Genomic DNA, 56748 nt, shown 5'->3' with positions numbered 1-56748 from the left:
CGGATGGGACTGCTGCCGCAGGCGTTGGCGCATGGCGCACCGGTTGGACGCCTGTATGGCGAGACGCCGTGCGGGCGCGCGGTGATGGACATGCGCTATCGCGACCTGGATACGCGGCTGTTCGGCCTGGGCATGCAGCGCGGTGCACTGTTCTCGATCCTGGAGCAGGCCTGGAGCGAACGCGCCAGCCTGCGCGCCGGCACGCAGATCGTGTCCATCGATCACGAAAAGCGGCGCCTGCGCGATGGCGAAGGCACCTGGCATGGTCCTTACGACCTGATCGTGGTGGCCGACGGCTCGGCTTCGACGCTGCGACAGGAAGTGCAGGGCACCCGGCTCGACCGCGTGTATCCATGGGGCGCCCTGTGGTGCCTGCTGCCGCGTGGCGACTGGGCGTTCGACGACGAACTTCGGCAACGCTACGTCGCCGCACGCAAGATGATCGGGCTGCTGCCGGTCGGCACGCGTCCGGACGACGCCACGCCGCGGCTCAGTTTCTTCTGGAGCCTGCCGCGCGATGACTTCGATGCCTGGCAGGCGCGCGGCATGAGCGCATGGCTGGACGAAGTGGCGACGTTGTGGCCGCAGGCGCGCGAGCGTTTGCAGGAGGTCACCGTGCACACCCAGTTGGCACGCGCCAGCTACCGCGATGCGGTGATGGCGCGCTGGCATCGCGGCCGGGTAGTGCTCGCCGGCGACGCCGCGCATGCGATGAGTCCTCAACTGGGGCAGGGCGTCAACATGGCGCTGATGGATGCGTGGGCGTTGTGCGAGGCGTTGCGCGATGAGCGCGACGTGGAGACGGCGCTCGCCGGCTACCAGCGCCAGCGTCGCGCGCATGTGGGGATCTATCATTTCTGGAGCCGCTGGCTGACGCCGCTGTTTCAGTCCGAGCGCGATCTGGTCGCGCGTGCACGCGACCTGAGCTTCCTGCCGCTGGGACGGGTGCCTGGCGGACGTGGTCACATGCTGCGGGTGCTGACTGGTACCCAGCACGGCTGGTTCGGCAAGCTGGCGCTGGATGCGCCGTTCCTTGAGGCATTGCCTGGTGAGGCCGGTACGTCGTCGATGCAGGATGCCGGTTCCTCGATCCAATCCGAAGGCTGAGCAGGCCTGGGACCGAAACCGCAGCGCACAACGGCCGTCACATGCTGATCGGCGACAATCGCGGTCGTCACGCCACCGGGAGTTTGCGCATGGACGAGAGCCTGCCCGCCTTCGAAACCCACCGGGTGGAAAATCAGCCGCCGCCGTTCGAGGGTCGTGATCTATGGGCTGACGACATCGTGCTGCGCGAGGCGATCGAGCGCGAGGGCGCCGGCGGATTCGCGCATCGATTGGCCGGCTACGGCGCACTTGCCGGCGGCGAGATCTATCGACTCGGCTTCGACGCCAATCGCGATCGTCCACGCCTGCGCACGCATGATCGCTACGGGCATCGCATCGACGTGGTGGAGTTTCATCCGGCCTATCACCGGCTGATGGAACTGGCCAAACAGCACGGCGTGGCCGGCCTGTCCTGGCACGAGCCCGCGCCAGGCGCACATGTCGCCCGCGCGGCGTTGAGCTACCTGCATCACCAGGCCGAGGCCGGCACCAGTTGCCCGTTGACGATGACGCATGCGGGCGTGGCGGTGCTGCGGCAGTTCCCGGCGCTGCGCGAATGGGCCGACAAGGCCGCCGCGCCGCATTACGACCCGCGCGACATCCCGATCGCCGACAAGAGCGGGATCACCGTCGGCATGGGCATGACCGAGAAGCAGGGTGGTTCGGACGTGCGTGCCAATGCCACCGTTGCCACGCCGCAGCAGGATGGACGTTACGCACTGGTCGGACACAAGTGGTTCTTCTCTGCGCCGATGTCCGACGGCTTCCTGGTGTTGGCACAGGCGCCGGGCGGATTGAGTTGCTTCCTGATGCCGCGTCGCCTGTCGGACGGTTCGAAGAACGCGTTCCGGCTGATGCGGTTGAAGGACAAGCTCGGCGACTGGTCGAATGCTTCCAGCGAAGTCGAACTGTGCGGCGCTGAAGCGTTGCGCGTAGGCGAGGAGGGGCGCGGTGTCGCCACCATCATCGAGATGGTGATGATGACGCGGCTGGACTGCATGCTCGGCGCCGCCGCCGAGATGCGCATGGCACTGGCGCAGGCGTTGCACCATGCGCGTCACCGCGTTGCCTTCGGCAAGCGGCTGATCGAGCATCCGTTGATGGCCAACGTACTGGCCGACCTGGCAATCGAATCCGAAGCGGCCACCGCATTCGCGCTGCGGGTGGCGCGCGCGGTCGATGCCGCTCCGCGCGATCCACGCGAGGCCGCCTTCGCGCGGGTCGCGACCGCGCTCGGCAAGTACTGGTTGTGCAAGCGCGCGCCTGGCTTCGTCAATGAAGCACAGGAGTGCCTGGGCGGCGCGGGTTACGTCGAGGAATCGATGTTGCCGCGGCTGTATCGGCAAGCGCCGTTGAACTCGATCTGGGAAGGCAGCGGCAACATCCAGTGCCTGGACGTGCTGCGCGCGCTTGCACGCGAGCGGCAGTGTGTGGATGCGGTATTGGCAGAACTGGAATCGGTCGGCGGTGACGATCGCGGTTATGCCGCTGCCGTGCAGCGAATCCGTGCGTTGCTGATCGGCGGCATCGGCGAATTCGACGCGCGCTGGGCCAGCGAACAGCTTGTGTTGGCGCTACAGGCGTCATTGCTGCAGCGCGCCGGCAGTCCCGCAGCGGCTGCGTTCATTGCCAGCCGGCTGGAAGGGGGGCATGGGCTCGCGTTCGGCACACTGCGGTCAGCCGATACCGGCGGCTTGCTGGTACGCGCGCTGCCGTGACCGCTGGGCGATCCAGTGGATGGCCCAGTGGCACGCCCTGAACCTCAATGCTTTGCCGCGTCGGCCTTCTGCTTGGCGCTGTCGGCGATGTCCTGTGCTTTGTCGGCCGCCTTGCCGGCCGCGTCCGCAGTGGCCTGAGTGGCATCGGCGACCGCCGTCTTGGCTTTGTCGGCGGCATCGTCGATGGCGGCACTTGAGTTGGCCGCGGCGGCTTTGGCCTTGTCTGTGGCGTCTGCGGCGGCCTGTTGGGCAGCGGCGGCGGCATTGTCGGCTGCAGCAGCGGCATCACGCTTGGCCTGTTCGGCCTGGGGGCTGTGGCATGCCGTCAGTCCGATGGCCAGCAGCGAACCTGCGATGAGGGGGCGGATGGTATTCATGGCGCATGTCTCCCGTTGGTGGATGAATTGCCAGCCAATCCTAGGGCGCAATACATCTAGCGGATGTCAACGCGCCTGCATCTTCCGTTCGCGTCCTTTTAAATCCCCGCACATGGATGTGCGGGCTCTTGCGAGGGATTCGCCCAAAAGACTCGCCCAAAAGAAAAGCCGCTGGCGAACCAGCGGCTTTTCCGAACTCGCAAAGAGCGAAGAAGTTATTACTTCTTGGCTTCTTCAGCAGCGTCCTTGGCCTTCTCGGCGGTGCCTTCGGCAGCCTTGGCAGCGTCAGCAGCCTGACCGGCAGCAGCGTCGGTCGCAGCGCCGGTGGCGGCAGCAGCGGCGTCGGCAGCGGTGTCAGCAGCGGTAGCGGCGGTGTCGGCAGCAGCCTGGGCGGCGTCAGCGGTCGGGGCGGCAGCGGCAGCGGCCTGGTCGGCAGCGGCCTGGGCGTCGGAAGCGGCTTCGTTGGCCGAAGCAGCAGCGTCCTGAGCCTGTTCCGGCTTCGAGCACGCGGCCAGGGCCAGAGCCAGGGCGCCTGCGATCAGCAGCTTGTTGATGCTCATTTGTCTCAATCCTCGTCGTTAGGTAGGCAACGCGCGAATGCGCGCCCCCAACATGATGACAACCCCAATACGAGTGTCAAGCGCACGCGCATTCAGGTTTCCATGTTTGTGGGTAATGCCTGTCAAATCAATTCGATGGCGATGGCCGTTGCTTCCCCGCCACCTATGCAGAGGGTGGCGATTCCGCGCGTGCCGCCGTGCTTGCGCAACGCGTTCACCAACGTCACGACCAGGCGCGCGCCGCTGGCACCGATCGGGTGGCCCAGTGCGCAGGCGCCGCCATGCACGTTGACCTTGGCATGCGGGATGCCCAGTTCCTTGATCGGCGCCATCGCGACCACCGCGAAGGCCTCGTTGATCTCGAACAGGTCCACCTGGTCCAACGACCAGCCGACCTGCCTGACCAGCTTGTCGATTGCCGCGACCGGCGCGGTGGTGAACCACTCCGGCTGCTGTGAGACGGTAGCGTGGCCGACGATGCGTGCGAGCGGCGTGATGCCGCGCCTGGCCGCCTCTTCCGCACTCAGCAGCAGGGTGGCCGCGGCGCCGTCGGAAATGCTGGAGGAACTGGCGGCGGTGACCGTGCCGTCCTTCTTGAAGGCCGGCTTGAGGGTCGGGATCTTGGCGATGTCGGACTTGCCCGGCTGTTCGTCGCTGCCGACCTCGATCTCGCCCTTGCGGGTGGCGACCTTGACCGCGACGATCTCGCCGTCGAACGCCCCCGATGCCTGGGCAGCCTGGGCGCGCTTGACCGACTCGATCGAGTACGCGTCCTGGTCCTCACGGCTGAAGCCGAACTTCTCGGCGGTCTTCTCGCCGAACACGCCCATGGCCTGGCCGTCGTATGGGTTGGTCAGGCCGTCCCACGCCATGTGGTCGACCGCCTGGAAGTTGCCGTAGCGGTTGCCGGTACGCGAGTTCGGCAGCAGGTGCGGGGCGTTGCTCATCGACTCCATGCCGCCTGCGATCACGATGCTGGCCGAGCCGGCCTTGATCAGATCGTGGCCGAGCATGATCGCTTTCATTCCCGAGCCGCAGACCTTGTTGATGGTCAGCGCGCCGGTGGACACCGGGACACCCGCGGCGATCGCAGCCTGGCGCGCCGGTGCCTGGCCGAGGTTGGCCGGCAGCACGCAGCCCATGATCACCTCGGAGACATCGGCGGCCGGCACGCCGGACTGCTCGAGCACCGCCGCGATGGCGCTGGCGCCCAGGGTAGTGCTGGGGACGCCGTTGAACTGGCCCAGGAAAGAGCCGATCGCGGTGCGCTTGGCCGCGGCAATGACGATCTCGGACATGGATGAATACCGTTTGGTGATATCCGGCGATTATCAGGGCGTGGCGGTCGGTGTGCCAGCTGCAAGACAATCGTTGCGGGATATCGTATAGATGGCATTTTCGCGGACCACTTTTTCGGTCCGCATTTCAATGGACTGAATTCGGGGAGTCGCTATGAATGAGGCGCGCATGGCCAGGACGTTGCTGGCCTCGGCATTGGCATTGGCGTTGGTTGCCTGCGGTGGTGGTGGAGGCGGCACGGTGCGTTCGGAGGCACCTCCGGTATCGCCGCCGCCCACGTCCCCGCCTCCGCCCCCGACGTCTCCGCCACCCACCTCTCCACCGCCGCCGCAGCCGGCGTTCGATGCGCATCTGACGCTGACCAACACCCAGGCCGCGCACGACCTGGGCTATACCGGCGCGGGCTATCGCATCGGCGTGGTCGATACCGGCGTCAATCGCAATCATCCGGCACTGCAGGGGCGGGTGGTCGCGAACTACACCTACGTGGATCCCTCCACGAACAACCTTAATGTCGATGACGTGGTCGGCCATGGCACGACCGTGGCCGAGCTTGCCGCCGGTGCCCCGGTCGGCTCGTGGCCGGGGGGTATCGCGACCGGTGCGCAGATCGTCTCGGCGCGCATCATCAACGACACATCGCCGACCGACGACGGCTCGGGTGATGGCAATGAAGTCGATGGCGCGCTCGGGTTGCAGACGGTCCACAACGCGCTGATTTCCGCGGGCGTGCGGATCATGAACAACTCGTGGGGTGGTCTGTACTGGACCAATACGAACGCGACCGCGTCGATCGCCAACGAGTACCGCTCCTTCATCTTCTCCAATGACGGGCTGGTGGTGTTTGCCACCGGCAACGAAGGCAAGGCCAATCCGTCCGACATGGCGGCGCTGCCGAGCCAGCCGGGTCCGAACGGCACCCTGCCGGCGGCCGATCTGGAGCGTGGTTGGCTGGCGGTGGCGGCGCTGGATACCGCCAACCCGACTCAACTGGCCGACTACTCCAACGCCTGCGGCGTGGCGATGCATTACTGCCTGGTGGCGCCGGGGACATCGGTGTTCACCGGTCACGACGACACCGCCAGCAGCGTTACCTACTACTACGGCAGCGGCACCTCGTTCGCCGCGCCGCTGGTATCTGGCGCCGCGGCGCTGGTGTGGCAGGCATTCCCGTATTTCAACAACGATCTGGTGCGGCAGACGCTGCTCGGCACCGCCAAGGATCTGGGGGCGCCCGGCGTGGACGCGACCTTCGGCTATGGCCTGCTCGATGTCGGCAAGGCCGTGCTCGGGCCGGCGAAGTTCGACTGGGGTGACGTTGCGGTGTCCTTCGACGGGATCACTTCGACCTGGTCCAACGACATCAGCGGCAGTGGTGGCTTGATCAAGCGCGGCACCGGCACGCTGGTGCTGGCGAGCACGGACAACACCTTCAGTGGCCAGACCCAGGTGCTGGGCGGCACGCTGCGGGCTTCCAGCCTGGGAGCGGGCGCAAGCATCGCCAGCGGGGCGACGCTGATCGGCAGCAACCGCATCGGTGGCAGCGTCAGCAACGCCGGTACGCTGCAACTGGGCGAGGGCACGTTGAGCGTATCCGGCAGCTACACGCAGGCGGCCGGAGCAAGGCTGGCGTTGAACGTCGGCGACCGGCTCAGCGTCGGTGGCAGCGCGAGCATTGCCGGCGATCTGCAGGTGCTGGGCAAGCGTGATTACGTCAGCCTCAACACGTCCTACAGCGTGCTCCAGGCCGGCGGTGGTTTGAGCGGTACGTTCGCCAATCTGACCTGGGGCTCAGGCGTGTTCGTCGGTCAGGGCAGCCTGGCTTACGACGCCAACGCCGCGTACATCACCTTGCAGCGGTTGGATGTGGCGAGCACTGCCGCGTCGCTGTCCGGCATCACCGCCGCGTCGCTGTCGTCGGCGACGCGGGTGGAGCAGGCGTTCGAGCAGATCGATGTGCAGCAACAGCAGGGCGGCAACTCGATCGACGCGGGCTTCATCCGCGGTGCGGCGGCGCTGCAGCAGGCGGCCGATGCGAAACAGGCGCTGGCCTCGCTGCAGAGCCTGTCCGGGCAGGCGCATGCCGAGGCGGCGACCGCGACCTTCGATGCGGTGGATCTGGGCCGGCGCGCGCTGTCGCAGCACTTCGGCGAGGTGGCGTGGTCGGGCGGGCACAGCGGTGCATGGCGGCAGGCACTCGGCGGCAATGGCCAGGGCAGCTTTGCCGGGATCGGCGGTGGCGCGCTGGCCGGCTGGATGGTGGGGCAGGATTTCGCGATGGCCAACGGCAGCGTGTCCGGCTTCGCGTTCGGCGAGGCGCGGATGAGCGATGCGGCGCTGTCGTCCTCGCGTGACCGCAATCGGCAGGTGCATGCGCAGGCCTATTGGGGGACGCGAGGCGAGCATGTCTACGCGCTGGGCCAGGTGGGTACCGGGCAGGTGCATCGGCAGATCGAGCGCGAGCTGCAGTTCGGCCAGGCGCGTTCGGAGACGTCGGTGGACTACGACGCGCGATTCTTCTCGGCCAGCCTGGAGGCGGGCTATCGCTGGCAACACGCGGGTTGGGCAATGGCGCCTTATGTCGGCGCGGATCATGTGCGCGTCGACAGTGACGGTTTCAGCGAGCAGGGCGGTGAGGGCTTCGGTCTACGCGCCGATGCCAACCGTGCCAGCCGCACGCAGGTGCTGGCGGGTCTGCGCAGTGAGTACCGCTGGCGTGGGCTGAGCTTCAGTGCCTATTCGGAATGGCAGCAGGCGCTGGCCAGTGCGGGCTTGTCGCAGCAGATGGGGTTCGTCGGCGCCGATGCGTGGAGCACGCTTGCCAATCTGCAACCGGGGCGCTCAGGTGGCTTGTTCGGGCTTTCTGCGCAGGCGCCGCTGGGACGCTTCGGGGCGGTTGCGTTGGGGTATGACCAGCGCTTCGGTGCGCGCGGTGAGGATCGGGCGTTCGGTCTGCGTTATCTGCTGGGGTTCTAGCAGCGTTTGCGCGTCGCCTGTTCATCGTAGGAGCGGCTTCAGCCGCGATGGGGCGTTACCGGGAAAGCCTCATCGCGGCTGATGGCCCTGGGCCACCCAGAGCCGCTCCTGCGATCCATGGTGCTCGTCGTTATTCGCCGCGCAGCTTGCCGGTGAAGCGTGGCGAGGTTCGGCCCAGCGGCAGCTTGAGCCGGCTGATCGAGTCGATGCGCGCCTGGGCGATGCGGTCGGCTGCCTGTTGCGGGGTCACGCGGTCACGTTCGGACAGGTCGAAGACCTTTTCCAGGTTGTGATAGATGCTGCGGATCAGCCGCATCGCCCGCTCGCGGTTGTAGCCGTCGATTTCCAGCGACACGTTCATCACGCCGCCGGCGTTGACCACGTAGTCCGGCGCGTACAGCACGCCGCGGCGATACAGCTCCTCGCCGATCGCGTCGCTGGAGAGCTGGTTGTTGGCGGTACCGCAGACGATCCCGGCCTTCAGGCGTGGCAGGGTCTGTTCGTTGATCGCGCCTTCCAGCGCGCAGGGCGCGAATACGTCGGCGCCGACTTCGTAGATCGCGTCGGGGCTGACCGCTTCGGCGCCGTACTCGCTCACCGCACGATCGACCAGCTTGCTGTCCAGATCGGCGACGAACAGCTTGGCGCCGCGCTCCTTCAGCAGCTTCACCAGTTCCATGCCGATGTGACCCAGGCCCTGGATCGCGATGCTGGTCTTGCCCACTTCCTCATGACCGAGCTTGCGGTTCAGTGCGGCCATCAACGCCTGCAGGGCGCCGTAGGCGGTGAACGGCGCCGGGTCGCCGGAGCCACCGTGTACCTGGTGCACGCCGGTGACGTAGCCGGTTTCCAGGTAGATCTGCTCCATGTCGTTGACGTCGGTGCCGACGTCCTCGGAGGTGATGTAACGGCCACCCATCGATTCGACGAAGCGTCCGAACGCACGAAACAGCACCTCGCTCTTGTCCACCTTCGGATCGCCGATGATCACCGCCTTGCCGCCGCCGACGTTGAGCCCGGCCAGTGCGTTCTTGTAGGTCATCGTGCGGCTCAGCCGCAGCGCGTCGTTGAGAGCGGCCTCGCTGTTCGGGTAGGGACGCATGCGCACGCCACCGAGGGCCGGCCCCAGGCGTGTGTTGTGCAACGCGATGATTGCCTTCAGGCCGGCATCGGGGTTGTTGCAGAACACGACCTGTTCATGGCCGGTGGTGTCGAGGGTTTCGAAAAGCATCGGTAGGGCTCCGTGGGGGGCGCGGCAAACTGCAACGACCGGGAACTGTGCCTGGGATCCAACTGCACCCCGCGCATGCAGATGCGGGGCGTTGCGAAGGTTCGCATCCTGTACCTGGCGTTGGACGTGCAGACCATTGCCAGGGATGCGTACCGATTACACAAAAACAAAAACGCGACGGGTCTGGAGCGGGTCCTGAGCGTCGCGTGGGCGGCATTCTAGAACAATCGGTGTGGCGATGTGCGTTGCAGCATTGCGTCTCGCTGGGGTGTGCGATTCGCCGATGGGCTTCTGCCACGATGCCGTGATTCAGGTCCCGGGCGCGCCATGCAGGGCGAGGTTCAACTGATCGACGGTCTCGATCCAGTCGGCATCGTCGATGCGTTCTTCACGCAGCAGCGCCGCCTGCGCGGGCGTCCAGAACGGGGCTTCCTCCAGTCGCATCGCACCGGGCAGTGGCGCGTGCTCGCGGATGAACGCCTGGATCCCCGGTTCGTCGCTGGGCAGGCCGAGCTGGGCGAACAGTTCCGAAAACGGGTGCACGGGATTTTCCATGAAGGACTTCATCGGTTGGCAGGGGCCGAGGTGAAGATGCTAGCGCCAGTTTGTTCAGGAACGTGTGCATGGGCCGGCTTGGAATCGCTTCGAGCCGGAACCATCTTGCCGACATGGCCACTGTGGGAGACGACGATGGCGACCGGTTGGGCGGGTGATGGCGCGGTGCAGGACCAGATCGATGCGACCGTCGACGATGCGATCAAGCGGGCGCGCAGCCAGTTGCCCAGCGGGCCGGGACTGACGCACTGCGAGGCATGCGATACCGAGATTCCCGAGGCGCGGCGCAAGGCGGTGCCGGGCGTGCGCCTGTGCGTGCGTTGCCAGCAGGCGCATGACGAGGAGGAGCAGGGCCACAGCGGTTACAACCGCCGTGGCAGCAAGGACAGTCAGTTGCGCTAGCTGTTATCGAAACCGCTCTCGCGCCAGCGTCGGGTGGTGCGCTGGAAGAACAGGCTGTTGGGGATCTGCAGCACGCTGTTGCCGCGGGTTTCGTCGGTTTCCTGCAGGGTGGTGTAGATCACGTTGATGTCGATCACCTTGCCTTTCAGGCCCGGCTTCTCGCCGTTCTCCAGCAGTTCGATGTGGTCGTGCAGGCGGAAGGGCCGCGTGGTCAGGATCAGGAACGTGCAGAAGATGTTCGACAGCACGCTCCAGGCCGCGAAGAACGCCACCGCACCGACCGCCGCGAAACCGGTGAACGCGGTCCACAGCACGGTGCCGGAGACGCCGAATATCCGCAGGATCGCCAGCAGCACCGCCACCGAGATCACGAAGCTGCCGACCCGGCGCAGCCCGATCATCATTTCCATCGGGACGTGGTAGCGCGCACCGACTCGCCGCAGCAGTCCGCGCAGGATCGCGCGCGTCAGCATCGCGATGAGCAGGACGGCGACGACCTCCACGGCCGGCACGGCGATATCGAGTATCTGCTGGTTCCAGCGTGGCAGCAGGTCGCGGATCATCGCGGGATAGGAGTGCAGGTCGGACATTGGCAGCAACGAGAACGGGGAATCTTGATTCTAAGCCGTCACGCCGCTCAGAACCCGAGTCGCTGCGTCATCAGCTCGCGCATCAGGTACTTCTGCACCTTGCCGGTGATCGTCATCGGGAACTCATCGACGAACTCCACGTAGCGCGGCACCTTGTAGTGGGCGATGCGTGCGCGGCAGTACTCGCGTACTTCCTCGGCGGAAAGTTCACAGCCTTCGGCGAGGCAGATCCAGGCGCAGACTTCCTCGCCGAACCTGCTGTCGGGCACGCCGAACACCTGCACATCGGCGATGGCCGGATGGGCGTAGAGGAATTCCTCGATCTCGCGCGGATAGATGTTCTCGCCGCCACGGATCAGCATGTCCTTGAGCCGGCCGACGATGCGGCCGTAGCCGTCCTCGTCGATCGTCGCCAGGTCGCCGGTATGCATCCAGCCATCGGCATCGAGCACCTCGGCGGTGCGTGCGGGATCGTTCCAGTAGCCCTTCATCACCGAGTAGCCGCGCGTGTGCAGCTCGCCGGTCTGTCCACGTCCAACAACATTGCCTTCGTCATCGACCACGCGCACTTCGACATGCGGATGCACGCGGCCGACCGAATCCACGCGCCGTTCCAGCGCGTCGTCGGGCGTGGTCTGGAAGCTCACCGGGCTGGTCTCGGTCATGCCGTAGGCGATCGTGACCTCACGCATGTGCATCTGCTCGACGACCTTCTTCATCACCTCGACCGGGCACGGCGAGCCGGCCATGATGCCGGTGCGCAGCGAGGACAGATCGAAATCGCCGAACCGCGGATGCGCCAGTTCGGCGATGAACATGGTCGGCACCCCATGCAGGCCGGTGCAGTGTTCGTCCTGCACGGTCTGCAGCGTGATGAGCGGATCGAAACCCTCGCCGGGCACGACCATGCAACTGCCGTGAGTGACGCAGGCGAGGTTGCCGAGCACCATGCCGAAGCAGTGGTAGAACGGCACCGGAATGCACAGCCGGTCCTGCTCGCTCAGGCGCATGCGCTCGCCGATGAAGAAACCGTTGTTGACGATGTTGCGATGACTGAGCGTGGCGCCCTTGGGTGAACCGGTGGTGCCGGAGGTGAACTGGATGTTGATCGCGTCGTCCGGCGATAGCGATGCCTGCAATGCCTGCACGTGCGCCTTCGCCTGCGGATCGCGGCAGTTGGCGACGTCGTTGAAACGCCAGGTGCCGGGCAGTGCAGCTTCGTCGCCGAGCACGATCACGTGGCGCAGCGCCGGCAGGCGTGGGGCATGCAGTTGCCCGGCCGCGCTGGTGTCGAGTTCGGGCGCGAGTTCGCGCAGTGTCGCGGGGTAGTCGGAGGTCTTGAAGCGGCGTGCCAGCACCAGCGCCTTGCAATCGACCTGGGTCAGCGCGTATTCCAGCTCATGGCTGCGGTAGGCGGGATTGATGTTGGCCAGGATCAGCCCTGCGCGGGCGGTGGCGAACTGCATCAATACCCACTCGGTGCGGTTGAGCGACCAGATGCCGATGCGGTCGCCCGGCTCCAGGCCGAGTTGCAGCAGGCCGGCGGCGAGCCGGGTCACCGCTGCATCGAGCTGGGCGTAACTGAGCCGCACGTTCTGCGTTGGCACCACCAGTGCAGGTTGCTCGGGCCAGCGCCGGGCGATGCGTTCGAGCAGGGCGCCGACGGTTTCATCGATGAGCGGCACATCGCGCGGACCGGCGAGGTGGCTGGGCAGGACGACGGGGGCGATGGCAGGCATGGACGTGGAAGCTGGATCGAAGTCGCCACGATTGGAGCACAGGCGATCGTTCCGGGTCATGCAGATGGAGGCTGGCGTTCGTGGTGAAGGTCACTCCTGCTTTCGGGGAGACGCTTCTGGTGATGCATTGAGGTGCCGCCGCAGAACCCGGTAGAGCCGAGCAAGCTCGGCGCTACGATTCGCGAAGAAGAGGCGACTCCAAAAAGCACAAAGGCCGCCTCACGTTGCGCGAGGCGGCCTTCGGTGGGGCGTGTCCAGGAAACTCAGTCGATTTTTTCGGCGTCGTTGCGAGCGCGGCCGAAACGGGTTTCGAGCACTTCGATGCGGCCACCGGATTTGCGGAACGCGGCCAGGTCGGCGGCGATACGCTCGCGGGTCAGCGGCTGGCCCTTGCCCTCGCTGCGGGCGATGATCGGCTGGGTCTTGGACTTGGCGGGACGTGCCATGGCGACTCCTGTACTGTCTTGAAGGTGATCGAGATCGCCCGCTGTTGCGGGGGAGCTCTTTTAGGAAGGCGGTGAGGGACGCGAGCCGTGGAGCGGTATTGCTGGCCGGAGAACCCCTCGTGTCGTGCGGGTATGTCGCCGGCGGAGCGGCGGGCGAGGAGTCCGAAGCGTCGATGAAAGCCTTGCGCGACAATAGTTTACGTTGTAGGTGCCGGGAAAACGTTAAATTGCTGTTGACGGCGGTCAGGCGGGGTTCCGTCGCGCATGGCGCCGGTGGGCGGTGACGGCAGGTTGGGGCGGACTTCTGGGCGACAAGTCGCGTAAATTGCCGACGATCGCCGACGATAGGCTCCAGGGTGAGGTGTCCGGAGGCGACGGACTACAATGCCGCCCCTTTATCGCTCCGGAAACGCCGATGCCCGCCTGCCCGCAATGCACCCTGGAAAACACCTATGTCGACGGGACGCAGTGGGTCTGCGCGGATTGCGGCTACGAGTGGTCGGCCGAGGAGGCCACGGGCGAGGCGCTGGTGGTACGTGACTGCAACGGCAATGTGCTGGCCACCGGCGACACCGTCACCGTCATCAAGGACCTGAAGGTCAAGGGGGCCTCGATCCCGCTCAAGCAGGGCACGGTGATCCGCAACATCCGCCTGGTCGAGGACGATGCCGAGCACATCGAAGGCAACTCGGACAAGATCAAGGGGCTGGTGCTGAAGACGATCTTCCTGCGTAAGGCGTAAGGGCGCTGCTGCAACGGCGTGTGCATGCGCCTGTTGTGCGTTCTCCTTCGCGGGGACGACAGAACCTAGCGTGCCTCGGTCTCCGGGGTCTCCGGCGGTTCTGCGTCGATGACCTGCTGCGCGCGTCCGGTGGTCGATTCCAGCACCGGCTGGGTCGTCACTACCAGCGCCGCGCCGGGCATCAGCTGAGGCAGCAGCTGTTGCAGGAACGCTGGAGCGACCTCCACTTTGCCGATGGTTTCGGGGGCGACGGTTTCGCGCGAGCTCGCGTCGCCGTCGATGCCGACATGCAGCCAGTTCGGCATGCGCACGTCCGGCAGGCTTGAGGGTGTATCAGGCAGGAAGCCTTGTCCGGCGATATAGACCTGGGTGCCGAAGTCGGCAGGCAGGTCGCGCACCTGGGCGCGTGCGCGACCGATCTCGATGCCGTTGCGGTACACCACCAGTTGTTGGTCGGCATCGCTGAGCACCATCGAGATCGGACCTTGCGGCGCGGATTCCGGGTGCCAGCTGTATTGCTCGCTGCCGGATAGCGCCTGGGCCTGCAGGTCGGCGCCGGTGGTCGGGTCGATCGGGCTGAGCGGTTGCGGATGCACCAGTGCGTCCGGGCTCACGCCGGCTTTGGAAATCACCACGACCATGCCCATGCTGGAGTTCTCGAACAGCAGGCGCGCGAATTCGGAAGGCAGGTGCACGCAGCCGTGCGATTCGGGATAGCCGGGCAGACCGCCGGCATGCAGTGCCACGCCGTCCCAGGTCAATCGTTCCTGGTAGGGCATCGGCGCGCTGTTGTAGACGTTGGAGTGATGGTCCTTGTCCTTCTGCAGGATCGTGAACACGCCGGTCGGGGTCTCGTAGCCGGGCTTGCCGGTACTGACGGTGCTGACGCCGATCAGGATGCCGTTGCGATAGGCGTAGGCGCGTTGTTCGGTGAGGCTGACGATCACCGCCATCGGTCCCCAGCCCTTGCTGATTCCACCCCAGTACCACTCGCCCGGCTTGAGGTCGGTTGCGGGCGTGCCGATCGGGCTGGTGGTCTTCGCTCCCCAGAACGGCACGGCTGCCGACACGGGCATGGCGTGCAGCAGCACGGCGAGCATCGCGGAGATATGCGGCAGGCGGCGCATCGAGCGCTCCGGAACAGGGGACGCAGCGATCCTAGCGGGATCGCTGCGTAAAGCTCATGAAGCCGGTGGTTCGAGCGGCCTTGGGCAGGCGACGCGCTGGATTGCCGGCTATGCCGTTACGGACGCGGGCCGGCAGCCGGATGCGACCAGCGGTACAGGCTGTCCAGCTTGGCCTGGTAGCGCTGCTGTTCGCTGGCCGGGCCCAGTGTGCGTGCCAGGCGCAGCTCGCGTTCGGCGATCAGGCTGTTCCCGGTCAGGAACGAAACGCGTGCGAGCCCGAAATGGAACTGGTGTGCATTCGGATACAGGCGGATCGCACTGCTGTAGTAGCGTGCCGCGGTCGCGTAATCGCTCTGGCGCTCGGCCTCGGTGCCGAGCACGTATTGGTGGAATGGGTCGCGTGCCTGCACATCGCGCAGTCGCGTCAGCATCTGCTCGGCATGGCGCGTGTCGCCGATGCGTCGATACAGGTTGAATGCATTGGACAAGGTGGCGCCATGGCGTGGATCCAGCTTCAACGCCTGCGCGTAATCGGTGGCGGCTGCGTCGAGGGCGCCCTCGCGGGCGTCGAGTACGCCGAGGTTGTTCCAGACGTCGGCCAGGTCGGATTCGGTCTTCAGCGACTGCTGGAAGTAGACGCGTGCCTGCCCGAGCTGGCCGTCGGCCATCAGTTCGGCGCCGCGGTTGTTGTAGTAGTGGGCGAACAGGCGCTTGTCGGAGATCACGTGCGGGCCGCGCCGGTCCATCAGGATGTTGCTGTCCAGGTCGATCGTGGCGATCCCGGAGCCGATCCGGACCTGCACGTTGAGATGGCCGTAGTTGTAGCCGACGCCATCCTGTTCGTACCAGCTGAGCACTCTGCCGACTTCCTGCGGGCGTGCGCTGAGGTTGGCTTCGCGTGCGAGCGCGACGAACAGCAGGGTGAAGGACAGGCAGTTGACGCGGCGGGTGGCGAAACTCTCGGCGACGCTGTGGGTGTCGCTTGCGCCGTACTGCAGTCCCAGGCCGTCATGGGCGAACAACATGTCCACCAGGCGCTGCAGCCGTTCTTCCGGCGACTGGCCGAGCCGCATCACCCGTTGCTGCAGCATGTGCCGCAGCTCGGGCGGAATCTCCATCAGGGTTTCCGCCGTGGGCGGTGCTGCCGATGGTGCTGGCGGCGGCGCTGACGCTGGCGCGGTGGCGAGCGCGGTGGCGAGTACGAGCGAGGCCAGGCTGATCATTCGACACCTCCACGCAGCAGGGCGTTTTTGCAGTCTACTCCCGCCGCCGGGCACCGGCGTATGAGCGGCTTCTGCTAGTATCCGCGCCCCCAAAGCGCAGCTGCCGTCACGCGGGCCCGACATGTCCATCACCCAGCCATTCCTCTATCTGTCCTCGGCCGATGCGCAGTTGTCGCTCGGGCTGGGCGAGGAGAAGCCGAGCGAGCGGCTGTTCTTCGCGGTGATGCCCGATGCGGCTACCGCCGCCGCGATCAGTGGCCTGACCGACGAACTGATCGGTCAACAGAACCTGCATGGCAAGCCTCTGGCCAGCGAGCGCCTGCACGTCACGCTGCATCATCTGGGCGATTACGCCGGCCTGCCGCCGTCGCTGCTGGCGCGTGCGCGTGCCGCGGCGGAGCGGCTGCAGGTGGAGGCCTTCGACGTACGTTTCGATCGGGTCGGTACCTTCGGCGGGCGGAGCCGGCAGATGCCGTGCGTACTGCGTGGCGAGGACGGCGTGAGGGGGCTGTTCCAACTGCAACGCACGCTGGCGCGACGCATGGCCGAGCAGGGCATCACCGGCGACACTCGTTTCACGCCACACCTGACTCTGCTCTACACCGACGCGACGCTGCCGCTGCAGCGCATCGAGCCGGTGCAGTGGCGCGTGAGCGAAGTCGTGTTGATCCGCAGCTTCCTCGGGCAGACGCGCTACCAGTTGGAAGGACGCTGGCCGCTGGCCTGATCTGCCGGCGCGCCATGGCGACGGGTTGTTCTTGACGTGTAGAGCCGAGCTTGCTCGGCTGAGCCTCTGCCGACCAGGCCCCAGCGGAGCGCTCCGCTCTGCGCGTGCGCCTTGTGCCGGCCAAAATGCGGGACTCGGCCGGGCGGAAATGCTGCGCAAACAGCCGTGAGTATCCGATTCGGAAATGTTTTAGGCTGCCGCCATGGAACATTCGCCGCCCGTCGCGCTCGACCCTGCCCAGTGGCAGGCCATCGAGCAGGCCTATGCCACGCCGCCGCGGGCGTACCACAACTTCAGCCATGTCCGCGCGCTGTGGCACCACTACGACGAGGTGCGGGCCGGTCCCGGCTGGCAGCACCCGGCCGAGGTCTGGCTGGCGATCCTGTTCCACGACGCGGTGTATCGGCCGGGCCGCTCCGACAACGAGCGCCAGTCCGCGCTGATGGCGCGTGAGTGGATCGCCCGCTGGGGGCCTGAGGCCGGTTTCGACCTGGATCGCATCGAGCGCCTGATCCTGCTCACCGCTCGCCACGGCCAGTTGCGGCCGCAAGACGTGGATGCGGAAACCGCGCTGTTCCTGGATTGCGACATGGCCATCCTCGCCGCGCCGGCGGCAGTCTTCGACGCCTACGATCGCGGTATCGCCGAGGAGTACCGCGGCCATGTGCCGGCCTTGCTGTTCAGGATGGAGCGCAAGTGCTTCCTGCGGGCGTTGTTGGCGCTGCCGCGGATCTTCCTGAGCGATTTCTTCCACGCGCGCTGCGATGCGGCGGCGCGTGCGAACCTGCGCCGCACGATTGACGGCGTGGGAGCCGGGGCCGTGAGCTGAACGGCGTTCGCTTTACCCCGCCGGGATCTGGCCGGGAGCTTGCCGTCAGCGCCTCGATCGGGGCGAAGCGCCGGTGTGGCGTACCGCAGCCGAGCAGGCTGCGCTCTACAATGGCGGCTGCTTCCGCTGGCGCGCCCCGCCAATCCGATGACCGATCTACCTGTCGCCCCGCCCGATCCTCGACCCCAGCCGCCGGAGCGGCCGGCGGACAACGAGTGTTGCGGCAGTGGTTGCCCACTGTGCGTCTACGACCTCTACGAGGAGCAGTTGACCGAGTACCGGCAGGCGCTGGCGCGTTGGCGCGAACGGCATCCCGAGGCGGACGTCTGATGAACTTTCCCCATGCAGGTCGCGTGACCGGTGGTCTTTTTCGTGAATCTCTTACAACAGCCCGGCACATCCATGTGCCGGTGTCCTTTTCCCAGGAACCCGATGATGCGAAGGCTTGAACTCTGGAAGTCGCTGTGTGGCGTGGCTGCGTTGGCGGCGTCGTTGAGCGCCGTGGCCGCCGAGCCCGAGGCGGTCACGCATGGACGCTTCGAGCAGGTGCCGGTGCTGCAGCCGGAAGGCGAGCCGCAGCGGATGGTGGTCTGGTTCACCGGCCCCGGCGAGGGCACGCGCCGGCAGGCCCAGATCGAGGCGTTGCGTGCCGATGGCGCGATGGTGGCGGTGGTGGATACCGCGCACCTGTACAAGGTGCTCGACAAGGATGGCGGCACCTGCGTGTTCTCGTCCGGCGACGTTGAGAACTTCTCGCGCTATGTGCAGGCGTTCTATCACGTGCCGACCTACCGCCTGCCGCTGCTGGTCGGCGACGGCGAGGGCGCGGCACTGGCCTACGCGGTGGCCGCGCAGGCGCCGGACCACGTGCTGGCGGGCGTGCTCACCGACGGCCTGCATCCGACCTCGGTGCCGCCCAAGGCGATCTGTGGCGCCGGCGTGGCCAAGTCGGGCGGTGGATTGCAGCCCACGAAGCTGCCGGTGCCGTGGCTGGCGGCCGAGTCACTGGGCAAGCATGCCGAGGCGACGACGGTAGCGGCCTTCATCAAGAACGTCCCGCAGGCGCGCCTGCTCAAGCGCAGCGCCACGGGCGACCTGTTGCCGGGATTGCGTGCCGCGGTGCGCTCGCTGGGATCGCAGAAGGGCGTCAGCCTGCCACCGCCGCCGGCCGATCTGGAAGGCCTGCCGATCGTCGAAGTGCCGTCGGCGGTCGATAGCCAGGGCGATACCTTCGCGATCTTCGTGTCGGGCGACGGCGGCTGGGCCGGCCTGGACAAGGAGGTAGCCGGCGCACTGGCGCAGGCAGGCATTCCGGTGGTCGGCGTGGACTCGCTGCGCTACTTCTGGGCCGAGCGCACGCCGCAGGGCTTTGCGGTCGATCTGGATCGCATCGTGCGGTTCTACGAACAGCGCTGGAAGCGTTCGCGCGTGGTCCTGATCGGCTTCTCGCAGGGCGCCGACGTGCTGCCGGCGGCGATCAACCACCTGCCGCCCGCCACGCTCGCCCACGTGCGGATGAGCGCACTGCTGTCGCTGGGCAAGTTTGCCGATTATGAGTTCCACGTCAGCAACTGGATTTCCAGTGGTGACGACGACGGCCTGCCGATCGCGCCGGAAGTGGCGAAGCTGTCGGTCCCCCGCACCGTGTGCATCTACGGCGTGGACGACGACGACTCGCTGTGCCCGTCGCTGCCCAAGCAGAACCGCCGCGTCGGTCTGCCGGGCGATCACCACTTCCAGGGTGATTACGAGACGCTGGCGAAGACGATCCTGCAGCAGTTGCAGGACACCGCGCCGTGATGTGTTGGCCGGCTTCCCGGGTAAGGGGGGGGAAGCCGGCGTAATCACGCCATTCCTCGTTGAATCTTGGCGCTCGCTGGTGATGCATCACGGTGTTCGCTTCTTGACGGCCTTGGCACCGCAGCGGGTGTCGTCGCGCGGCGAATGCAGGTCCGCGCAGTGAACGAGGGCCTGCCACTCATCGATCTGTCCGTGCTGTCACCCGGCGCGGACGGGCGCGAGCAGGCACTGGAGCAACTGCGGATGGCGGCGCGCCGGTTCGGTTTTTTCCGGATCGGCGGACATGGCGTCCCCGCCGCGCTGGATACGGCATTGATGGAGCAGGCCCGCGCGCTGTTCGCGTCGCCTGAGGCCGACAAGCAGGCGCTGGCGATGATCGGTTCACCGCATTTTCGCGGTTACACCGCAGCCGGAGCCGAACTCACCCGTGGCCGCGCGGACTGGCGCGAGCAGATCGACTTCGGTCGTGAGGACAACGCACGCACACGTGAGCCGGGATTGCCTGCAGCTGCACGCCTGCACGGCCCGAACCAATGGCCTGTCGGGTTGCCGGATTTCCGTCGGCTGGTACTGGAGTGGCAGTGCGCGATCGAAAGCGTGTTGCTGCAGGTGCTACAGGCCTGCGCCGAGGCGCTGGGGCAACCGCGTGATGCATTGCAATCGCTGTATCGCGATGCGCCGTGGCTGACCATGAAGCTGATCCGTTACCCCGGTCGCGGCGAAGGCGAGGATGACCAGGGCGTCGGTGCACACAAGGATGGCGAACTGCTGTCGTTGATCCTGCAGGACGGCATCGGCGGCTTGCAGGTACGTACCGATGACGGCGATTGGATCGACGCCACGCCCACTCCCGGCAGCTACGTGGTCAACGTCGGCGAGCAGCTCGAACTGGCCTCGGATGGTTACTTGAAGGCCGCAGTGCACCGGGTACGCAGTCCATCGGCCGGGCGCGAACGCTTGTCGGCCGCGTTCTTCCTGGGGGCACAACTGGACAGCACGATCCCCGCACTGTCGCTGCCACCACAGCTTGCACACGAAGCGACCGGCTATACCCGCGATCCCGACAATCCGCTGTTCCGCGACGTGGGCGCGAATACGCTGAAGGGCAGGCTGCGCTCGCATCCTGATGTGGCTGCGCGGCACCACGCAGACCTGCTTTAGAGAAAGTGATGCCGGCAACCGAGCTGTTGATCTTGCCGTTGCTGTTGCTCGTGATTTTGCTTTTGCTCTTTTGCCTTTGATTTTCCGGGGCCCCATCCGCAGCGGCGGAGCTGGCGGGAATAACCCCGGAGGGGCGACGCACATGGATGTGCGTCGTTTTTCGCCGCGACACGATGTCGCGTCGAAAAATCCCGCTGGCGTAGCGGACCCGTAGCGCAGCGAAGGGCGCGAGGGACTGGGGCGTGCTTTCTTTGGGTTACCTTTCTTTGCACGAGCAAAGAAAGGTGACTCGCTCCGAAGGAGCGAAAGCCTTTGCTGTTGAAGTTGCTGTTGCTTTCAACAGCAAATCAAACGCAGGAGCAGCGGAGCAAGCTCCGCTCTACGAGGTCACTGCTACCTGCACGAACGTCCATGGATCCCCGCCTTCGCGGGGATGATAGTAGATAGATGGCGCGACGGTAGTGAGATGGCGCGGAAGTCACTGGGTCCCCGCCTGCGCGGGGACGACGGTAGTGAGATCACGTAGACGTAGAAAGCTCGAAATCCCCACCTGACGGTAGTGGCGCACGAGAAACACAACATCGCACCCACCCAAACACCACCTCAGTCATTCCGCCGCGGATCCAGCGAAATCAACCGCGTAACGTCCAACAGCGCCGCCGGCAAATGCATCCCCCCCGGCGCCACCAGATAACGCGGACGCCAGGTCGGCGCGAACTTCGCCTTGAACCGGCGCAGCCCACTGAACCCGTAGAAGCGCTCGCCATGCCGCGCCACCAGATTGGCGAAGCGGTTCCAGCGCCCGGCCAGGCGATGCTGTGCCAGCCCGGACAGCGGCGCCATGCCCAGCGAGAAGCGTACGTAGCCGTTCTCCGCGCCCCACAGGAACAGTGCGACGAACAGATAGTCCATCGCGCCCTTGGGCGCGTCGTCGGCGTGGCGCATCAGATCCACCGACAGCTCGCCGCCGGCCGGTGTCTGCCAGATGTTGGCGAAGGCGACGATGCGCTGCTCGGCTTCCAGTTCGACCACGCCGATCGGGAAACGGCTCAGGTACTCCGGGTCGAAACTGCCCAGCGAGAAGCCCTTCTCCTCGCCGGCCTTTTCCTCCAGCCACTGGTCGGAGACCTCGCGCAGGCGCGGCAGCAGCGGCGCGACTTCTTCGGGCGGCACCATCCGGAAGTTGAGCCCCATGCGCTTGCCCTTGTTGAAGGCCTGGCGCAGTTCGGCGCGCTCGCGGCCTTCCAGGTTGAAGCCCTGCAGCGGCACGATCGCTTCTTCACCGAGTTTGACCAGAGTCAGGCCGAGGTCGAGGTAGGTCTGCCAGTGCTGTTCGCCGACCTGATAGAACACCGGGCGCAGGCCAAGCCGGTCGGCTTCTTCGCGGAAGCGCCAGATCAATTCGCGTGCGACCTCCTGCGGGCCGACCGGGTCGCCCATCGAGATCAGCGAGCCGCCGTAGCGCTGCATCATCACGAAGCCCGCCTTGGCCTCGTCGCGCAGCAGCGCCTTGTCGCCGGTCAAGGCCAGGCAGGCCTGGGTATCGGCGCTGGCGGCGAGCAGCGGCTTGAGTTGTTCCAGCGTCTGCGCGTCGGCCGGCTGCAACGGTTGCCGCGTGCTGCGCAGCAGCCGCGCCAGGCCGAACACGATCACGCACACGCAGATGATCAGCAACGCACGCAGTGCGCGTGGCGCGTTGGCCGAGGTGGCGAATTCCCACCAAAGGTCCTTGCTGTATTCGACGTGGCTGTAGACGAAGAACAGCAGCCAGAACGTCGCCACCAGCACCAGGCCGAGGTTGCTGAGCCAGCGCCACGACCAGGCTTCGTCGAGCAAGGCACCTTCGCGATAGAACTCGCGGCGTGCCACCCACAACGCCACCGCGGTCAGCATCGAGAACAGCGCCACCGAGTAATGACTGCCGCGCAGTGGCGCCAGCGGCACCAGTGCCACGCAGATTGCCAGCGCCAGCGCCCAGGCCGAATGGCTGCGCCGCTGCAGGCCCTGGCCGACCAGCAGCAATACCACGCCGCCCAGGCTGACCAGCAGGTGCGAGGTTTCGATCAGCGGCAATGGCGCCACCGTCTGTCGCGACTTCGGCGTCGGCAAGGTGCCGTCGATCACCAGCATCGCGCCGACCGCGAACACCGCCAGCGCGATGATCTGCGGTAGCCACGGTCGCAGCGTCTTCCATGCGGTACGCGCGCCGCTGGCGCCGATCAGCACCGGCTTGCGCAAGCCGGTCGCCGCCGCCATCGCGATGGCGATCACCAGCGGCACCAGGTAGTAGGTGACGCGGTAGGCCAGCGCGGCCGCCAACAGCGATGCAGGTGCCACCTGCGGCAACAGCTTGAGCAGGCTCCACTCGAACACGCCCAGCCCGGCCGGCACGGTCGAGATCAGGCCGGCGACCACCGCGACCAGCCACAGCCCGATGAAACCGAAGTAGCCGGTACCCGGATCCGGCGGCAGCAACACGTAGAACGCAGCGCTGGCCAGTCCCAGCTCGAACACGCTCAGGGCGGTGACGCCGAGCACGGTGCGCCGGTCCGGCAGCCAGAAGCGGTGCGTGCCGAAGCCGAACTCGCGCCCTTGCCTGCCAACCAGTACCAGCATCGCGGCATAGCCGAGCAGAATCGCGATGCCGACGATGCGTACCGCGCCAGGCAGGATCGGCAGCACGCGCGAGGCCGCTTCCGGTTCCAGGCCCAGGGCCAGTCCGAGCAGCACCCAGGCACCGAACACGAAACCGAGCGTGCTCATCAACACGACTTGGCCGATCTCGGCCAGGCTCAGGCCGACGCTGCCGTAGCCGCGCAGCCGCACCGCGCCGCCGGTGAGCGCGGCAAAACCCAGGGTCTGGCCGACCGAATGCGCCAGGAACGCGGTGATGCCGACGCGGGCCGGATGCAGGCGCTTGCCGGTGCGCTTCAGGCCAACGCTGTCGAAGCCGACCAGACAGGCATAGCTGCTCAGGCCGAGCAGCAGGGTCAGCGCGATCTGGCCGACGCTGAAGGCGCGGAAGGCCTGACGGATCTGGTGATAGCCGTGTTCGGTGAACTCCGATGACAGCGCATGCAGCGCCATCGCCAGGATCGCCAGGCTGACGACGACCGGCAGCGCACGCCGCCAGCCGGGAGGAGACGCTGCCTGGGGAGTTGCGTTATCGGTCATGGCGACGGGGCGCGGAAGGAGGGCGTGGAACGGCGACGGGAGCAGGCCCTGACCTGTGGGGTGCGCGGGAATCCGGGGTCACAGGTCATCGTGTTGCTCGGTCGTGGTCGTGAGGAATGTGGTTGCGAACGTCACGGCGGATGTCCGCGATGTCGCCGGCGCGCATCATAGGGCAAAGCCTTGTGAGCGGGCGTAGTGGTCGCAGGGACTACGATCGGGACGAGTATCGGTGGGCGGGTTGGCATGGCGACGACACGGCGCCGCGGGGGCTGCGCGCCCGGCGACTTCGGAGGACAATGCGGTGACACAACCTGAGGAGGACTGAAATGGTGCAGCGATACGAGACCGGCACACGCATGTCGGAGATGACGGTGGCCCATGGCCTGTGCTTCCTGGCCGGCCAGGTGGCCGATGATGCTACCGCCGATGTCAAGGGACAGACCCGTCAGGTGCTGGCCGAGATCGATCGCCTGCTGGCGCTGGCCGCCAGCGACAAGACCAAGATCCTGCGTGCGGAAATCTTCCTGGCCGACATCGCCGATTTTGCTGCGATGAACGAAGTATGGGACGGCTGGGTGGCCCCCGGTTTCACCCCGGCACGCGCGACGGTGCAGGCCACGCTGGCCAAGCCGGAGTGGAAGATCGAGATCGTGATTACTGCGGCAATTTGACCAGCAACGATTGACGGAATCCGTCATCCCCGCGAAGGCGGGGATCCAGCGACTTCCGTGCCGACCATGGCAAAGTCGCTGGGTTTCCGCCTTCGCGGGGACGACGGTGCTGGTTATCCGTGGATAAGGATCGGCGCGGCTACGCCGTCGTCTCCATCACGATGCAATCCACCGGACAGGCCGGCACGCACAGTTCGCAGCCGGTGCACAGCGGTGCGAGCACGGTGTGCATGTACTTGGCGCCGCCGATGATGGCGTCGACCGGGCAGGCCTGGATGCACTTGGTGCAGCCGATGCAGTCGGCCTCGACGATCCAGGCCACCTGCGGCGATTTGTGCTCGCCGCGGCTGCGGTCGTAGGGCAGGGCATCGCCACCCAACACGTGGGCCAACGCGCGCGCGCCGGCATCGCCGCCCGGCGGGCAATGGTCCACGCCGGCCTCGCCACGCGCCATCGCCTCGGCATACGGCCGGCAGCCGTCGAAGCCGCATTGTCCGCATTGGGTCTGCGGGAGGATGCGGTCCAGGCGTTCGGTCAGGGTGATGACGGTGGTGTCGTGCATACGTGGCATGAAGCGGCTGGAATGCGGCGATCAGTCCGGGATGGCGGCCAAGCGCCGCATAGACAGGGCGGCGATGCTATCACCCTCGCTCCAAAAAGCGGTTCTTGCTCGTCATTCCCGCGAAAGCGGGAATCCAAGGACGTTAGTTCTTAATGGGGGATGGTGAGTGGCAGATAAGTCCATGGATTCCCACTTTCGCGGGAATGACGATACTTTTGTGGCGAGAGATCATAAAAGGGTTCTCAGACCCGGTAGCCCAGCCGGTCTGCCACTGGCTGCAGGTGCTGCAGCACGGGCGCTGTGAACCACGGGCGATAGGCCTGCCAGCGGCCCACGCTGCGTGCGTGCAGCGACTCGGTGACCTGGGCGTAGCTGGGCGTGCCGATGAAGCCCTTGGCCTTGGCATGCTCGGCGAAGCCCGCCATCGGTGCGGGATCGGCGATATCGAGGAATCGGGCCAGTGCGGTCAGGTGCCCGGCGAAATCTTCCACGACCGCCTCGTAGCGCCACTCCAGCACGTCGGGCGCCAACGCTTCCCGATGCGAGAACCAGCGCTCGAACGCCATGCGGTAGCCTTCGGCCAGACCTTCTGGCGATGCGCACATGGCCATGAACGAGGGCGCGCGGAACGGTTGGGAATAGCTGCTCAACAGCACATCGCAGGGATGGCGCAGGCACAGCACGATCCGCGCCGCCGGGAACAGACGCATGATCATCGGCAGGAACAGCATGTTCAGCGGATTCTTGTCGACGATGCGCAGGCCATCGATGGCGCCCAGCGCTTCCTCGGCCAGTTGGCGGTAGATGGCGCGCAGCATGTCGGTTTCCTGCGTGCTCAGGTCGCCCAGGTCCTGCGGATAGCGTTGTCCGGCCTGCTCCATGCGCTGGACCAGTTCGTGCACGAAGGGACGTTCGTCCAATGTGCGGAAGCTCGGATGGGCGTCGAGCATCTGTTCCAGCAAAGTCGTGCCGGAGCGTGGAAAGCCGACGACGAAGATCGGACTGTCCGTCGCGGATGGCGCGGTTGAAGTGTCCCAGCGTGCGTATTCCTGCTGCGATACCGGATGTGCACGCATCTCGAGCGGAGGTGTCGCAGGGTCCAGCAGCACGGGCCTGATTTCGGCGACCAGTTCCTGCTGCGCGCGGTGGGCGATGTCCAGCGCCGCCCATGCCGCTTCCGGCTGGGCCATCCGGTCGTGGGCGGCGGCCAGTCCGAAGGCTGCGGTGGCGCGGCCGTTGCAGTCCGCCGCGTGCTCCAGCATCTGGCGATAGTGCATGGCTGCTTGCGGATAGGTGCGAGCGCGCATGGCCATGACCGCGTGGGCATGGTGGCCGTCGAAGCGCGCCAGCGTGGCCTGCACCGGCAAGGCTTCGAGTGCGGGGACGGACAGCGCCTGCAGGTGTTCGTTGGCCAACGCGAGTTGGTTGCAGCGTTCGTGCAGCAGTATCTGGTGCGCCTCCAGCCGTAGCCGGTCGGCGGGTTCGCGGGTGGCGTTGCGTGCTTTCTGCAGGATCGCCAGCGTCGCCTGCATGTTTCCCAGTGCGGCGAGCATCGCTGCCAGGCGCATCGCATCGGCGGACGCGAGTGGCGGCCAGTGCGATGCGTCGGCCAGCAGTTCGCGAACGCTGTCGGTATCGCCGACCAGATGGCAGGCGTGCGCTGCTTGCAGCCGTGCCTCGATGAAGCCGGGAGCGAGTGTCACGGCGGCGATCATCGTTTCGCGCACGCGCAGCCACTGCCGTCGCTGCAGATGTACCAGGCCGAGGTTGTAATGCGCTTGTGGATCGGAAGGCGCCAGCGTGCAGGCGCGTTGCAGTGCGGCTTCGGCGTCATCCATCTGCCCGTGCTGGCGCAGTGCGATGCCCAGGTTGTTCCAGTAGGCCGAACGCTGCGGATACCGCTCGGTCAGACGCAGGAAAGTGGCGGCAGCTTCGGCGAATTGACCGGTGTTCAGTTCGGCCACGCCGAGCAGGCATTCACTCGATTCGTCGGCCAGCCCGCGTTCGCGTGCCTGCCGTCCCAGGCGGATGACGCCATCGTTGTCGCCGGTGCGTTGCGCGTCGAGCATGGCAGCGATCATGGACTGACGAAGTTTTCCTCGGCGTTGGGCGCGATGGCAGGAACAGGAAGGCCGCCGCTGTGCTGGCGACGGCCTTCCCGGGTGCGACGACGGCAATGCGCTAGAACTTCGCGCTCACCCTTGCCCAGTAGTATCGCCCGATCGTGTCATAGGTGGACGTATCGACGTTGTAGTCCGAGCCGTTCTGATAGACCAGCGGCGGGTTCTTGTTGAAGACGTTGTCCACGCCGATGTCCACGTGTACGGGACTGTCGGGCACCTGATAGCCCAATTGCATCGAGTGGTAGACCACCGATGCGATCGGCACGTTGGCGCCGGTGTCGAGGTTGGCGTTGAGGTTGCTGGCGTGGTGGATGTAGCGGGCCAGCCACTGCGCGTCCCAGTTCGTGCGCTTCCAGTCGAGGGTCAGGCTGCCGCGCAGGCGGGTCAGGTTGCCGAACTGCTGCGAGTAGGTGCCCGCATAGTCGATCACCGATGCGCCTTCCGAACCGGGCGTGGCGTTGTTCTTGTAGCCGGCCAGCCAGGTGGTGTTGAGGCTCAGCTTGAAGTCGCCAGGGTTGTGGCGGCCAAGGTCGAAGTGCGGGATCAGGTAGTTGACGGCCAGATCCACGCCGCTGGTGCTGAGCGTGCCCAGGTTCACCACGGGAGTATTGACGTAGTAGATCTGGCCCGCGCTGGTGCTGCTGCTCGGGTAGCGATGGATGAAGCTGCAGTACGCGCTTGCTTCACTGGCGAAGCACGAGTCCAGCACGGTCTGCGCGGCCAGCGTGGTCAGCAGGTTGTCGAGGTAGATGTGCCACAGATCGACGCTGGTGGAAAAGCCGTTCAGTCCGCTCGGGCTGTAGACGAAACCGAAGTCGAAGGACTTGCCCTTTTCCGGTTTCAGCGCCAGGCCGGAGGCATCCGAGCCGGAGTACAGCGCGTTGATCTGCAGCCCGGTGCCGCCGGTCCAGCCTGGCGACACGGCCGCGCATGCGGTCGGATGCGCGGCCAGTTCGCTCGAGGTCAGATCGACGCAGGGATCGTTCACCGTCGGGTTGGAGATGGTGACGCCGTCGTACAGTTCGTTGACGTTCGGCGCGCGGAAGATTTCCGAGGCCGTACCGCGCACCAGCAGGTCGCGGACCGGACGCCATTCCACCGCGAGCTTCTTGTTGGTGGTGGTGCCGGAGGTGCTGTAGCGCGACGTGCGGATGCCTACATCCAGATTGAGCGAATACGCCCAGGGCTTTTCCGCCAGCAACGGGATCAGGCTCTCGGCGAACACTTCCTTGACGTTGTAGCTGCCGCTGCCGGGCGAACCACAGGCCTCCTGGATCAGGTTGCAGGTCAGGGTGGTGGTGTCGAGCTGGGCGTCGGGCGAGACCGTGTAGTCGGTCGAGGTGTGCCGGTACAACGCACCGACCGACAGCTGCACCGGGCCAGCGGGGAGCTCGCCCAGATTGCCGTTGCTGGTGAACTGCACCTGCTGGAGCTTGTTGAGCAGGCGGTACTTGGCGGTTTCCGCCGCGCCTTCCAGTTGCGACACCACCGTCGGGTCATCCTGGTCGAACAGGTTGAGGCCGTTGTCGATCAGCGTCTGCAGTTTGGATACCGAGATCTCGTTGTGGTCGTACTGGGTGCGCTCGTAGAGGCCGTAGTTGGCGTTGGCGTCCCACGACCAGCTGCTTTGGCCGTAATAGCCGCGCACGCCGAAGATGGTTTCCAGGTTGTTGGTGGTGAAGGTGTGCAGGCGCGTGCCGATGCCGGTGAGGCGGGTCTTGAAGTTGTAGTCGTCCGCGGAGAAATCGATCCCGAACGGGTTGGCGGCGCTGCTGGCGGGAATGCTCCAGCCGTCGCTGACGTAGACGCCGGGCGGAGCGTCCTGGCCGGCGGAGGTGGTGTGGTTGTACATCACCGTGCCGTAGACGGTGACGTTGTCGGTGAGGTCGTAGTGGCCGGTCAGGAAGCTTCCGACCCGCTGCTGCTCGGTCTGGATGTAGTTGTAGGCGTTGTAGTTGTAGGTGTCGCTGTTGCCCTGGTAGCAGCGATAGTCGCCAAGACTGCTGCCGTCGCCGGAGGCGCGGGTCAGCACGCCGTAGCCATTGGCGTTCAGCGTGCAACCGTACTGCTGGGCGATCGAGCCCGGCACCTGGACGTAGCCGGTGGGGATCGTCGAGGAACCGGACACTTCCGGGCCGCCGTTGTACAGGTAGAGCTGGTGTTCGGAGAACTTGCGGCGGGTCGCCAGGATCGGGTCGTACTTGTTGTAGCTCATCCCGAAGGCGATCTCGCCACGGTCGTTGGCCGCGCCCGCGGTGAAGTTGAAGCCGTGGCGCTGGCCATCGCCATGGCTGGAGATGCCGCTGTTGACGCTGATGTCGGCGCCTTGGTAGTCCTTCTTCAGGATCACGTTGACCACGCCGCCGATCGCGTCGGAGCCGTAGACCGTCGAGGCGCCGACGTTCAGCACGTCGACGCGCTCGATCATGTTCTGCGGGATCATGTTCAGATCGGCGTTGATCAGCCGCTGGCCGTCGATCAGCACCAGCGTGCGGTCCGAGCCGAGGCCACGCAGCGAGACCCGCGCCGAACCGTCGCCACCACTCTTGGTCGGGCTCGCCACGCCGCCGCCGTTGCTGTTGTTGGAGGTGTTGGCGGCGCTGCCGGCGAAGCTGGGCAACTGTTGCAGCAACTTGCCGACGGTGGGCTCGCCGTTGTTGGCGATCGCTTCGGCATTCACGGTCACGACCGGGTTGGCGGTCTCTTTGTCGGCGCGACGCAGCAATGAGCCGGTGACGCTTACTGCATCCAACTGTTTGACAGTGCTGGATTTTCCTGATGCATCGGTATCCTGGCCCGAGGGCTGGTCATCGGCTGCCTGCGCCAGCATCGGGTAGCCGGCAGACAACAGACCGAGGGAAAGGAGCGCGTGTATTGCCGTTGACAGCCGTGACGCTTGATACGGTTTCATCAATGGACCCCGTGAGGATGAGAAATCTGGCGGACAGCGTGAGGCGCGGATTGGTCGACCGGGCCCCTTCCCAAGCCAGGTCGACGGATGTTGCCGTGTTGCAGTGATGCAGTGTTTCGCCGCCATGAGTGGCGGGAAATTCCTAATAAGTCACTTTGTTGTCAGGCATTTGCCATCGTTGTCGCAATTGACAAATTGCAACTTGCGTCACCAATCTGGTGTGGCGTACACGACTGAGCGCCCTCCCGCCTTCCTGCTGGCGGAAGCCATATCGAAGGGGGTATGTGACCGGCGTGGCTCAGGCCACGCGTTGCCCGCGGTACCAGCGCTCGTGGGCGAGGGCGAGCATGGGTTTGTCCTCGCCGCTGTCACCGTAGGCGTGGATACGCTCGAATCTGGCGAGGTCGTAGTGCTCGCGGATCCGGTGGACCTTCTCCGGGCCGATGTCGGCGCCCTCGTAACGCCCGCTCAGGCGCCCGGCGCCATCCTGCTCCAGTCGATTGCAGAGCAGATGCAGGCCGTGACGTTCGCACCAGGGCGCCAGATACAGATCGAGCGAGGCCGACACCAGTGCGACCGTATGGCCCTGCGCCTGGTGCCATTCGATCCGCCGCATCATCTCCGGCCGCTGCAGCGGCGGCAGCACCTCACGCGAGAACGGCTCGCCATGCTCGGCGATCTGTGCGGCTTCGCGGCCGGTGAAGGCAAGCCGGGTCACCCGCGCCCGGATCGCCTTGGCTGAAATCAATTTGGCGCGATAAGCGAGCAACCACGGCCCCACCTTCCACTTCGCCTGCGCCACCTGTTCGGGCGACGCGACCCGGCGCAGAAAGCGCGCATAGGTGTCGCTGGTGGTGACGGTGTGATCGAAGTCGAAGAGGGCTAAGTGCATGGAGGGCCGGGATTTGTGATTGGGGATTATCAGCCTACGGCTGCTGAGAATCGCCTCGGGATTCGCAAAGGCGGATCGCTGCGCTGACTGGTTTTACGAATCCCCAATCCCGAATTCCCAATCCCGGCCGTCAACGCACCGGCATACCCGGCTGTGCGCCGCTGTCGGCATCCAGCAGCGCCAGTGCGCCACCGTCGAAACCGGCCGACAGGATCATGCCTTCGCTCAGGCCGAAGCGCATCTTGCGCGGGGCGAGGTTGGCGATGAACACCACGCTGCGGCCGACCAGCTTGTCCGGCTCGCCGTAGCTGGCGCGGATGCCCGAGAATATCTGGCGCTTGCCCAGCTCGCCGGCGTCCAGCTCGAAGCGCAGCAGCTTGTCCGAGCCTTCGACGAACTCACAGGCCAGCACCTTGCCGATGCGCAGGTCGAGCTTGGCGAAGTCGTCGATGGAGATGTGATTGGTGATGTGTGATTCGTGATTCGTCGTAGGAGCGGCTTCAGCCGCGACCGCCTTCCCGGTGGTCTTTGCGGCTACGGCCGATGCTGCTTCCGGAGAAACGGCAGCAGCGAGGGTGTCCTTGGAGGCTTCAGTCATGGCGTCGATCAGTTTCGGGTCGATACGGGTGAACAGGGCGGTGTAGGGCTGGATCTCGTGGCCGTTGGCCAGCGGCTGGTCGAGGTCCTGCCACGAGGTCACCGGTGCGGACAGGAACGCTTCGGCCTCGGCGGTGGTGCGCGGCAGGATCGGCTTGAGCGCGGCGGCAAGCACGCGGAACAGGTTCAGGCCCTGGGTGCAGACCGCTTGCAGTTCGGCATCGGCGCCCTCCTGCTTGGCGATCACCCATGGCTTGGTTTCATCGATGTACTTGTTGGCCTCGTCGGCCAGCGCCATGGTCTGGCGGATCGCCGTGGCCGGGTCGTTGCGCTCGTAGGCCTCGCGGATCGGCGCCAGTGCGGCGACGAAACGCTGGTACTGCGCCGGGTCCGGCAGCGTGTCGGCCAGGCGGCCATCGAAACGCTTGCCGATGAAGCCGGCGCAGCGGCTGGCGAGGTTGACGAACTTGCCGACCAGATCGGCGTTGACCCGCGCGATGAAGTCGCCCAGGTTGAGGTCGAGGTCATCGACACCGCCGGAAGACTTGGCTGCAAAGTAATAACGCAGCGCCTCCGGCTCCAGGCCGACGTCGAGGTAGGTGCGCGCCATCACGAAGGTGCCGCGCGACTTGGACATCTTGGCGCCTTCCACGGTCAGGTAGCCGTTGACGTGCAATCGGTTCGGCGCGCGGTGGCCGGTGCCGTGCAGTACCGCCGGCCAGAACAGGCCGTGGAAGTTGACGATGTCCTTGCCGATGAAATGGTGCAGTTCGGTGCTGGTGCCGGCGCGCAGGTGCGCTTCGAAGTCTTCGCCGATGGCCGCGCACAACGTCTTGAAGCTGCACAGGTAGCCGATCGGCGCGTCCAGCCAGACGTAGAAATACTTGCCTGGCTGGCCGGGAATCTCGAAGCCGAAATACGGCGCATCGCGCGAGATGTCCCACGCGCGCAGACCGCCTTCGGCGTCCAGCCACTCCTTGAGCTTGGCCTTGACGCCCGGCAGCGCGACATCGCCGGCCAGCCATTCGCGCAGGAACGCGTCGAAATGGCCGACCTCGAAGAAGAAGTGCTCCGAATCGCGGATTTCCGGGGTGGCGCCGGAGATCACCGACTTCGGCTCCTTGAGGTCGGTCGGTGCATAGGTGGCGCCACAGACCTCGCAGTTGTCGCCGTACTGGTCGGCGCTGCCGCAGTTGGGGCAGATGCCCTTGATGTAGCGATCCGGCAGGAACATGCCCTTGGCCGGGTCGTAGAACTGCGCCACCGAGCGACGGGTGATGTGGCCGGCCTGTTCCAGCTTCAGATAGAACTGCTCGGTCAGCGCGCGGTTGACCGGCGAGTTGGTCGAGTCGTAGTGATCGAAGGCCACGCCGAATGCAGCGAAATCGCGCTCGTGGCTGGCCTTGATCCCGGCGATGAAGGCTTCCGGTGTCACGCCGGCCTTTTCTGCAGCCAGCATGATCGGCGTGCCATGGGTGTCGTCGGCGCAGACGAACCAGGTCTTGTCGCCATTCAAACGGCGCGCGCGCACCCAGATGTCGGCCTGGATGTAGCCGACCAGATGGCCCAGATGCAGCGGGCCGTTGGCGTAGGGCAGGGCGGTGGTGACGAGAGCGGTGCGGGTCATGGCAGGAGCGATCCGGGGGATCGGCCATTATCGCATGGCCTAGGTGGCACCCGGCTCGCGCAGCTCCTGGGCGAGAAAGTCCACGAACGCGCGCACGCGCGCTGGCAACTGCCGGCGTTGGGCATAGACGGCGTAGATGTCGGCGTTGGGCGTGTCGTGGTCGGGCAGTACCTGCACCAGCCGGCCGTCGGCCAGATAGTCGCGGATGTCCCATTCGGCGCGCATCAGGATGCCGTGCCCGTCCAGTGCCCAGCGCACCGCGATCTCGCCGTCGTTGGTGGCCAGGCCACCGTGGATGTGGATCGCGCGTGCGCGCCCGGGCTTGTCGCGCTCGCCCAGCTGCCAGACGCCATAGGCGTTGTCGCCCTGGCGGATGGCGATGCAGTCGTGGCGAGCCAGGTCCGCCGGCGTGCGCGGGATGCCGCGTCGCGCCAGGTAGGCCGGCGCGGCGCACAGCAGGCGCCGGTTGCCGGCCAGCCGGCGTGCCACCACGCGGGTGTCCGGCGGCTCGCCGAAACGGATGCAGACGTCGAAGGCATCGTCGGTCAACGCTGGTGGTGTCACCGAGAGCTGCAACTGCACGGCGATCTGCGGGTGGCGCGTGATGAAGCGCGAGATCGCCGGGCCCACCACGCTGCGCCCGAAACCGAGCGTGGCGTTGACCCGCAGCAGGCCCTTGGGCACGCGCCGCGCGGCGCCGAGCAGTTCGGCCAGTGCGTCCATGTCGTCGAGGATGCGGCGCGCGTGTTCCAGCAGCAGCGTGCCCTCGGGCGTCAGCGCCATGCTGCGGGTGGTGCGCGAAACCAGCGCCACGCCGGCGCGCGCTTCCATCTGTGCCAATCGCTTGCTGACTGCGGCCGGGGTCAACCCCAACTCGCGCGCCGCCGCGCTGAGGCTGCCGGCGCCGGCCAGCGCGGCGAAGAACGGCAGGTCGGCCGGCAATACGGTGTCGCCCATGATCTTCAACTCCAGGTTGATGATGCTTTGACCCTGGGATTGTCTTTGCTGCGCCGCACCTTGGCTAGAGTTCCGGCACGTTCGATAGCACGGGAGTGCCTGTATGAAGACCTATCGCATCGCCACTATCCCCGGTGACGGCATCGGCAAGGAAGTGGTTCCGGCGGGCCGTGAGGTCATGCAGGCGTTGGCCGATGCCAGCGGCAGCTTCAACTTCGAGCTCGAGGATTTCGACTGGGGCGGTGATTACTACCGCCGCCATGGAGTGATGGCCCCGGAGGATGCGCTAGAGGCACTGCGCGACAAGGACGCGATCCTGTTCGGTTCGGCTGGCGATCCGGACATCCCCGATCACATCACGCTATGGGGCCTGCGCCTGAAGATCTGCCAGGGCCTGGACCAGTACGCCAACGTGCGCCCGACCCGGATCCTGCCGGGCATCGATGCGCCGCTCAAGCGTTGCGGGCCGAACGACCTGGACTGGGTGATCGTGCGCGAGAACTCCGAGGGCGAGTACTCCGGCGTGGGTGGACGCGTGCATCGCGGCTTCCCGATCGAGACTGCCACCGACGTGTCGGTGCTCACCCGTGCAGGTTGCGAGCGCATCCTGCGTTACGCCTTCCGTCTGGCGCAGTCGCGGCCGCGCAAGCTGCTCACGGTGGTGACCAAGTCCAACGCGCAGCGCCATGCGATGGTGATGTGGGACGAGATCGCCGCCGAGATCGCGCGTGAATTCCCCGACGTGAGCTGGGACAAGGAACTGGTCGATGCCGCCACCGCACGCATGGTCGGCCGGCCAGCCTCGCTGGACACGATCGTGGCCACCAACCTGCATGCCGACATCCTCAGCGACCTGGCCGCCGCACTGGCCGGCAGTCTGGGCATCGCACCGACCGGCAACATCGATCCGGAGCGACGCTTTCCATCGATGTTCGAGCCGATTCATGGCTCGGCGTTCGACATCATGGGCAAGGGGCTGGCCAATCCGCTGGGCACGTTCTGGTCGGTGTCGATGCTGCTCGAGCACCTCGGCGAGCACGAGGCGGCGCGGCAGGTGATGCGTGCCGTCGAACACGTCGCGGCCGAGCCTTCACTGCATACCCGTGACCTGGGTGGCACCGCGACGACGGTGCAGGTCACCGCCGCGGTGGTCGCCTTCATCGCTGCCTCGACCGGGCTGCGCGAACAAGCGGCCTGAGTCACAGCGCCCGCGCAGATAGCGGGCGCGTCATTCCATTCCGATCGGTTCTTCAGGAGGCGCGATACGGCGCAGCCCGGCGTCTGCTTGCTTGGAGCTGGGCGTTCGGCTCGCCATCGGGCTGACAAGTACCACCGTCAACAACGCGCGCGCGATCCGCATCGGACTTCGACGGCACACGCACGAATCGCGATGGCAGATGCCGTCGCCCGTAACCCCAAGGAGCCTTCACCCGCAGCACCTGCCATACCGCTGATCACTGTTCACTGGAGGAGGGGAACATGAGCTCGGAAATCGAATCGCGCACCTTGCGCCGCGTCACCCTGCGCATCATCCCGTTCGTGATGCTGCTGTACTTCATCGCCTTCCTGGACCGTGTCAACATCGGTTTCGCGGCGCTGCACATGAACGACGACATCGGCCTGTCGCCTTCGATGTTCGGGCTGGGCGCCGGCCTGTTCTTCATCGGCTATTTCCTGTTCGAGGTGCCGTCCAATCTGGCACTGCATCGCTTCGGCGCACGCATCTGGATAGCGCGGGTGATGATCACCTGGGGCGTGGTGTCCGGTGCGATGGCATTCGTGCAGGGGGCAACCAGCTTCTACGTGCTGCGCTTCCTGCTGGGCGTGGCCGAGGCCGGCTTTTTCCCGGGGATCATCCTGTATCTGAGCTACTGGTTTCCCGCTGGCCGTCGCGCGGCGGTGACCGCGCTGTTCATGGCGGCCGCGCCGATCTCGGTGGCGCTGGGGTCGCCGTTGTCCGGCGCGTTGCTGGAGATGGAGGGCCTGCTCGGCCTGCACGGCTGGCAGTGGATGTTCCTGATCGAAGCGGTGCCCGCGGTGGTGCTCGGCGTGGTGGTGGTGTTCTACCTGACCGATCGACCGGAGAAAGCGCGCTGGCTGCGCGAGGACGAGCGCGCATGGCTGGTCGCGACGATGAGCGCCGAACAGGCCGGCAGGAGCGAAGCCGGTGCCAGTCACAGCCTGTGGAAGGGACTGACCGACAAGCGTGTGCTGACGCTGGCGCTGGTCTACTTCGGCACGTCCGCTGGCCTGTACACGCTCGGCATCTGGGCGCCGAAGATGCTGCACGACTTCGGCCTGAGTTCGTTCCAGACCGGCCTGGTCAATGCCATCCCGGCGGTGCTGGCGGTGATCGCGATGTTCCTGTGGGCACGCCATTCCGATCTGCGCGGCGAGCGTATCTGGCATGTCGCCATCGCGTGTCTGGTGGCGGGTACCGGTCTGTTCCTGGCGGGTTTCGCCGCCAGCCTGATCGCGGTGGTCGCAGCCCTGGTGGTGGTGAACATTGGTGTCAGTGCGTCCAAGCCACCGCTGTGGAGCATGCCGACGTTGTTCCTGTCGGGTTCGGCGGCGGCTACGGGCATCGCCACGATCAATTCGATCGGCAACCTGGGCGGTTTCGTGGGGCCCTCGGTGATCGGCTATCTGCTTGAACGCACCGGAAGCTTCCGGTGGGGGTTGTTCGTGGTCGGCGTGTTACTGCTGTTGTCGGCACTGCTGACGGCAATGATCGGACGCGCCTCCAGGTGAGCCGATCGGGCGCATCGCATCACCAAGCCGGTGCAGCGCGAAACGGTACCGCTGCATTCCCCGTCCAGCACGAGCTGATGCACAGTGGCCCGGATGCAGACGGGCCCGGCCGTCGATGGGACAGGCCGGGCCCGGTTGAGTGCCGACTATTGGAACTGGATTCAGTCGCGAATCCAGGTCTGGGTGCGGCCTAGCGCTTCGATGCCGATATAGCCGCGCATCTGCAGCTTCTTGCCGCCGTCGGTCAGGGTGATCTTGGCCTTGTAGGTCTTGCCCTTGGCCGGGTCGAGCACCGAGCCGCCGCCCCAGACCAGGCTGCCGTCGGGCTTCAGGCCCCACAGGATCGTCATGCCCTCGATCGGCTTGCCCTTGCGCTCGCCGTCGCACTTGTCGCAGGTCGGGTGGGGGCCGTGGTCGGATTGCAGGATCTCGACCACCTTGCCGGTCAGCGTGCCATTGGCGGCCTGCTCGATCTCCACGATCGACTTGGGTTTGCCGGTGTCGTCGTCGATGGTCGTCCAGCGGCCGACCGGCGACTCGCTGGCCTGGGCCAGCATCGAAGCCGCCATCAGCGGCAGGGCGAGCAACAGGGCTTTGCAGGTAGTGCGCATGGTTCCCCTCCCAGGGATATCGTCAGACCGGCTCCGGGCCGGGATGGAGCCGACTGTATACCCATTCGCCCGGGTACGGAAAGCGTGCGACGGGGCGTTCAGGGGCGTGGATTGCGATTGCGAAGAGGCGGTTTTTCTGCTGTTACGCCGGGCCTGCTTGGCTGGGACTCAAGCGCGGACATAACGACCCGGACAGGTTACGGCCTCTGCCGGTGAGCAGGGCAGAGCGGCAGGCATGCAGCACGTCGGGCGAGACTTCGTGCTCCAGCGCCACCGTCGGAATGCCATCGACACTGTCGACATCGCCAAGCCTGCGAAAGCGGTAGCCCGTCTTGCGCAGCATCGGCTCCAGATGGGTGTAGGTGACCGACACCATCTTGTGCAGCTCAAGGTGCTGGGCCGCCGCTTGAATGCCCCACAGCAGGCGCGCCCGTAGATCCATGCAGCCCTCCAGGCGGTCGCGGCGGTGATCGATGGCAAAGCGGGTGATCTCATAGATCCGGCGTGAGCGTGGCGGCTCGCCATCCTTGACCAGATGAGGGAAGACCTCGTTCAACAGGCTGGCATCGGCGGTATCGAGCAATCGGGCGCCGGCGATCACTTGGCCGACGCTGTTGCTGATCGTTACGTAGACCGCCTGCGACGTATCGTATTCGTCCTCCTCCAGGCCGTTGCTGGCATCTGGGAGAGGCCAACCCAGGCGTCGAATAAAAATCTCGTATCGCAGCTCGGCGAATGATCGAAGTGTTTCTGCATGCATGGACCGATTGGAAGAATCGATCAAGTTCATCATCGAGCGGGTTTGCAGCATGTATGGGCCCTTTCCTTGGGTAGAAGCCGATTTCTTGTCTGTACCAACGCGTTACAGCTACATGCGCTGGACGTTGTTGCGATCACCGATGGGCAGGCACGCCGAATGTGATGGGTTGCGTGCTGCCCACGGCGCTACGGAGCATCCTCGTAAAGCTCCAGCGGCAGTTCGTCCGGATCGGCGAAGAAGGTGAAGCGGCGGCCGGTGTACTCGTCGACACGGATCGGCTCGCAAGCCACATCGTGCGATGTCAGGTGCGCGATGGCGGCATCGAGGTCGGTGACACGGAACGCCAGGTGGCGCAGGCCGCGTGCTTCGGGGCGACTCGGGCGTGGTGGTGGCGACGGAAACGAGAACAGTTCGATCTGGCTGCCATCGGGCAGTGCCAGGTCGAGCTTCCAGGAGTCGCGCGCCTGCCGGTAGTGCTCGGCCAGCACGCGCAGGCCGAGGATGTCGCAGTAGAAATGCCGGGCGCGGGCATAGTCCGAGGCGATGATCGCGACGTGGTGGATGCCGGCCAGTCCGAGGCCGGATTCCGTGATGGGCGGCACAGCTGTGGGCATGGCGCTTCTGCGGCGTGATAACGACTGAGCATAACGCAGGCGAATCCATCGTTTGACCACGCTGGCGAACATGGCAGGATGCCGCTCCCCCTCCCATCGTGACCATCGCATGCCCGCACCCGCCGAGACGGCGTCCGCCCAGTTCCAGCGCAGCATGCAGACACGGCATCTGGTGATGCTGGCACTCGGCGGTGTGATCGGTACCGGTCTGTTCTTCAACACCGGCTACATCATCGCCACCACCGGCGCTGCCGGCACCGTGCTGGCCTACCTGATCGGTGCGCTGGTGGTGTACCTGGTGATGCAGTGCCTGGGCGAACTGGCGGTGGCGATGCCGGAGACCGGCGCCTTCCACGTCTACGCCTCGCGCTACCTCGGGCCGGCCACCGGTTACACCGTGGCGTGGCTGTACTGGCTGACCTGGACGGTGGCGCTCGGATCGAGCCTGACAGCCGCCGCGTTCTGCATGCAGTACTGGTTCCCGCAGACACCGGCGTGGCCCTGGAGCCTGTTGTTCTGCGTGCTGATCCTGGTGCTGAACATGGTGTCCTCGCGCTGGTTCGCCGAGAGCGAGTTCTGGTTCTCGTTGATCAAGGTGGCGACGATCCTGGCCTTCATCGTGCTCGGTGGCGCGGCCACGCTGGGCGTGCTGTCGCTGGCCGACGGTGCGCCGGCGCCGGGGCTGCGCAACCTGACCGCCGCCGGTTGGTTTCCGCACGGTGTGCTGCCGATCCTGATGACCATGGTGGCGGTCAACTTCGCGTTCTCGGGTACCGAACTGATCGGCATCGCGGCCGGGGAAACCGCCGAGCCGCAGCGTGCGATCCCGTTGGCGATCCGGACCACGCTGGTGCGGTTGGTGGTGTTGTTCGTCGGCACCGTGCTGGTGCTGGCCGCGCTGGTGCCGATGGAGACGGCGGCGGTGGACCAGAGCCCCTTCGTGCGTGTGTTCGAGCGCCTGGGCATCCCGCATGCGGCGGGCCTGCTGAACTTCGTGATCCTCACCGCGATCCTGTCGGCGGCCAATTCCGGCCTGTACGCGTCCGCGCGGATGCTGTGGTCGCTGGGCAACGAGGGCACGCTGCCACGCAGTCTGGCGCGCTTGAACCGCCGCGGCATTCCGATGACGGCGTTGCTGCTCAGCATGCTGGGCGGTCTGTCGGCGCTGCTCACGGCGGTATATGCGCCGGAAACCGTGTTCGTCGCGGTGTCGGCGATCTCCGGCTTCGCGGTCGTGGCGGTGTGGTTGAGCATCTGCCTTTCGCACTATCGCTTCCGGCGCGCGCTGCTGCGTTCGGGACAGGCGGTCGAGACATTGCGCTACCGCGCGCCGTGGTTCCCGCTGACGCCGTTGCTGGGCGCGACGATGTGCGTGCTCGCCTGCATCGGGCTGGCCTTCGATCCACAGCAGCGCATCGCGTTGTGGTGCGGCCTGCCGTTCGTGGCGCTGTGCTACGCCGGCTACCATGTCACGCAATGGCTCAAGCGATCCGAAACCGACAATGACTCCGAACCGACCGAATCCATCGACTGATCCTCTCGCGCAACTGCTGGCCGACGATGGCTGCATCGTGCTGGATGGCGCGTTGGCCACCGAGCTGCAGGCACGTGGCTGCGACCTCGACGACCCACTGTGGTCGGCGCGGGTGCTGCTGGAGCAGCCGGAGTTGATCTACGAGGTGCATCGCGATTACTTCGCGGCCGGCGCGCAGTGCGCGATCACCGCCAGTTATCAGGCCACGCCGCAGGGTTTCGCCGCGCGCGGGCTGGATCTGGAGCAATCGTTGCAGCTGGTCCGTCGCAGCGTCGAACTGGCGCAACGCGCGCGTGCCGATCATCTGCACGACAACCCTGATGCAGGAACGTTGCTGGTGGCCGGTTCGGTCGGTCCGTACGGTGCCTATCTGGCCGACGGCTCCGAGTATCGAGGCGATTACACGTTGCCGCGCGAGCAGATGATGGCGTTCCATCGCCCGCGTTTGAGCGCGCTGGCGGAGGCAGGTGTGGACCTGCTCGCCTGCGAGACGATGCCGTCCGCGCCGGAGATCGACGCGCTGCTGGCGTTGCTGGAGGAATTCCCGACGCTGCGCGCCTGGTTCACCTTCACCCTGCGTGATGCCACGCATCTGAGCGACGGCACGCCGCTGTCCGAGGTGGTCGCGCGCGTGCAGGTCAGTGCGCAGGTGGTGGCGCTGGGGATCAACTGCATCGCGCTGGAGCGGGTGGAGGATGCGCTGCGTCATTTGTCCACGCTGACGACGCTGCCGCTGGTGGCCTATCCCAATTCCGGCGAGCGCTACGACGCAGCCGACAAGACCTGGCATGTCGAACATGACGCGGTCGGCACGCTGGCGGGATGTGCGTCGTCCTGGCGGGCTGCCGGCGCGCGCCTGATCGGTGGCTGCTGCCGTACCACGCCGCGTGATATCGCTGCGCTGGCGGTGCGGGTGCACGCGGCACCCGCAACCGCGTAGGACTGCTTTTCGCGTAGGACTGTTTTTGTAGGAGCGGCTTCAGCCGCGAGAAGCTTTACCGGGAAAGCTTCTCGCGGCTGAAGCCGCTCCTACCGTTACGCAGCGCTCGATTACGAAGGCGCGCCGCCCTTCTTCGCGGCGATCCAGCGGCCGATCTTCTCCTGCAGCACATCCAGCGGCACCGAGCCGTCCTTCAGCACTTCGGCGTGGAACTCGCGGATGTCGAAGGCCGCGCCAAGCTCGCGGCTGGCTTGATCACGCAAAGCCTGGATCTTCAGCTCGCCGACCTTGTAGGCCAGCGCCTGGCCCGGGATCGCCATCGCACGCTCCACTTCCGCCTCGGCTTCCTCGCGAGTGGCCGGCGCGTTGTCGAGGATGTAGTCGATCGCCTGCGCGCGGCTCCAGCCCTTGCCGTTGATCCCGGTATCCACCACCAGTCGCACCGCGCGCCACAGTTCGGTGCGCAGGTAGCCGAAATAGCTGTATGGCTCCTCGTACAGCCCCAGCTCCTTGCCGAGCGACTCGCTGTACAGGCCCCAGCCCTCGACGAAGGCGGTCTCGCCACCGAAGCGGCGGAAGCGCGGCAGGCCGGTCAGTTCCTGCTGCAGCCCAAGCTGGAAGTGATGGCCGGGAATGCCTTCATGCAGGAAAAGATCCTGCGCTTCCCAGGTCCTGCGCCTGGGCAGGTCGGAGGTGTTGACGTAGAGCGTGCCCGGACGCGAACCATCGGCGGCGGGAGGCATATAGGACGCCGCCGACGCGGTCTGCGCACGATACGGTTCGACCGGCTTGACCTCGAACTTCGCCTTCGGCACCAGCGAGAACAGCTTCGGCGTGTTGGCCTGCACCCGCGATTGCAGGCTGCGGTAGTAATCCAGCAGTTCGGCCTCGCTGCGGAACGCGAAACGCTTGTCGTCCTGCATCGACTTGAAGAACTTCTGCAGCGAGCCGCGCGTGCGGGTCTGCTTCATCACGTCCTGGATCTGCGCGTGGATGCGCTCCACTTCATCCAGGCCGAGCTGGTGGATCTGCTCGGGCGTCGTGTCGGTCGAAGTGGTGCTCTGGCGCACGTCGAAGGCGTACCAGGCCGCGCCGTTGGGCAGCGCGCTGCGACCGTCGCTGGTGCGGCAGGCCGGCAGGTATTCGGTGGCGATGAAGCCGCGCAGCGCGCGGTAGGCCGGCATGATCCGATACTCGATCATGCGTTTGTAATCGGCGCTGATGCGCGCCTTGTCCTCGGCCGAGAAGTTCTCCGGAAGGTTGCGCACCGGTGCCCAGAAGATGCTTTCCTCGGCAGTCGGCTTGATCAGCGCATCCAGCTGCGGCAGCACTTTTTCCATCAATACCTTCGGCTGCACCACGCCGGCCTTGATGCCCTCGCGCATGTTGGCGATGGCCTGATCGAACAGCACCGGGATGCCCAGCGAACGCTTCGACCAGTCGTCGTATTCCTGCACCGTGTTGAACGGCTGCGCGCCGGTGCCCGAGCCGAGGATCGCCATCACGTTGGCGACGTTGTAGTACTGGTTGATCGGCAGCATCCAGCTCGGGAACTGCTCGGCGGCCAGCGCGTTCCTGGCGTCGCGCACGATGATCTCGTAGCTGAGCAGATCCTGGCCGGACAGGCCGTCCGGGCCGATCGCCTCGATCCTGGTCAGCCATTCCGTGGCGAAGTCGTGCGACTGCTGGCGGAACGCGGCGGACAGGAAATTCGGAAGCTGATCGTTGTAGCGGGTGTCGCCCTGCAGGGTGGCCTGCAGCGGATTCAATTTCAGCGATGCATCCCAGTACTGGTCGTACAGGGAGTTCAATTGCGTGGCCTTGTCGACCTTCACCGGCGCCGCGCGTGGCTTGGGCTTGGCTTTGGTGGTCCTGGCCTTGGTGGCCTTCGCACGCGTCTGCTGCGTGGTCTGCGTTTTGCCGTTCTTCTTCTTGGCTGCATCGGCCGGCGATGCCAGCGACAGGCTCAGCACGGTCGCGATGGCAAGCGAAAGCAGGCGGGAAAGCGGGAACGGCATTACGGACTCCGACAACGAGCGAGCTTGGGAGCTTGCCCGATCCGGACGCATACGGCCAGCGATCCGGGTCATGGACGGCGGCAGGGGTTCATCGTGGTGAGGTTTGAAGATGCGGCAGGAGCTGTTCCCGCACGGACGTGATGGCGTGAAAGTACTTTCGAAATGGCGCAATCAGGCCGCGGCTTCTTCACGCAACTGCTGTGCACGTGCATCGCCGATATAGGTGGTGATGCCGCGCCGCATCAAATAGAGCAACGGGATCAGCAACACCGCGAACAGCATCTTGTAGATGTAGTTGACCGTGCTCACCGCCATGAACAGCGACAGCGGCCAGTGCTGCGGGCCGATCACGAAGGCGATGTAGATCACCACGAAGCTGTCCACCAGTTGCGACACCGCGGTCGAGCCGGTCGCGCGCAGCCATACGTGTTTTTCGCCGGTGACGCGGCGGATCCGATGGAACACCGCCACATCGATCAACTGGCCGACCAGGAACGCCACCAGCGAGCCACCGATCGTCCACATGCCCTGGCCGAACACCGCGGCGAACGCGGCCTGGTAGTCGGGCACGCCCTGCGATTGCGCGGCCTGTACCCACCAGCCGGCCGGTGTGAGATGGATCGCTGCGAACGCGAACAGGAAGCCGTAGCCGATCAGCCCGACCGCGATCCACGAGATGAAGCGCACGCCGCGGCTGCCGAAGAACTCGTTGATCGTGTCGGTCATGATGAACACGACCGGCCACAGCAGCGTGCCGGCGGTGAAGCTGAGCGAGCCGGTCTGTCCGAACAGATTCCAGTTCAGCGGCGCGATGCCGAGCGTGTCTTCCAGCGCGAAGATCTTGACGCCGATGAATTCGGCGAGCACCGCGTTGGCGCAGAAGAACGCGGCCAAGGCGATGAACAGGCGGACGGCACGATCGTCGAGCGTGCGCGTCAGGTGCATCGGATCAGCGATCCACCGTGCGGGTGAACGGCACCGTCTCCGGCGAGACCGCGCCGCCGGAGATGATGAAGCTCATCGCCTGGTCCACGCTCCAGTCGGTCGGTGTGAGCAGTTCCACCGGCACGATCTCCAGGTAGCCGGAGGTCGGATTGGGCGTGGTCGGCACGTACACGGCAGCCAGTTCACGGCCGGTGCCTTGCTCGCGGATCACCCGCGTGACCAGGCCGATCGCCTTCATGTCGCGATGCGGGAAATCGATCAGTACCACGCGCTGCGTGCTGCCGGGCTGGGTCTGCAGGATGTCCAGCAGCTTGCGCGCGCTGTCGTAGACGATGCTGGCCAGCGGAATGCGCTTCATGACCGCCTCGAACCAGCGCAGCAGGCGCTGGCCGATCATCTTGCGGCTGAGATAGCCCACCAGCAGGATCACCAGCAACGTCGCCAGCAGCGCGATCGTGTTCTGCACCCACAGCGCCTTGACCCAGTCCAGCGAGCCTGGGAACGAGGCCGCAATGCGCTCGGACAACGCAACCACCCACGGGCTGCTGATGCCCGACAGCAGCACGAACACGAACTTGACCACTACCCAGGTCAGCCAGACCGGTAGCAGGGTGAGAAGGCCTGTCAGGAAGACTCGCTGCAGGGAAGGGCGGGGGTGAGCGACAGCATCAGGCGACATCCGCCCATTGTAGTGGAGCTCCATGCCGCAGTGCAGCGTGGCCAGGGGCGTGTCCGCGAAAAGCGTCTTGCGGGAATGACGGGCCGGGAGATTGTCAGGGCGCAGCCCGGACGGCAGCATGACTACCGGCACATCCGCTATACCGAAGTTGAGAATAGTGTTGCCTCCAACCTAGCGTCGCACCTGGCACCAGCCAGGAGAAGAGCTTCGCGAGGGTGACCAAACAATGGAGGCGGCCATGGCCGACGTCGAAGCCCAGCTCAGGAAATTCCAGAAGGAGCTCAGTGCCGGGACCGTATCGCTGGCACTGCTGGCGGTGCTCGATCGCGCCGAGGAGCCGCTGTACGGCTATCTGATCGCCAAGCGGCTGGAGCGGCTGGATGGCGTACTCAGCGGCAAGCAGAGTGCGCTCTACCCGGTACTGCGCAACCTGGAGGGCGCCGGACTGCTGGACAGCCACGTCGAGCCCTCGCTGGCGGGCCCGCCGCGCCGTTACTACCGCATCACCGAATACGGGCGTGCCTGCCTGCAGCAATGGAGCACGGCCTGGCGCGCCACCCGCGATTCCGTCGATTCCGTACTGGAGGGGAGCCACTCATGACCATCGAACAAGCGCATCGGCCGTTGCCGACCACGATTCCCGAGTACCTGACGCAACTGCGCCAGGCCCTGTCCGGTGCCGATCCGGCGATGATCCAGGACGCGCTGTACGACGCAGAGGAATATCTGCGTTCGGAGCTGGCCGGACAGAATGGCAAGAGCGAGGCCGAGGTGATCGCCGAGGTCGCCGGCAGCTACGGCGCGCCTGAAGAGGTGGCCGAGATCTACCGCGAAACCGAAGTCACCGTGAGCCGCGCGCTGCGCTCGCCACCTCCGCCGAAGCGGCGTTCGCTGATCGGGCGTTTCTTCGGCGTCGCTGCCGATCCGCATACCTATGGCGCGCTGTTTTATCTGTTGCTGTCGCTGGCCACCGGCATCTTCTACTTCACCTGGGTGGTGACCGGTTTCTCGCTGTCGCTGGGACTGTCGATCACCATCATCGGCCTGCCGCTGCTGGTGCTGTTCTTCGGCTCCACGCGTCTGCTCGCGCTGGTGGAAGGCCGGATCGTGGAGACACTGCTCGGCGTGCGCATGCCGCGCCGTCCGCCGCATGCCGGCCCGCCCAAGCCATGGCTGCAGCGCATCGCCGACATGTTCACCGACGCGCGCACCTGGAGCACGCTGCTGTACTTCGTGTCGATGCTGCCGCTGGGAATCATCTACTTCACCGTGACGGTGGCCCTGGCCGCGTGCTCGCTGGGGATGTTGCTGAGTCCGCTGTCGCTGCTGGTGCCAAACTCCGTCGTGGTCACCTTCGGCGATTGGAGCATGTCCCAGGATGCACCGTGGCTGGCGGTCCCGATGGTGCTGTTCGGAGCCCTGCTGCTGTTCGTCACGCTGCATGTGGTGCGTGCGCTGGGACACCTGCATGGACTGCTCGCCAAGCACCTGCTGGTCAAGAGTGGCGAGTTCTGAGCGAACACGTGCTGCATCCATGGCGACACGGTCCCACACCAAGGTTCCACACCAAGGAGGTATCGATGCGGTTGATCACCAGGAGTCGTGCCAGTTGGCACGTGGTCGGCACGGCGCTGTTGGCATGGGCGCTGGTCGCGGCACCGGCCACGGGTGCCGCGCAGGTGGATGCCGGCAAAGAAGCCGTGCGTGCATTGCACGGCCAGATGCGCAAGATCGTCACTGCCGATGGCATCGACGATCAAAAGCTTGTCGCCATCGGCGGAATCGATCAGGCGATCAGCGTGCGGGGTCGCCATGCCGATGCACCGCTGCTGCTGTTCCTGCATGGTGGCCCCGGTTTCACCGCCACGCCGGTGGCCTACCAGTACACCGATGCGTGGGAGGAGTTTTTCACGGTCGTGCACTGGGACCAGCGCGGCAGCGGTCGTACCTATCTGGCGAACGATCCCGCCCGGGTCGCGCCGACGATAACGGTCGAGCGGATGATCGCCGACGCCGAGGAGGTAGTGGAGTACCTGCGCGGTACGTACGGGCGTGAGCGGATCGTGCTGGTCGGACATTCCTGGGGCAGCCTGCTCGGGGCCGAACTGGCCGCACGCCATCCCGAATGGTTCAGCGTGTACGTCGGCATGGGGCAGGTTGTGGACATGCGCGAAAGCGAGTCGCTCGGATATCAGGCCCTGTTGCGCTCGGCGCGCCTGCGCAAGGATGCGGTCGCGATCGGCGAGCTGGAAGCACTGGCGCCGTATCCGGGGCAGGGCAGCCCCGATGAGATGAATGCGAAGCTGGCAGTGCAGCGCAAGTGGCTGCAACACGACGGCGGCTATCTCCATGGTGGTCGCGCCGACACCTATGGCCGCACCGTCGCGCTGACTCCGGATTACACGCCCCAGGAGATCGCGGCCTGGGGGAGTGGTATCGCCTTCGCGCGCGATACATTGTGGTCACAATTCGCCGCTTATTCGCAGTTGGATCGGCGCGAACTGAAAGTGCCGGTGGTGCTGTTGCAGGGACGCCACGACCTGGCCGCCTTCTCGCCCCTGGTGGAGCGCTGGTACGACGGCCTGAGGAGCCCGCACAAAACGCTGGTGTGGCTCGAGGATTCGGCGCACATGCCGTTCATGGAAGAACCGGGCAAGGTGCTGATACATCTCGTGCAGGATGTATTGCCGCTGGCACAGCAGCCCGCGTCCTGAGCAACTGAAGGTTCGCGCCGCCTGGAAGGCGGCGCGATGCTGTCGGATCAACCGGCAGGGCGAGCGCCACCGCGGCGACGGATCGGCGTGACCTTGGCGGTGGTTTCGGCGTTGCGAGCAGCCACGGGCCGGGTGTCGTACTGCGCGATGAAGTCACGCACCTGCGGATAGACGATCTCGCGCCAGCGGCGGCCGCTGAAGATGCCGTAGTGGCCAGCACCTTGCACCACCAGGTGCTTGCGGTCGGCTTCATCGATGCCAGTGCACAGCGCGTGCGCGGCTTCGGTCTGGCCCAGCCCGGCGATGTCGTCCAGTTCGCCTTCGATGCTCAGCAGTGCGGTGTCGCGGATCGCCGACGGCTTCACCAACTGGCCGTCCACCTTCCACTTGCCACGCGGCAGCAGGAATTCCTGGAACACCACGCGGATCGTGTCGAGGTAGTAGCGCGCCGGCATGTCGAGCACGGCGTTGTACTCGTCGTAGAAGTGCCGGTGCGCCTGCGCGTCCTCAAGGTCACCCTTGACCAGGTTGGTGTAGAAATCCCAGTGCGACATCACGTGCCGGCTGGGATTCATCGACAGGAACCCGGCGTGCTGCAGGAAGCCCGGATACACCTGTCGGCCATGCCCCGGATACGGATGCGGCACAGTGTGAATAACGTTGTTCTCGAACCACTCGATCGGGTTGCGTGTGGCGAGGTTGTTGACCTCGGTGGGGCTGTGGCGCGCATCGATCGGGCCGCCCATCATCACCAGCGATTCCGGCGTACGCTCGCCCTGCGCGGCCATCAGCGACACCGCTGCCAGCACCGGCACGGTCGGTTGGCACACGCTCATCACATGCAGACGCGGCTGATGCTCGCCGATGTGGCGGATGAATTCCTGGATGTAGGCGATGTAGTCGTCAAGGCCGAAGTCGCCGTCCTCGGCCGGCACCATGCGTGCGTCGATCCAGTCGGTCACATAGACCTTGTGGTCGCGCAGCAGCGTGCGAACAGTGTCGCGCAGCAGCGTGGCGTGGTGACCGGACAGCGGCGCCACCACCAGCACGGCGGGCTGCTTTTTCATCTGCGCCATCAAGGCCTGATCGTCGCTGAAACGCTTGAAGCGCAGCAGGCGGCAGAACGGCTTGACCAGCACCTCGCGCTCGATGATCGGCAGCGAGTGGCCGTCCACCTCGACGTCGTTCAACGCCCAGGCCGGCTTTTCGTAATCCTTGGTGAGGCGATGCAGCAGTTCGTTGCTGGCAGCCAGACGGTCGGCGCCGGGCAACGTGGCCCACAGGCTGTCCGGACTGGAAAACATCTTGGCGTTGGCCTGGGCCTGGTGAATCCAGGGGGCAAGCAGATTCCGGGTCAGCTCATGCAGTTGGTAAAGCACGTCACCCATCCGTTCCGTCTGGCGGTTTGCTGCCGCGCAGCATACCCCAATTGGCGCATTTGCACTTAAATGGGGCTCGCGGTGCGGCGGTACGTAGGAGCGGCTTCAGCCGCGATGGGGCTTTCCCATTTTGAATCCCCACACATGGATGTGCGGGCTTTTGCAGAGGGACCTGCATGAAAGCCCCATCGCGGCTGAAGCCGCTCCTACGGGCTGGATCAGGCTTGTTCCAGCGCCGCAGCCTGGCCTTTCAACGCCGGTGACAACCAGCCATGCGAGCCGATCGCCGTGAAGCCGGCCTTTGTGAAACGGCTGCGATACCAGCGCCCGGGCCGCGCCTGGAAGCCCTCGTGATCACCTTCGAATTCATCTTCGGCGGCGAACAGCTCCAGGAACGCCACCCCGCCGCACAGCTCGGCCAGGCCGGGCAGGCCCTGCGACAGTTCACGGCTGGGCACGTAGTGCAGCACGTCCGAGCAGATCAGCAGATCGACCGGCGCGCACGGGCGCAGCCACGCAAAATCACCGAAGCGCGCCAGGTGTACGTTGCGGCTGTGGTGGTAGCGATGCGCCGCATACTCGCTGCTGTCGAAGCCCAGATAGCTGGCGCGCGGGCGCAGTTCGAGCAACGGTGCGCGCCAGACGCCTTCGCCGCAGCCGATGTCGAGCACGCTGCGGATCGGGCGCTCCAGGTAGTGTTCGGCCTGTGCCACTGCCAGTGCGACTTTCCGCCGCAGGCGGGCGCGATCGTGCAGCCCGGCCTTGCGATACCAGTGCTGGAAGTAGTCTCGGTCGTAGGTCTTGTCCATCGCGCGCTGTTTCGCCTGGCCGTATCGGTGAAAATGCGCGCCATCCTACACGCGAGCCAGCGGAGCCAGCGCATGACCCTCTATCTGTGGATCAAGACCTTCCACCTGCTGTTTGTGATCGCCTGGATGGCGGCGGTGTTCTATCTGCCGCGCATCCTGGTCAACGTCGCCGAGACCGCCGGCCAGATCGACGTACAGGCGCGACTGGTGCTGATGGGGCGGCGACTGTACCGCTTCGGCCACAGCATGTTCGGGTTGGCGGTGCTGCTCGGCGCAGTGCTGTGGCTGGGCTACCGCTTCATTCCCGACTTCCCGACCATGGTCGCCCCCGGCAGCGGCTGGCTGCACGCCAAACTGGCACTGGTCGCGGCGATCCTGGCCTATTTCATCTTCACCGGGCGCTGGCTGAAGGGCGTCGAGCAAGGCAAGCCGCTGCCGAGTTCACGCAAGTTGCGCCTGTTCAATGAATTGCCCGTGCTGGCGCTGGTGGCGATTATCTGGCTGGTGTTGTTCAAGCCTTTTTAAAGGCTGTGATTGGTGATTCGTGATTGGTGATTCGCAGAAGCGGATCACCGGTCTCGCGGCCACCGGCCGTTGCGAATCACGAATCACCAATGACGAATCACGGCGTTACGCCGCTTCGTACGCCCCGTATCCGCGCAGGCGCTCGTAGCGCTTCTCAAGCAACTGATCCGGCGGGATCTTCTCGAGGGCGTCCAGCTCGTTGAGCAGCACGGCTTTCAGGCGCTTGGCCATCTGGCTCGGGTTGCGGTGGGCGCCGCCGGTGGGTTCGCGGATCACCTTGTCGACCAGGCCGAGCGCCTTCAGGCGTTTGGCGGTCAGGCCCAGCTGTTCGGCGGCGTCCTTGGCCTTGGCCGCGTCCTTCCACAGGATCGAGGCGCAGCCTTCCGGGCTGATCACCGAGTAGGTGCCGTATTCGAGCATCAGGGTGCGATCGCCGACGCCGATCGCCAGTGCGCCGCCCGAGCCGCCTTCGCCGATCACGGTGCAGATCACCGGGACCTTCAGCTCGGCCATCTCGATCAGGTTGCGCGCGATTGCTTCGGACTGGCCGCGCTCCTCGGCATCGATACCCGGCCATGCGCCGGCGGTGTCGATGAAGGTCAGCAGCGGCAGGCGGAAGCGCTCGGCCATCTTCATCAGGCGCAGTGCCTTGCGGTAGCCCTCGGGCTTGGGCATGCCGAAGTTGCGGCGGATCTTTTCCTTGGTGTCGCGGCCTTTCTGGTGGCCGATCACCACCACCGGACGGCCGGCGATGCGGGCCAGGCCGCCAACGATCGCCTTGTCATCGGCGAAGGCACGGTCACCGGCCAGCTCCTGGAACTCGTCGCAGATGATGCGCAGGTAATCCAGCGTGTACGGGCGCTGCGGGTGGCGTGCCAGCTGCGAAACCTGCCAGGCCGAGAGGTCACGGAAGATCTGCCCGGTGCGTACCCGCAGCTTGTCCTGCAGGGTCCGCACTTCGGCCTCCACGTTGACCGCCGGGCCGGTGCTGGCATTGCGCAGCTCCTGGATCTTGGCTTCCAGGTCGGCGATGGGTTGCTCGAAGTCGAGGTAGTTCGGATTCATGGAAAACCGTGAAGAATCGAAGGGGCGAAGTGTAGCCGAATGCTTTGTCTGGACCCGTACGCCCCGGTGCGGACGCAGCGGCTGTAGCGCGTCGAGTTCCCGGCCACGGTTGCGCAGGGCGTTGTTCGCGTTCGCTCGGGCCTGCTCCCCGGAGTCGTCCTGCTATCCGGTGCGGTTGGTCTCTTGTGGGAGGGACTTCAGTCCCGGCGCTTGGCCGGTAACGCCCGTCGGGACTGAAGTCCCTCCCACAAGAGCGCTGCTCTCAGTGCGACTCGATGCGAACAGGTCAAAAAAGAAAAGGCCCCGGCTCTCGCCGGGGCCTTGGGACAAGCAGGCGTGCGTTACTGATGCTGGACGGCGTGGCGCGACATGCTCGGCTGCACGTACACCAGGCGGGTGCCCGAGTCACGGTTCGACAGCGCCGGCTCGAACGAGCCGAGGTAGGCGGCATAGACGCTGCGCAGCTCGCCGGCATGCTGGCCGGACAGCGGCGACAGGCTCGGAAGGCCGGCGTCTTCCAGGGCGGTCAGGTAGCTCGGCGTCGGCATGCCCGGATCGACCACGTAGGCGAACGTGCTGGGGCCTTCGACGACCTCGTCGTAATAGCTCACGAAGTCGCGCGCGGCGAAGATCTTGGCATCCGCCAGCGCTTCGTCGGCACCGGCCCGGCCGCCCGGCAGCGCGTCGTGCACACCGGAGCGCCAGCTGCGCTCGATGATCACTTCGTTGCTGACGCGGTAGGGGCCTTCGTACAGCTTGCCGCCCAGGGTGACGCCTGGATGCTCGTCGTCGAAACGGCTCACCACCGGTTCGTGTGTCGGGGAGGTCGAGCTGGCAATCACGTAGTCGCTGCGGGTCGGATTGATCAACCCGCCCTCATCGTGCGCGGACACCAGGAAGTTGATGTCGCCCAGATCGGTGGAGTGCAGGGTGTGCGCGCCGGAAGCCAGTTCCAGCGCGACCGAGCCACCGGCCGGCACGCTGTGCTCGGCGCCGTCGATGCTCACCGTGACGGCAGCACCGGTCGGGTTGTCGATCTCGAACATCTTCGGGGCAGCGCTGCAGCCTGCAAGCAGGGCAGCGATCAGTGGAGCGGCGTACAGGGCTTTCATAGGGGGAGAATCCTTGGCCGTCAGGGTTCCGAGACCGCAGTCTGCGCGTGGGGGCGTGTATGGCGGCTTTACGTATTCATTGATGTCACGGTGCCCAGATTGAGGCCGGCGCCTGCCAGGTGCAAGCTCCGGTTGGCCGGCGGGGCGTCTTCTGCCGACAAATCCAATGAATTTGTGGCGATCTGGTCACATCTTCCTGGATCACCGCTTGCCTGGGGATGATGGTCCGAGGGCCGGAATGGCCTGAACCCCCGAGCGGCGATGATGAACGGGGTGGATTTCCGGATTCGCGCCTGGGCGAAGCCTGAGCTTCAGTTCGCCCAGGGCGGGTTGTACTTGACCTTGAGTGTCCTCACGGCCGGGTCGTTGCGCAGGGTTTCGATCAGTTGCAGGTCGATGCGCACCGAGCCGCTGCCGTTCAGATCGAGCATGCCGGCCACGCCACCCTGGGATGAGCGCAGCAGCAGGTCGAGGCGGAGCGGGGTGCGGCCGGGCCGGTGACGGGCGAGCAGGGTATCGATGCGTGGCCAGGTCTGGCGATCGCGCAGGTCCAGCCGCAGCATCAGGCGCTGGGCGTACTGCGCGCAGATCTGCTCGTAGTCCCAGCACTGGCGGATGCGCAGGCTGTAGCCGCCGTTGAATTCATCCTCGCGCAGGCCGCCCTTGACGATCAGGATGCGGTCGCGGGTCAGCAACTCGCCGAATTCGGCCATCGCATCGGAGAAGGCGGAGCACTCCACCCGGCCGCGACCGTCCTCCAGTTGCACGAATACCTGGCTGTCGCCCTTGCGGCGCACGCCGACCACCTGGCCCGCCAGGATCGCGCTGACTTCGGGCTTCCAGGCGCGCTTCTCGCCATCGCCACCGCCGCCGCCGCGCTGTTGCGAGGAGACGATCTTCTCCAGCGCACTGAGATCGCAGCCAACCAGCTCTCTTACTTCCTCGCGATACGGATCGAACGGATGCCCGCTGAGGTAGAAGCCGAGCGTGTCGCGCTCGCCGCCAAGCAGTTGGCCGAGCGGCCATTCCTTGGATTCGGGCAGGTCGATATGGATCGCCGGTGCGCTTGGATCCGGACCGCCGAACAGCGAGTTCTGGCCGGATGCGCGCTCCTTGGCCATCTGGTCGGTGGCCTTGAGCACTTCCGGCAGCTGCAGCATCAGCGAGGCGCGGTTCTTGCCGAGCCCGTCGAGCGCGCCGGCGTTGATCATCGCTTCGAGCGTGCGCCGGTTGAGCTTGGACGAATCCACCCGCGTGCAGAAATCCAGCAGCGTGGTGTATTCGCCACCGCGCTGGCGTTCCTCGACGATCGATTCGCAGGCGCCACGGCCGACGCCCTTGATCGCGCCGATGCCGTACTGGATGGTGTCGGCGTTGGCGGCCTCGAACATGTAGGCCGACTCGTTCACGCGCGGCGGCAACACGGTCAGGCCGAGGTTGCGCACTTCGTCGAGGAAGCCGACCACCTTGTCGGTGTTGTCCATGTCCGAGGACAGCGTCGCGGCCATGAACTCGGCCGGGTAGTGACGCTTGAGCCAGGCGGTCTGGTAGCTGACCAGCGCGTAGGCGGCGGCGTGCGACTTGTTGAAGCCGTAGCCGGCGAACTTCTCCATCAGGTCGAAGATTTCGTCGGCCTTGGCGCCATTCACGCCGCCCTTGGCCGCGCCCTCGCGGAAGATCTCGCGGTGCTTGGCCATTTCGGCCGGCACCTTCTTGCCCATCGCGCGACGCAGCAGGTCGGCGCCGCCGAGCGAGTAGCCGCCGACAATCTGCGCCATCTGCATCACCTGCTCCTGGTACACCATGATGCCGTAGGTGTCCTTCAGGATCGCTTCGGTGCGCGGATCGGGATAGATGATGTCCTGCTGGCCGTGCTTGCGCGCGTTGAAGTCCGGGATCAGGTCCATCGGGCCGGGGCGGTACAGCGACACCAGCGCGATGAGGTCTTCGAAGCGGTCGGGACGGGCGTCCTTCAGCAGCCGGCGCATGCCCGAGGATTCGAACTGGAACACCGCGCCGGTATTGCCCGAGGCGAAGATGTCCTTGTAGGTCGGCACGTCGTCGAGCGGAATCGTGGCGATGTCCACCGGCGGGACGCCGGCGCGCGCGTGGCGCTGATTGATCGCCTTCACCGCCCAGTCGATGATCGTCAGCGTGCGCAGGCCGAGGAAGTCGAACTTCACCAGGCCGATTTCTTCGACGTCGTTCTTGTCGAACTGGGTGACCGGGTTCTTGCCGCGTCCTTCCTCGTCGTGTTCGGCGAACAGCGGGCAGAATTCGGTCAATGGCTCGGGTGCGATCACCACGCCGCCGGCGTGTTTGCCGGCGTTGCGGGTCAGGTCTTCGAGCTGGCGCGCCAGATCCATCAGATCGCGCACGTCGTCCTCGGTCTGGTAGCGCTGGATCAGCTCCGGCGATGCCATTTCCGATTCCTTGCCTTCGCCCATCGCATCCTTGAGCGTGATGCCCAGGATGTTGGGGATCAGCTTGGCGACGCCATCCACCAGGCCGTACGGGAAGCCCAGCACGCGGCCGCAGTCGCGCACCACCGCCTTGGCGGCCATGGTGCCGTAGGTGATGATCTGGCTGACCCGCTCGCGCCCGTACTTGCGCGCGACGTAGTCGATCACCTCGTCGCGGCGATCCATGCAGAAGTCGATGTCGAAGTCGGGCATCGACACGCGTTCGGGGTTGAGGAAGCGCTCGAACAGCAGGTTGTACGGCAGCGGGTCCAGATCGGTGATCTGCAGCGCCCACGCCACCAGCGAGCCGGCACCGGAACCGCGTCCCGGGCCGATCGGGATGCCCTGCGCTTTGCCCCACTGGATGAAGTCGGCCACGATCAGGAAGTAGCCGGGGAAGCCCATCTTGATGATGGTGTCCAGCTCGAACTCCAGGCGGTCGCTGTAGTCCTGCGCGGTCATGCCGGCAGCAACCGGATTCTTTTCCAGACGCGCGGCCAGGCCCTCGCGCGACTGCTTGCGGATCCAGGTGTCCAGCGTCTCCTCGTCCGGCACCGGATAGTCGGGCAGGAAGTAGGTGCCCAGGCGCATCTCGATGTTGCAGCGCTTGGCCAGATCAATGGTGTTGTCGATCGCGTCCGGGATGTCGGCGAACAGCTCGCGCATCTGCTCGGACGATTTCAGGTACTGCTCGGGGCTGTAGTCGCGCGGACGCCTGGGATCGTCCAGCACGCGCCCGGAGGCGATGCATGCACGCGCCTCGTGCGCGTCGAAATCCTTTTCGTACAGGAAGCGCACGTCGTTGCTGGCGATCACCGGCAGCCCGCGAGTGCCGGCGGCATGCAGCGCGAAGCGGTTGAAGGCTTCCTCGCCGTCGCGGCCGGTACGGGTCAGCTCCAGGTGCAGGCCATCGCCGAACACCCGTTGCCAGTCGCCCAGGCTCTGCTCGGCCAGATCGTGCCGGCCTTCGGCGAACAGCCGTCCGGCCAGGCTCTCGCGGCCGGCCAGTGCGAACAGGTTGTGGTGGTGCTCGGCCAGCCAGTCCGGATGCACGGCAACGCCGCCTTCAGGACGATGGCCTTCCATCCAGGCGCGCGAGATCAGCCGCGACAGGCTCAGATAGCCCTCGCGGTCACGGCACAGCAGGGTCAAACGCCACGGCGCCTGATCGGGCGTGGCGATCATGAGGTCGGCGCCGGCGATCGGCTTGATGCCCACGCTCTCGGCAGCCTTGTAGAACTTCACCAGCGCGAACATGTTGTTCAGGTCGGTGACCGCCAGCGAGGGCAGGTCCAGTTCGACGGCGCGGCTGAGCAGATTGGCCTGTTTGGCCTTGCCCGGATGGGCGTAATCCGGCTTCTCGGGCACGCGGATCGTGGAATCCGCCATCGAGAATTCGGTGTGGACGTGGAGATGGACGAAGCGGGACGTGGTCATGCCGGATCACTGCGATGACCATGCAGGGTAGCCCCGGGGGGGCAGGCGAACAAGGCTTGACAGGAGGCTTCCGCGGAGCGGAAGCCTCCCCCAACATTTGCTTCGCAAACGTTGGGCCCCATGTCCGGGCTGGCCTATCCCCCGCGCCTGTCGGCGCGTCCCCCTTAACAAAGGGGGACTTTTCTCCAGACGGTATCCCGTAGGAGCGGCTTCAGCCGCGATGGGGCTTACCCTGTCTCTTCTCCACATCTCCGAGCCCACGAGACCAAC

At 65.8% G+C, this 56748-nt stretch carries 47 protein-coding genes (1 of these 47 only partly in view); 19 read left to right on the top strand and 28 right to left on the bottom strand.

The window, feature by feature from the left end:
* Both AC3WJE_RS06600 and AC3WJE_RS06595 read left to right on the top strand, forming a co-directional pair.
* Positions 1 to 1107: the 3' portion of an FAD-dependent oxidoreductase gene (locus AC3WJE_RS06600; RefSeq protein ID WP_493729989.1), read on the top strand. The gene continues 171 nt to the left of window position 1, outside the view; the window shows 1107 of its 1278 coding nt (coding positions 172–1278); its start codon lies beyond the left edge, outside the window; its stop codon occupies positions 1105 to 1107.
* Positions 1108 to 1196: 89 nt separating this feature from the next.
* Positions 1197 to 2825 (top strand): acyl-CoA dehydrogenase family protein, encoded by a 1629-nt coding sequence (locus tag AC3WJE_RS06595; RefSeq protein ID WP_493729988.1) that lies wholly within the window; start codon positions 1197 to 1199, stop codon positions 2823 to 2825.
* A 44-nt stretch (positions 2826 to 2869) separates the two neighbouring features.
* On the opposite strand, the gene AC3WJE_RS06590 is transcribed toward AC3WJE_RS06595, so the two are convergent.
* The 3 genes from AC3WJE_RS06590 to AC3WJE_RS06580 form a co-directional block, all read right to left on the bottom strand.
* A complete protein-coding gene (locus AC3WJE_RS06590; RefSeq protein WP_493729987.1) occupies positions 2870 to 3202 on the bottom strand; it encodes a hypothetical protein in 333 nt (110 codons plus the stop codon).
* Positions 3203 to 3420: 218 nt separating this feature from the next.
* Positions 3421 to 3762 (bottom strand): hypothetical protein, encoded by a 342-nt coding sequence (locus tag AC3WJE_RS06585; RefSeq protein WP_493729986.1) that lies wholly within the window; start codon positions 3760 to 3762, stop codon positions 3421 to 3423.
* A gap of 122 nt (positions 3763 to 3884) precedes the next feature.
* A complete protein-coding gene (locus AC3WJE_RS06580; RefSeq protein WP_493729985.1) occupies positions 3885 to 5060 on the bottom strand; it encodes a thiolase family protein in 1176 nt (391 codons plus the stop codon).
* Between the two features lie 169 nt (positions 5061 to 5229).
* Between AC3WJE_RS06580 and AC3WJE_RS06575 the strand changes: the two genes are divergently transcribed.
* Positions 5230 to 8037 (top strand): S8 family serine peptidase, encoded by a 2808-nt coding sequence (locus AC3WJE_RS06575; RefSeq protein ID WP_493729984.1) that lies wholly within the window; start codon positions 5230 to 5232, stop codon positions 8035 to 8037.
* A 130-nt stretch (positions 8038 to 8167) separates the two neighbouring features.
* On the opposite strand, the gene AC3WJE_RS06570 is transcribed toward AC3WJE_RS06575, so the two are convergent.
* Entirely contained in the window at positions 8168 to 9268 is a 1101-nt protein-coding gene (locus AC3WJE_RS06570) for a Glu/Leu/Phe/Val family dehydrogenase (RefSeq protein ID WP_493729983.1), read from the bottom strand.
* A 309-nt stretch (positions 9269 to 9577) separates the two neighbouring features.
* The gene (locus tag AC3WJE_RS06565; RefSeq protein WP_493729982.1) at positions 9578 to 9823 is read right to left on the bottom strand and encodes a DUF2789 domain-containing protein; all 246 of its coding nucleotides are present in this window, start codon (positions 9821 to 9823) and stop codon (positions 9578 to 9580) included.
* A gap of 135 nt (positions 9824 to 9958) precedes the next feature.
* Here AC3WJE_RS06565 and AC3WJE_RS06560 point away from each other — a divergent pair, with 135 nt between their 5' ends.
* Positions 9959 to 10225, top strand: coding sequence for a DksA/TraR family C4-type zinc finger protein (locus tag AC3WJE_RS06560; protein ID WP_493729981.1), 267 nt, complete (start codon positions 9959 to 9961; stop codon positions 10223 to 10225).
* Here the strand turns inward: AC3WJE_RS06560 and AC3WJE_RS06555 are convergent.
* From AC3WJE_RS06555 to AC3WJE_RS06545, 3 genes are all read right to left on the bottom strand, one after another.
* The gene (locus AC3WJE_RS06555) at positions 10222 to 10788 is read right to left on the bottom strand and encodes a mechanosensitive ion channel domain-containing protein (RefSeq protein WP_493730061.1); all 567 of its coding nucleotides are present in this window, start codon (positions 10786 to 10788) and stop codon (positions 10222 to 10224) included. The genes AC3WJE_RS06560 and AC3WJE_RS06555 overlap by 4 nt on opposite strands.
* A gap of 74 nt (positions 10789 to 10862) precedes the next feature.
* On the bottom strand, positions 10863 to 12554 hold the full coding sequence (locus AC3WJE_RS06550; RefSeq protein ID WP_493729980.1) for an AMP-binding protein: 1692 nt from the start codon (positions 12552 to 12554) through the stop codon (positions 10863 to 10865).
* 263 nt (positions 12555 to 12817) lie between these two features.
* Complete coding sequence (locus AC3WJE_RS06545; protein WP_493729979.1) at positions 12818 to 13000, bottom strand: hypothetical protein; 183 nt, start codon at positions 12998 to 13000, stop codon at positions 12818 to 12820.
* A 415-nt stretch (positions 13001 to 13415) separates the two neighbouring features.
* On the opposite strand from AC3WJE_RS06545, the gene AC3WJE_RS06540 reads away from it, so the two are divergent.
* The gene (locus AC3WJE_RS06540; RefSeq protein ID WP_493729978.1) at positions 13416 to 13742 is read left to right on the top strand and encodes a zinc ribbon domain-containing protein YjdM; all 327 of its coding nucleotides are present in this window, start codon (positions 13416 to 13418) and stop codon (positions 13740 to 13742) included.
* 65 nt (positions 13743 to 13807) lie between these two features.
* On the opposite strand, the gene AC3WJE_RS06535 is transcribed toward AC3WJE_RS06540, so the two are convergent.
* Both AC3WJE_RS06535 and AC3WJE_RS06530 read right to left on the bottom strand, forming a co-directional pair.
* Positions 13808 to 14869, bottom strand: coding sequence for a L,D-transpeptidase (locus AC3WJE_RS06535; protein WP_493729977.1), 1062 nt, complete (start codon positions 14867 to 14869; stop codon positions 13808 to 13810).
* A gap of 116 nt (positions 14870 to 14985) precedes the next feature.
* A complete protein-coding gene (locus tag AC3WJE_RS06530) occupies positions 14986 to 16092 on the bottom strand; it encodes a tetratricopeptide repeat protein (protein ID WP_493729976.1) in 1107 nt (368 codons plus the stop codon).
* Between the two features lie 121 nt (positions 16093 to 16213).
* Here AC3WJE_RS06530 and thpR point away from each other — a divergent pair, with 121 nt between their 5' ends.
* The 5 genes from thpR to AC3WJE_RS06505 all read left to right on the top strand — a co-directional run bounded on the left by thpR (position 16214) and on the right by AC3WJE_RS06505 (position 20609).
* Positions 16214 to 16819 (top strand): RNA 2',3'-cyclic phosphodiesterase, encoded by a 606-nt coding sequence (gene thpR, locus AC3WJE_RS06525; protein ID WP_493729975.1) that lies wholly within the window; start codon positions 16214 to 16216, stop codon positions 16817 to 16819.
* A 202-nt stretch (positions 16820 to 17021) separates the two neighbouring features.
* Positions 17022 to 17648: an HD domain-containing protein gene (locus AC3WJE_RS06520; RefSeq protein WP_493729974.1), complete on the top strand. Its 627-nt coding sequence runs from the start codon at positions 17022 to 17024 to the stop codon at positions 17646 to 17648.
* A 147-nt stretch (positions 17649 to 17795) separates the two neighbouring features.
* Positions 17796 to 17978, top strand: coding sequence for an oxidoreductase-like domain-containing protein (locus AC3WJE_RS06515; RefSeq protein WP_493729973.1), 183 nt, complete (start codon positions 17796 to 17798; stop codon positions 17976 to 17978).
* A gap of 105 nt (positions 17979 to 18083) precedes the next feature.
* The gene (locus tag AC3WJE_RS06510; protein WP_493729972.1) at positions 18084 to 19448 is read left to right on the top strand and encodes a virulence factor family protein; all 1365 of its coding nucleotides are present in this window, start codon (positions 18084 to 18086) and stop codon (positions 19446 to 19448) included.
* 144 nt (positions 19449 to 19592) lie between these two features.
* Positions 19593 to 20609 carry an isopenicillin N synthase family dioxygenase gene (locus AC3WJE_RS06505; RefSeq protein WP_493729971.1) on the top strand — a complete coding sequence of 339 codons (1017 nt, stop codon included), beginning with the start codon at positions 19593 to 19595 and terminating at the stop codon, positions 20607 to 20609.
* Between the two features lie 603 nt (positions 20610 to 21212).
* Here the strand turns inward: AC3WJE_RS06505 and mprF are convergent.
* Positions 21213 to 23783 carry a bifunctional lysylphosphatidylglycerol flippase/synthetase MprF gene (gene mprF / locus AC3WJE_RS06500; RefSeq protein ID WP_493729970.1) on the bottom strand — a complete coding sequence of 857 codons (2571 nt, stop codon included), beginning with the start codon at positions 23781 to 23783 and terminating at the stop codon, positions 21213 to 21215.
* Between the two features lie 326 nt (positions 23784 to 24109).
* On the opposite strand from mprF, the gene AC3WJE_RS06495 reads away from it, so the two are divergent.
* Positions 24110 to 24454, top strand: a complete 345-nt coding sequence (locus AC3WJE_RS06495) for a RidA family protein (RefSeq protein ID WP_493729969.1) — start codon at positions 24110 to 24112, stop codon at positions 24452 to 24454.
* Positions 24455 to 24593: 139 nt separating this feature from the next.
* On the opposite strand, the gene rnfB is transcribed toward AC3WJE_RS06495, so the two are convergent.
* The 6 genes from rnfB to AC3WJE_RS06465 all read right to left on the bottom strand — a co-directional run bounded on the left by rnfB (position 24594) and on the right by AC3WJE_RS06465 (position 34123).
* On the bottom strand, positions 24594 to 25025 hold the full coding sequence (gene rnfB / locus AC3WJE_RS06490) for an Rnf electron transport complex subunit RnfB (RefSeq protein ID WP_493729968.1): 432 nt from the start codon (positions 25023 to 25025) through the stop codon (positions 24594 to 24596).
* A gap of 233 nt (positions 25026 to 25258) precedes the next feature.
* Positions 25259 to 27097, bottom strand: coding sequence for a tetratricopeptide repeat-containing sulfotransferase family protein (locus tag AC3WJE_RS06485; protein WP_493729967.1), 1839 nt, complete (start codon positions 27095 to 27097; stop codon positions 25259 to 25261).
* A gap of 100 nt (positions 27098 to 27197) precedes the next feature.
* The gene (locus AC3WJE_RS06480; protein WP_493729966.1) at positions 27198 to 29969 is read right to left on the bottom strand and encodes a TonB-dependent receptor plug domain-containing protein; all 2772 of its coding nucleotides are present in this window, start codon (positions 29967 to 29969) and stop codon (positions 27198 to 27200) included.
* 379 nt (positions 29970 to 30348) lie between these two features.
* A complete protein-coding gene (locus tag AC3WJE_RS06475; RefSeq protein ID WP_493729965.1) occupies positions 30349 to 30942 on the bottom strand; it encodes an HAD family hydrolase in 594 nt (197 codons plus the stop codon).
* Positions 30943 to 31072: 130 nt separating this feature from the next.
* Positions 31073 to 33166 (bottom strand): methionine--tRNA ligase, encoded by a 2094-nt coding sequence (gene metG / locus AC3WJE_RS06470; RefSeq protein WP_493729964.1) that lies wholly within the window; start codon positions 33164 to 33166, stop codon positions 31073 to 31075.
* 39 nt (positions 33167 to 33205) lie between these two features.
* A complete protein-coding gene (locus AC3WJE_RS06465) occupies positions 33206 to 34123 on the bottom strand; it encodes a LysR substrate-binding domain-containing protein (RefSeq protein ID WP_493729963.1) in 918 nt (305 codons plus the stop codon).
* Positions 34124 to 34226: 103 nt separating this feature from the next.
* Between AC3WJE_RS06465 and AC3WJE_RS06460 the strand changes: the two genes are divergently transcribed.
* Together AC3WJE_RS06460 and AC3WJE_RS06455 are read left to right on the top strand one after the other, a co-directional pair.
* Positions 34227 to 35321, top strand: a complete 1095-nt coding sequence (locus AC3WJE_RS06460) for a tartrate dehydrogenase (protein WP_493729962.1) — start codon at positions 34227 to 34229, stop codon at positions 35319 to 35321.
* Between the two features lie 281 nt (positions 35322 to 35602).
* The gene (locus tag AC3WJE_RS06455; protein WP_493729961.1) at positions 35603 to 36874 is read left to right on the top strand and encodes an MFS transporter; all 1272 of its coding nucleotides are present in this window, start codon (positions 35603 to 35605) and stop codon (positions 36872 to 36874) included.
* Between the two features lie 161 nt (positions 36875 to 37035).
* Here the strand turns inward: AC3WJE_RS06455 and AC3WJE_RS06450 are convergent, their stop codons facing one another.
* The 3 genes from AC3WJE_RS06450 to gloA2 all read right to left on the bottom strand — a co-directional run bounded on the left by AC3WJE_RS06450 (position 37036) and on the right by gloA2 (position 38859).
* Positions 37036 to 37485: a DUF2147 domain-containing protein gene (locus tag AC3WJE_RS06450; protein WP_493729960.1), complete on the bottom strand. Its 450-nt coding sequence runs from the start codon at positions 37483 to 37485 to the stop codon at positions 37036 to 37038.
* A gap of 142 nt (positions 37486 to 37627) precedes the next feature.
* Positions 37628 to 38296, bottom strand: a complete 669-nt coding sequence (locus AC3WJE_RS06445; RefSeq protein WP_493729959.1) for an acyl-homoserine-lactone synthase — start codon at positions 38294 to 38296, stop codon at positions 37628 to 37630.
* Between the two features lie 134 nt (positions 38297 to 38430).
* The gene (gene gloA2 / locus AC3WJE_RS06440; RefSeq protein ID WP_493729958.1) at positions 38431 to 38859 is read right to left on the bottom strand and encodes an SMU1112c/YaeR family gloxylase I-like metalloprotein; all 429 of its coding nucleotides are present in this window, start codon (positions 38857 to 38859) and stop codon (positions 38431 to 38433) included.
* Between the two features lie 109 nt (positions 38860 to 38968).
* Here gloA2 and mmuP point away from each other — a divergent pair, with 109 nt between their 5' ends.
* Both mmuP and mmuM read left to right on the top strand, forming a co-directional pair.
* Complete coding sequence (mmuP, locus tag AC3WJE_RS06435; RefSeq protein ID WP_493729957.1) at positions 38969 to 40393, top strand: S-methylmethionine permease; 1425 nt, start codon at positions 38969 to 38971, stop codon at positions 40391 to 40393.
* Entirely contained in the window at positions 40362 to 41333 is a 972-nt protein-coding gene (gene mmuM / locus AC3WJE_RS06430; RefSeq protein WP_493729956.1) for a homocysteine S-methyltransferase, read from the top strand. Before mmuP ends, mmuM begins: the two co-directional genes overlap by 32 nt.
* 110 nt (positions 41334 to 41443) lie before the next feature.
* Here the strand turns inward: mmuM and AC3WJE_RS06425 are convergent, their stop codons facing one another.
* From AC3WJE_RS06425 to AC3WJE_RS06415, 3 genes are all read right to left on the bottom strand, one after another.
* Positions 41444 to 43351: a DUF885 domain-containing protein gene (locus AC3WJE_RS06425; protein ID WP_493729955.1), complete on the bottom strand. Its 1908-nt coding sequence runs from the start codon at positions 43349 to 43351 to the stop codon at positions 41444 to 41446.
* A 171-nt stretch (positions 43352 to 43522) separates the two neighbouring features.
* Positions 43523 to 44296, bottom strand: a complete 774-nt coding sequence (locus tag AC3WJE_RS06420; protein WP_493729954.1) for a queuosine precursor transporter — start codon at positions 44294 to 44296, stop codon at positions 43523 to 43525.
* A 4-nt stretch (positions 44297 to 44300) separates the two neighbouring features.
* A complete protein-coding gene (locus tag AC3WJE_RS06415) occupies positions 44301 to 44975 on the bottom strand; it encodes a DUF502 domain-containing protein (protein ID WP_493729953.1) in 675 nt (224 codons plus the stop codon).
* 238 nt (positions 44976 to 45213) lie between these two features.
* Here AC3WJE_RS06415 and AC3WJE_RS06410 point away from each other — a divergent pair, with 238 nt between their 5' ends.
* The 3 genes from AC3WJE_RS06410 to AC3WJE_RS06400 all read left to right on the top strand — a co-directional run bounded on the left by AC3WJE_RS06410 (position 45214) and on the right by AC3WJE_RS06400 (position 47689).
* Positions 45214 to 45576 carry a PadR family transcriptional regulator gene (locus AC3WJE_RS06410; RefSeq protein WP_493729952.1) on the top strand — a complete coding sequence of 121 codons (363 nt, stop codon included), beginning with the start codon at positions 45214 to 45216 and terminating at the stop codon, positions 45574 to 45576.
* A complete protein-coding gene (locus AC3WJE_RS06405; protein ID WP_493729951.1) occupies positions 45573 to 46490 on the top strand; it encodes a sensor domain-containing protein in 918 nt (305 codons plus the stop codon). Before AC3WJE_RS06410 ends, AC3WJE_RS06405 begins: the two co-directional genes overlap by 4 nt.
* 65 nt (positions 46491 to 46555) lie before the next feature.
* Complete coding sequence (locus AC3WJE_RS06400; RefSeq protein WP_493729950.1) at positions 46556 to 47689, top strand: alpha/beta fold hydrolase; 1134 nt, start codon at positions 46556 to 46558, stop codon at positions 47687 to 47689.
* Between the two features lie 47 nt (positions 47690 to 47736).
* On the opposite strand, the gene AC3WJE_RS06395 is transcribed toward AC3WJE_RS06400, so the two are convergent.
* Both AC3WJE_RS06395 and AC3WJE_RS06390 read right to left on the bottom strand, forming a co-directional pair.
* The gene (locus AC3WJE_RS06395) at positions 47737 to 49068 is read right to left on the bottom strand and encodes a polyhydroxyalkanoate depolymerase (RefSeq protein ID WP_493729949.1); all 1332 of its coding nucleotides are present in this window, start codon (positions 49066 to 49068) and stop codon (positions 47737 to 47739) included.
* 218 nt (positions 49069 to 49286) lie between these two features.
* The gene (locus tag AC3WJE_RS06390; protein WP_493729948.1) at positions 49287 to 49877 is read right to left on the bottom strand and encodes a class I SAM-dependent DNA methyltransferase; all 591 of its coding nucleotides are present in this window, start codon (positions 49875 to 49877) and stop codon (positions 49287 to 49289) included.
* Positions 49878 to 49949: 72 nt separating this feature from the next.
* On the opposite strand from AC3WJE_RS06390, the gene AC3WJE_RS06385 reads away from it, so the two are divergent.
* Positions 49950 to 50402, top strand: a complete 453-nt coding sequence (locus AC3WJE_RS06385) for a CopD family protein (RefSeq protein WP_493729947.1) — start codon at positions 49950 to 49952, stop codon at positions 50400 to 50402.
* A gap of 105 nt (positions 50403 to 50507) precedes the next feature.
* Here AC3WJE_RS06385 and AC3WJE_RS06380 read toward each other — a convergent pair whose 3' ends face one another.
* The 3 genes from AC3WJE_RS06380 to dnaE form a co-directional block, all read right to left on the bottom strand.
* Positions 50508 to 51467, bottom strand: coding sequence for an acetyl-CoA carboxylase carboxyltransferase subunit alpha (locus AC3WJE_RS06380; RefSeq protein ID WP_493729946.1), 960 nt, complete (start codon positions 51465 to 51467; stop codon positions 50508 to 50510).
* A 341-nt stretch (positions 51468 to 51808) separates the two neighbouring features.
* The gene (locus AC3WJE_RS06375) at positions 51809 to 52579 is read right to left on the bottom strand and encodes a hypothetical protein (protein ID WP_493729945.1); all 771 of its coding nucleotides are present in this window, start codon (positions 52577 to 52579) and stop codon (positions 51809 to 51811) included.
* A gap of 311 nt (positions 52580 to 52890) precedes the next feature.
* Positions 52891 to 56478 carry a DNA polymerase III subunit alpha gene (gene dnaE / locus AC3WJE_RS06370; protein WP_493729944.1) on the bottom strand — a complete coding sequence of 1196 codons (3588 nt, stop codon included), beginning with the start codon at positions 56476 to 56478 and terminating at the stop codon, positions 52891 to 52893.
* Positions 56479 to 56748: the final 270 nt, after the last annotated feature.

This window comes from Pseudomonas sp. GW821-FHT07E12, from assembly GCF_058986605.1.
This window is presented reverse-complemented; position numbering and strand designations above follow the sequence as displayed.

Bases quoted from the DNA above. Each gene is read 5' to 3' on its own strand.
- AC3WJE_RS06455 (WP_493729961.1), top strand. From the start codon at position 35,603: ATGAGCTCGGAAATCGAATCGCGCACCTTGCGCCGCGTCACCCTGCGC.
- AC3WJE_RS06420 (WP_493729954.1), bottom strand. From the start codon at position 44,296: ATGCACCTGACGCGCACGCTCGACGATCGTGCCGTCCGCCTGTTCATC.
- mmuP (WP_493729957.1), top strand. From the start codon at position 38,969: ATGCCCGCACCCGCCGAGACGGCGTCCGCCCAGTTCCAGCGCAGCATG.
- AC3WJE_RS06475 (WP_493729965.1), bottom strand. From the start codon at position 30,942: ATGCACTTAGCCCTCTTCGACTTCGATCACACCGTCACCACCAGCGAC.
- AC3WJE_RS06580 (WP_493729985.1), bottom strand. From the start codon at position 5,060: ATGTCCGAGATCGTCATTGCCGCGGCCAAGCGCACCGCGATCGGCTCT.
- AC3WJE_RS06575 (WP_493729984.1), top strand. From the start codon at position 5,230: ATGGCCAGGACGTTGCTGGCCTCGGCATTGGCATTGGCGTTGGTTGCC.
- mmuM (WP_493729956.1), top strand. From the start codon at position 40,362: ATGACTCCGAACCGACCGAATCCATCGACTGATCCTCTCGCGCAACTG.
- AC3WJE_RS06515 (WP_493729973.1), top strand. From the start codon at position 17,796: ATGACCGATCTACCTGTCGCCCCGCCCGATCCTCGACCCCAGCCGCCG.
- thpR (WP_493729975.1), top strand. From the start codon at position 16,214: ATGTCCATCACCCAGCCATTCCTCTATCTGTCCTCGGCCGATGCGCAG.
- AC3WJE_RS06560 (WP_493729981.1), top strand. From the start codon at position 9,959: ATGGCGACCGGTTGGGCGGGTGATGGCGCGGTGCAGGACCAGATCGAT.
- AC3WJE_RS06520 (WP_493729974.1), top strand. From the start codon at position 17,022: ATGGAACATTCGCCGCCCGTCGCGCTCGACCCTGCCCAGTGGCAGGCC.
- AC3WJE_RS06485 (WP_493729967.1), bottom strand. From the start codon at position 27,097: ATGATCGCTGCCATGCTCGACGCGCAACGCACCGGCGACAACGATGGC.
- AC3WJE_RS06535 (WP_493729977.1), bottom strand. From the start codon at position 14,869: ATGCGCCGCCTGCCGCATATCTCCGCGATGCTCGCCGTGCTGCTGCAC.
- AC3WJE_RS06550 (WP_493729980.1), bottom strand. From the start codon at position 12,554: ATGCCTGCCATCGCCCCCGTCGTCCTGCCCAGCCACCTCGCCGGTCCG.
- AC3WJE_RS06565 (WP_493729982.1), bottom strand. From the start codon at position 9,823: ATGGAAAATCCCGTGCACCCGTTTTCGGAACTGTTCGCCCAGCTCGGC.
- AC3WJE_RS06445 (WP_493729959.1), bottom strand. From the start codon at position 38,296: ATGCTGCAAACCCGCTCGATGATGAACTTGATCGATTCTTCCAATCGG.
- AC3WJE_RS06530 (WP_493729976.1), bottom strand. From the start codon at position 16,092: ATGATCAGCCTGGCCTCGCTCGTACTCGCCACCGCGCTCGCCACCGCG.
- rnfB (WP_493729968.1), bottom strand. From the start codon at position 25,025: ATGCCACGTATGCACGACACCACCGTCATCACCCTGACCGAACGCCTG.
- AC3WJE_RS06495 (WP_493729969.1), top strand. From the start codon at position 24,110: ATGGTGCAGCGATACGAGACCGGCACACGCATGTCGGAGATGACGGTG.
- AC3WJE_RS06425 (WP_493729955.1), bottom strand. From the start codon at position 43,351: ATGCCGTTCCCGCTTTCCCGCCTGCTTTCGCTTGCCATCGCGACCGTG.
- AC3WJE_RS06590 (WP_493729987.1), bottom strand. From the start codon at position 3,202: ATGAATACCATCCGCCCCCTCATCGCAGGTTCGCTGCTGGCCATCGGA.
- metG (WP_493729964.1), bottom strand. From the start codon at position 33,166: ATGACCCGCACCGCTCTCGTCACCACCGCCCTGCCCTACGCCAACGGC.
- gloA2 (WP_493729958.1), bottom strand. From the start codon at position 38,859: ATGCCCACAGCTGTGCCGCCCATCACGGAATCCGGCCTCGGACTGGCC.
- AC3WJE_RS06460 (WP_493729962.1), top strand. From the start codon at position 34,227: ATGAAGACCTATCGCATCGCCACTATCCCCGGTGACGGCATCGGCAAG.
- AC3WJE_RS06465 (WP_493729963.1), bottom strand. From the start codon at position 34,123: ATGGGCGACACCGTATTGCCGGCCGACCTGCCGTTCTTCGCCGCGCTG.
- AC3WJE_RS06450 (WP_493729960.1), bottom strand. From the start codon at position 37,485: ATGCGCACTACCTGCAAAGCCCTGTTGCTCGCCCTGCCGCTGATGGCG.
- AC3WJE_RS06505 (WP_493729971.1), top strand. From the start codon at position 19,593: ATGCAGGTCCGCGCAGTGAACGAGGGCCTGCCACTCATCGATCTGTCC.
- AC3WJE_RS06540 (WP_493729978.1), top strand. From the start codon at position 13,416: ATGCCCGCCTGCCCGCAATGCACCCTGGAAAACACCTATGTCGACGGG.
- AC3WJE_RS06570 (WP_493729983.1), bottom strand. From the start codon at position 9,268: ATGCTTTTCGAAACCCTCGACACCACCGGCCATGAACAGGTCGTGTTC.
- AC3WJE_RS06385 (WP_493729947.1), top strand. From the start codon at position 49,950: ATGACCCTCTATCTGTGGATCAAGACCTTCCACCTGCTGTTTGTGATC.
- AC3WJE_RS06375 (WP_493729945.1), bottom strand. From the start codon at position 52,579: ATGAAAGCCCTGTACGCCGCTCCACTGATCGCTGCCCTGCTTGCAGGC.
- AC3WJE_RS06545 (WP_493729979.1), bottom strand. From the start codon at position 13,000: ATGGCACGTCCCGCCAAGTCCAAGACCCAGCCGATCATCGCCCGCAGC.
- AC3WJE_RS06510 (WP_493729972.1), top strand. From the start codon at position 18,084: ATGCGAAGGCTTGAACTCTGGAAGTCGCTGTGTGGCGTGGCTGCGTTG.
- dnaE (WP_493729944.1), bottom strand. From the start codon at position 56,478: ATGACCACGTCCCGCTTCGTCCATCTCCACGTCCACACCGAATTCTCG.
- AC3WJE_RS06400 (WP_493729950.1), top strand. From the start codon at position 46,556: ATGCGGTTGATCACCAGGAGTCGTGCCAGTTGGCACGTGGTCGGCACG.
- AC3WJE_RS06415 (WP_493729953.1), bottom strand. From the start codon at position 44,975: ATGTCGCCTGATGCTGTCGCTCACCCCCGCCCTTCCCTGCAGCGAGTC.
- AC3WJE_RS06410 (WP_493729952.1), top strand. From the start codon at position 45,214: ATGGCCGACGTCGAAGCCCAGCTCAGGAAATTCCAGAAGGAGCTCAGT.
- AC3WJE_RS06555 (WP_493730061.1), bottom strand. From the start codon at position 10,788: ATGATCCGCGACCTGCTGCCACGCTGGAACCAGCAGATACTCGATATC.
- AC3WJE_RS06480 (WP_493729966.1), bottom strand. From the start codon at position 29,969: ATGCTGGCGCAGGCAGCCGATGACCAGCCCTCGGGCCAGGATACCGAT.
- AC3WJE_RS06595 (WP_493729988.1), top strand. From the start codon at position 1,197: ATGGACGAGAGCCTGCCCGCCTTCGAAACCCACCGGGTGGAAAATCAG.
- AC3WJE_RS06585 (WP_493729986.1), bottom strand. From the start codon at position 3,762: ATGAGCATCAACAAGCTGCTGATCGCAGGCGCCCTGGCTCTGGCCCTG.
- AC3WJE_RS06390 (WP_493729948.1), bottom strand. From the start codon at position 49,877: ATGGACAAGACCTACGACCGAGACTACTTCCAGCACTGGTATCGCAAG.
- AC3WJE_RS06380 (WP_493729946.1), bottom strand. From the start codon at position 51,467: ATGAATCCGAACTACCTCGACTTCGAGCAACCCATCGCCGACCTGGAA.
- AC3WJE_RS06405 (WP_493729951.1), top strand. From the start codon at position 45,573: ATGACCATCGAACAAGCGCATCGGCCGTTGCCGACCACGATTCCCGAG.
- mprF (WP_493729970.1), bottom strand. From the start codon at position 23,783: ATGACCGATAACGCAACTCCCCAGGCAGCGTCTCCTCCCGGCTGGCGG.